Source organism: Cryobacterium sp. Sr8, from assembly GCF_004403225.1.
GTDB lineage: Bacteria > Actinomycetota > Actinomycetes > Actinomycetales > Microbacteriaceae > Cryobacterium > Cryobacterium psychrotolerans.
This window is the reverse complement of record NZ_SOHO01000058.1, coordinates 56966-102398: the sequence shown is the minus strand read 5'-3', so window position 1 is coordinate 102398 and position 45433 is coordinate 56966. Positions and strand designations below refer to the sequence as shown.

At 63.5% G+C, this 45433-nt stretch carries 37 protein-coding genes; 14 read left to right on the top strand and 23 right to left on the bottom strand.

Features of this window, described 5'->3' with window-relative positions; genetic code table 11:
• Window positions 1-93: 93 nt before the first annotated feature.
• From E3T54_RS12250 to E3T54_RS12210, 9 genes are all read right to left on the bottom strand, one after another.
• On the bottom strand, window positions 94-1161 hold the full coding sequence (locus E3T54_RS12250) for an amidohydrolase (RefSeq protein ID WP_134475926.1): 1068 nt from the start codon (window positions 1159-1161) through the stop codon (window positions 94-96).
• Window positions 1161-2390 carry an NAD(P)/FAD-dependent oxidoreductase gene (locus E3T54_RS12245; RefSeq protein WP_304992071.1) on the bottom strand — a complete coding sequence of 410 codons (1230 nt, stop codon included), beginning with the start codon at window positions 2388-2390 and terminating at the stop codon, window positions 1161-1163. Before E3T54_RS12245 ends, E3T54_RS12250 begins: the two co-directional genes overlap by 1 nt.
• Before the next feature lie 16 nt (window positions 2391-2406).
• Window positions 2407-2829 carry a cupin domain-containing protein gene (locus tag E3T54_RS12240; protein ID WP_241977205.1) on the bottom strand — a complete coding sequence of 141 codons (423 nt, stop codon included), beginning with the start codon at window positions 2827-2829 and terminating at the stop codon, window positions 2407-2409.
• Between the two features lie 42 nt (window positions 2830-2871).
• Window positions 2872-4290, bottom strand: a complete 1419-nt coding sequence (locus E3T54_RS12235) for an FAD-binding oxidoreductase (RefSeq protein WP_134475924.1) — start codon at window positions 4288-4290, stop codon at window positions 2872-2874.
• Window positions 4291-4316: 26 nt separating this feature from the next.
• Window positions 4317-5471 (bottom strand): ABC transporter ATP-binding protein, encoded by a 1155-nt coding sequence (locus E3T54_RS12230; protein WP_134475923.1) that lies wholly within the window; start codon window positions 5469-5471, stop codon window positions 4317-4319.
• Window positions 5461-6261, bottom strand: a complete 801-nt coding sequence (locus tag E3T54_RS12225; RefSeq protein ID WP_134475922.1) for an ABC transporter permease — start codon at window positions 6259-6261, stop codon at window positions 5461-5463. Before E3T54_RS12225 ends, E3T54_RS12230 begins: the two co-directional genes overlap by 11 nt.
• Complete coding sequence (locus tag E3T54_RS12220; RefSeq protein ID WP_241977204.1) at window positions 6261-7037, bottom strand: ABC transporter permease; 777 nt, start codon at window positions 7035-7037, stop codon at window positions 6261-6263. Before E3T54_RS12220 ends, E3T54_RS12225 begins: the two co-directional genes overlap by 1 nt.
• 128 nt (window positions 7038-7165) lie before the next feature.
• Window positions 7166-8302, bottom strand: a complete 1137-nt coding sequence (locus E3T54_RS12215) for an ABC transporter substrate-binding protein (RefSeq protein ID WP_134475920.1) — start codon at window positions 8300-8302, stop codon at window positions 7166-7168.
• Window positions 8303-8382: 80 nt separating this feature from the next.
• Window positions 8383-8973, bottom strand: coding sequence for a helix-turn-helix domain-containing protein (locus tag E3T54_RS12210; protein WP_134475919.1), 591 nt, complete (start codon window positions 8971-8973; stop codon window positions 8383-8385).
• 253 nt (window positions 8974-9226) lie between these two features.
• Here E3T54_RS12210 and E3T54_RS12205 point away from each other — a divergent pair, with 253 nt between their 5' ends.
• The 5 genes from E3T54_RS12205 (at window position 9227) to E3T54_RS12185 (ending at window position 14666) form a co-directional block, all read left to right on the top strand.
• Complete coding sequence (locus tag E3T54_RS12205; protein ID WP_166804913.1) at window positions 9227-10681, top strand: APC family permease; 1455 nt, start codon at window positions 9227-9229, stop codon at window positions 10679-10681.
• 8 nt (window positions 10682-10689) lie between these two features.
• Window positions 10690-11133 carry a heme-binding protein gene (locus E3T54_RS12200; protein WP_198414484.1) on the top strand — a complete coding sequence of 148 codons (444 nt, stop codon included), beginning with the start codon at window positions 10690-10692 and terminating at the stop codon, window positions 11131-11133.
• A 446-nt stretch (window positions 11134-11579) separates the two neighbouring features.
• Window positions 11580-12425 (top strand): carbon-nitrogen hydrolase family protein, encoded by an 846-nt coding sequence (locus E3T54_RS12195; protein ID WP_134475916.1) that lies wholly within the window; start codon window positions 11580-11582, stop codon window positions 12423-12425.
• The gene (locus E3T54_RS12190; RefSeq protein WP_092324409.1) at window positions 12422-13897 is read left to right on the top strand and encodes an APC family permease; all 1476 of its coding nucleotides are present in this window, start codon (window positions 12422-12424) and stop codon (window positions 13895-13897) included. Before E3T54_RS12195 ends, E3T54_RS12190 begins: the two co-directional genes overlap by 4 nt.
• 46 nt (window positions 13898-13943) lie before the next feature.
• Window positions 13944-14666 (top strand): FadR/GntR family transcriptional regulator, encoded by a 723-nt coding sequence (locus tag E3T54_RS12185; protein ID WP_134475915.1) that lies wholly within the window; start codon window positions 13944-13946, stop codon window positions 14664-14666.
• Between the two features lie 84 nt (window positions 14667-14750).
• Here E3T54_RS12185 and E3T54_RS12180 read toward each other — a convergent pair whose 3' ends face one another.
• From E3T54_RS12180 to E3T54_RS12135, 10 genes are all read right to left on the bottom strand, one after another.
• On the bottom strand, window positions 14751-15650 hold the full coding sequence (locus E3T54_RS12180; protein ID WP_134475914.1) for a proline iminopeptidase-family hydrolase: 900 nt from the start codon (window positions 15648-15650) through the stop codon (window positions 14751-14753).
• Window positions 15651-16557: 907 nt separating this feature from the next.
• Window positions 16558-17775, bottom strand: a complete 1218-nt coding sequence (locus E3T54_RS12175; RefSeq protein ID WP_241977203.1) for an acetyl-CoA C-acetyltransferase — start codon at window positions 17773-17775, stop codon at window positions 16558-16560.
• Window positions 17772-18452, bottom strand: a complete 681-nt coding sequence (locus tag E3T54_RS12170) for a 3-oxoacid CoA-transferase subunit B (protein WP_134475913.1) — start codon at window positions 18450-18452, stop codon at window positions 17772-17774. Before E3T54_RS12170 ends, E3T54_RS12175 begins: the two co-directional genes overlap by 4 nt.
• Window positions 18452-19246, bottom strand: coding sequence for a CoA transferase subunit A (locus E3T54_RS12165; RefSeq protein ID WP_134475912.1), 795 nt, complete (start codon window positions 19244-19246; stop codon window positions 18452-18454). The genes E3T54_RS12170 and E3T54_RS12165 overlap by 1 nt, the downstream gene beginning before the upstream one ends.
• Window positions 19247-19260: 14 nt before the next feature.
• Window positions 19261-20553 (bottom strand): 4-carboxymuconolactone decarboxylase, encoded by a 1293-nt coding sequence (gene pcaC / locus E3T54_RS17735; protein ID WP_134475911.1) that lies wholly within the window; start codon window positions 20551-20553, stop codon window positions 19261-19263.
• Window positions 20550-22025: a lyase family protein gene (locus E3T54_RS12155; protein WP_134475910.1), complete on the bottom strand. Its 1476-nt coding sequence runs from the start codon at window positions 22023-22025 to the stop codon at window positions 20550-20552. Before E3T54_RS12155 ends, pcaC begins: the two co-directional genes overlap by 4 nt.
• On the bottom strand, window positions 22018-22635 hold the full coding sequence (gene pcaG / locus E3T54_RS12150) for a protocatechuate 3,4-dioxygenase subunit alpha (RefSeq protein ID WP_134475909.1): 618 nt from the start codon (window positions 22633-22635) through the stop codon (window positions 22018-22020). Before pcaG ends, E3T54_RS12155 begins: the two co-directional genes overlap by 8 nt.
• Window positions 22628-23428 carry a protocatechuate 3,4-dioxygenase subunit beta gene (pcaH, locus tag E3T54_RS12145; RefSeq protein WP_134475908.1) on the bottom strand — a complete coding sequence of 267 codons (801 nt, stop codon included), beginning with the start codon at window positions 23426-23428 and terminating at the stop codon, window positions 22628-22630. The genes pcaG and pcaH overlap by 8 nt, the downstream gene beginning before the upstream one ends.
• A gap of 33 nt (window positions 23429-23461) precedes the next feature.
• Window positions 23462-24643, bottom strand: coding sequence for a 4-hydroxybenzoate 3-monooxygenase (locus tag E3T54_RS12140; protein ID WP_134475907.1), 1182 nt, complete (start codon window positions 24641-24643; stop codon window positions 23462-23464).
• A gap of 112 nt (window positions 24644-24755) precedes the next feature.
• Window positions 24756-25568, bottom strand: a complete 813-nt coding sequence (locus E3T54_RS12135) for an IclR family transcriptional regulator (RefSeq protein ID WP_134475906.1) — start codon at window positions 25566-25568, stop codon at window positions 24756-24758.
• A gap of 189 nt (window positions 25569-25757) precedes the next feature.
• On the opposite strand from E3T54_RS12135, the gene E3T54_RS12130 reads away from it, so the two are divergent.
• Genes E3T54_RS12130 through E3T54_RS12115 form a run of 4 tightly spaced genes read left to right on the top strand, consistent with a single transcriptional unit; the run spans window position 25758 to window position 29184 of the window.
• Window positions 25758-26717, top strand: a complete 960-nt coding sequence (locus tag E3T54_RS12130; protein ID WP_134475905.1) for an ABC transporter substrate-binding protein — start codon at window positions 25758-25760, stop codon at window positions 26715-26717.
• A 46-nt stretch (window positions 26718-26763) separates the two neighbouring features.
• Window positions 26764-27564, top strand: a complete 801-nt coding sequence (locus tag E3T54_RS12125) for an ABC transporter permease (RefSeq protein WP_134475904.1) — start codon at window positions 26764-26766, stop codon at window positions 27562-27564.
• On the top strand, window positions 27561-28334 hold the full coding sequence (locus E3T54_RS12120; RefSeq protein ID WP_241977201.1) for an ABC transporter permease: 774 nt from the start codon (window positions 27561-27563) through the stop codon (window positions 28332-28334). The genes E3T54_RS12125 and E3T54_RS12120 overlap by 4 nt, the downstream gene beginning before the upstream one ends.
• A complete protein-coding gene (locus tag E3T54_RS12115; protein ID WP_134475902.1) occupies window positions 28324-29184 on the top strand; it encodes an ABC transporter ATP-binding protein in 861 nt (286 codons plus the stop codon). The genes E3T54_RS12120 and E3T54_RS12115 overlap by 11 nt, the downstream gene beginning before the upstream one ends.
• A gap of 66 nt (window positions 29185-29250) precedes the next feature.
• Here the strand turns inward: E3T54_RS12115 and E3T54_RS17730 are convergent, their stop codons facing one another.
• On the bottom strand, window positions 29251-29625 hold the full coding sequence (locus E3T54_RS17730) for a hypothetical protein (RefSeq protein ID WP_370255522.1): 375 nt from the start codon (window positions 29623-29625) through the stop codon (window positions 29251-29253).
• An 889-nt stretch (window positions 29626-30514) separates the two neighbouring features.
• On the opposite strand from E3T54_RS17730, the gene E3T54_RS12105 reads away from it, so the two are divergent.
• The 3 genes from E3T54_RS12105 (at window position 30515) to E3T54_RS12095 (ending at window position 35465) form a co-directional block, all read left to right on the top strand.
• Entirely contained in the window at window positions 30515-32416 is a 1902-nt protein-coding gene (locus E3T54_RS12105) for an ABC transporter ATP-binding protein (protein ID WP_134475931.1), read from the top strand.
• A 623-nt stretch (window positions 32417-33039) separates the two neighbouring features.
• Window positions 33040-34728, top strand: coding sequence for an Eco57I restriction-modification methylase domain-containing protein (locus E3T54_RS12100; RefSeq protein ID WP_134475901.1), 1689 nt, complete (start codon window positions 33040-33042; stop codon window positions 34726-34728).
• Window positions 34728-35465: a PaeR7I family type II restriction endonuclease gene (locus tag E3T54_RS12095; RefSeq protein WP_134475900.1), complete on the top strand. Its 738-nt coding sequence runs from the start codon at window positions 34728-34730 to the stop codon at window positions 35463-35465. The genes E3T54_RS12100 and E3T54_RS12095 overlap by 1 nt, the downstream gene beginning before the upstream one ends.
• Window positions 35466-35987: 522 nt before the next feature.
• Here E3T54_RS12095 and E3T54_RS12090 read toward each other — a convergent pair.
• Window positions 35988-36779, bottom strand: a complete 792-nt coding sequence (locus E3T54_RS12090; RefSeq protein WP_134475899.1) for a HEPN domain-containing protein — start codon at window positions 36777-36779, stop codon at window positions 35988-35990.
• A gap of 7 nt (window positions 36780-36786) precedes the next feature.
• The gene (locus E3T54_RS12085) at window positions 36787-37983 is read right to left on the bottom strand and encodes a DUF262 domain-containing protein (RefSeq protein ID WP_134475898.1); all 1197 of its coding nucleotides are present in this window, start codon (window positions 37981-37983) and stop codon (window positions 36787-36789) included.
• Window positions 37984-38960: 977 nt separating this feature from the next.
• Between E3T54_RS12085 and E3T54_RS12080 the strand changes: the two genes are divergently transcribed.
• Entirely contained in the window at window positions 38961-40421 is a 1461-nt protein-coding gene (locus E3T54_RS12080) for an AAA family ATPase (protein WP_198414483.1), read from the top strand.
• Window positions 40422-40566: 145 nt separating this feature from the next.
• On the top strand, window positions 40567-41250 hold the full coding sequence (locus tag E3T54_RS12075) for an HNH endonuclease (RefSeq protein ID WP_166804912.1): 684 nt from the start codon (window positions 40567-40569) through the stop codon (window positions 41248-41250).
• Between the two features lie 535 nt (window positions 41251-41785).
• Here the strand turns inward: E3T54_RS12075 and mobF are convergent.
• Entirely contained in the window at window positions 41786-45274 is a 3489-nt protein-coding gene (mobF, locus tag E3T54_RS12070; RefSeq protein WP_134475930.1) for a MobF family relaxase, read from the bottom strand.
• Between the last annotated feature and the right edge of the window lie 159 nt (window positions 45275-45433).

Sequence of the window (45433 nt, the reverse complement as noted above, 5' to 3'; positions counted from 1 at the left end):
CTTCGTGAGTTGCTTTAGTCGGTACTCACTGACCATCCCACGGTGGCTCTTTACGTTGACGGAGCAACGCTCAACAGCGGGAAACCACACCACTCACGGGGACGCAACCTGGAAATGGACTTGGAACCCCGCTGCGTCCAGTGCCGTCACACATACCTTGAGATCCTCGGGATCGATGAATGAAAGGCCGAGATTCTCCGTCACGTCGCCGTGAGCATCCCGGTAGGGCTGGCTCATGGCGGCCGTGAAGTTCTCTGGCACGCCATCCACCATGATCTTGACGGCCGACGCGCGGAAGTGCCCGGATGGATCAGCGTCGCGGATTCGTGCTCGTCGATCGATGATTTCGGGAAGTTGCTCGAGCCCTCGACCTCGCTCCCACCAGATCGCAGCGATGGTGCGCATGGTCAGCTCGCCCCGGGCGACCGCATCGAGGTAAGTCATGGTTGCGTCTTCCATTCCGAGGCCGCGCCCCAAGAGCGCATCCTGCCAGGAGGTGACGCCGAAGCTGTGCAGATACTCCTGCGCCCGCAAGAGTCCGCGGTCGGCGAGGTCGCCCGTTGCAGACGGTGCGAAGCGGCCGACCAGATCCATCGCACCTTCATGGAGCGTGCCGCTTGGCTCGCCTCCCTGGGTGCGCTCAATGCGTCCGTCGATGGGATCCGGGGTTTCCGCTGTGACACCGGCGAGCCCAAGTGCACGGGAGTTGACCCACATGCCGTGGTGATCCCGGTTCATGAGGGCGACAGGCCTGCCCGGGATGACAGCGTCAAGCAGGTCTCGGGTCGGCGTCCCGCCGGCAAAGAACTCCATCGACCAACCGGCGCCCATGATCCACTCTGCGTGTGGGTGCGCACGGGCGTAGTCAGCGATCAACCGGAGGCAGTCTTCTGCATCTTTCGCGCCGGTGAGATCGCACTGCAACAGTTCGATTCCCCCGGCGACGGGATGGATGTGAGCATCCTGAAATCCTGGCAACAACAGGCGGCCTGTGAGCGGAACGACGTCCGTGTTTTCTCCCACGAGCGCCGCGATGTCCTCTGCGGCCCCCACCGCCATGATTCGACCGTCCGCTACCGCGACATCGGCGCGGACCGGGGCGTCCTGAGGCGCCGAGAAAATCCAGCCGTCAACGAATACGATGTCTGCGAAGTCAGCCATCAGAGACTGCCTCGCACATGGCGATCGAGTATCTCTGCTGCGGCCTCGCGTCCACTCCGTAGCGCACCCTCCATCAAGCCCGCGAAATCTCCTCCGAGGTACTCCCCCGCGAAATGCAGGGGTCCAATGGGTCTCCCCAGGTCGTCCACGTCTTGTTCTGCGCATTCAGTTCCGTGCGCAGAATACGCACCTCTGGCCCACGGGTCATTCGACCACGTGGTGAGAAGGGCGCCTTCGCTGACCAAAGGCATGTCGGGCTGGGTTTCCTTCACACGTGCAACCCAAGCGTCCGGTCCGTCTCGAACGTCGAGCCGATCCAAGGCCGTGGCTGAGCCAGCGAAGCAATTCAGAACTGCTGGTACGCGCCCGGTGCCATCGATAGCGGTCCAGGACCAATATCGGTCGGGAACACTCATGACGGCGCTCGTGGGGACCGAACGCGCCAAGGGGATATGGAGCTTCGCAGCGTCACCGTAGGCGCTCCGAGCCAGGGCGTCCAGCTTCCACCTCGGAAGCGCGGGTGAGATGGATAACTCGCTCACCAGCGGCAGCGGAATGGCGAGCACGACGTGGTCGGCACGATATGTGTCAAGGTCGGTTAGGACCTCGCAGGTTCCGCCCTCAGCCACTATCGCTCTGACCGGGGTGTTGAGATGCAGGCGATCACCGAGTCGCCCGGCGAGGGCCTGCGCCAGACCCTGGTTCCCTCCTGCGATGCGATGGCTGGGCAGAGGAGACAGGGATGCCACATGTCCCAGGACACTGCTGTCGAGGAATTCTGCCTCAAGAGCGCAGGAAATCTCGACCCGGCATCGTATGGCCTCGGCGAGATCCGTAGACACCGTGAGGTTAGACAGCACGTCGCTGATCGACAAGCGTTCGTCCCCGCCAATGGCGTCGGTCAGCCTTGACCCGGCCGCGACCATCGCGGCGGAATCGACTTCCCCGGCGCCGCGGGGTTCGCGAAGGTAATAGCTCATTCCCGTGTCGACCAGGCTCAGACCCAATTCGGCGACATAGCTGCGAAGAAGGTCGTATCCGCGAAGAATGAATTCCGCGCCGCGCTCGACAATAACGCTCTGCCCGTCGGGCAGGGGCAGCGATTCCGACCAGACCCGCCCTCCGACCCGGTCGCGCGCCTCAAAGACCTGGACGTCGTGCCCGGCATCCATCAACTCGCTCGCCGCAGCCAATCCGGCCAATCCCGCCCCGACGATAGCTACCCGCACGACGGCTCCACGGGGCTCAGCGCAGTTCAGCAATGGGCTCGGGCTCGGTCGCGGCCCCCACGAGGACATAGGTCTTGCGGATCGTCTCGTGAATGACCCAAGTACCGCGCCACCCAATCGGGAGCACAAGAAGTGAGCCGGCTGCAAGGCGAACGCTCGTCCCGTCGTCACCATGCACCGTGGCGGTTCCGCTCAGGATTTGGCAAACCTCGGTGCAGGTGTCGCGCACAGCGGTGAACTCGCCCGGCTCGCATTCCCAAACCCCGGTTGAGGTGTGGGGGCCGGCCACCCACAGGCTGAGCGTCGATTCCATCTGACCTGTTCGGCTTGTGGGTTTGGACTGTGGTTGCGGGAGGGCCACAGTATTTGCCATCACGTGACGCAGACTGACGGTCTCGGAGCCGGTCTTCGCGCTGGCCAGGGCTTCGTTTTCGCTCACGATATTTCCTTTCCCTAATCGGCGTTGCTCTTGATGGGCAGTTCAGCGGCCCGTGATCATATTCGCAAAACGTGCGATCTTGCTGGTGCCCGGCAGGTCCCGTTCGTATTCACGACGGTCAGCTTCGCGATAGAGCGTGTACATGGCTTGCACACCCAGCCAACGCAAAGGTTCAGGCTCCCACGGGCGAACGCGACGCCCGACCCACGGGAGTCGGGTGAGTTCGGTGTCACGGCGGAGCACGAGGTCGGCGAGGGTCCGACCGGCAAGGTTGGTGGTAGTCAACCCACTGCCCACGTAGCCCCCCGCGGTGCCGAGACCAGTTTCCTGGTCGAGTTCAATCGTCGCGCACCAGTCACGGGGTACACCCAGGACACCGCTCCAGGCTTGAGCGATTGGAACGTCACTTGCTGCGGGAAACATGCCGTGGAGCAAGTCAGTCAGAGCGCGGATCGTCCAGCCCTGGGTCTCACCATTGTCATCGGTGCGGGACCCATACCGATACGGGATGCCACGGCCACCGAGGGCGATTCGATTATCCGCGGTGCGCTGGGCATACATGTACGCGTGAGCTGCGTCTCCGAGCAGCTCTCCACTTGCCCACCCGATCTGGGACATCACCGATTCCGGTAGAGGGTCGGTGATGATCATCGAGGAATTCATCGGCAACCACGTGCGCCGTTCACCTTCGATGCTTGGAGTGAATCCCTCCAGGCAGCGAAGAACGATCGGCGCTCGGACTATCCCCCGGTCCGAGTGGACAGTCTGAGGCTTGATCTCTCGCACCGTCGTCTGTTCATAGATGGAGACTCCAAGCCGCTCCACTGCGGCGGCGAGACCCCGCACGAGCTTGGCCGGTTGGACGCGGGCGCAGTGAGGGCTGTAAGTGGCACCTCGGGAACCTTCAACGACGATTCGGGCGTCCAGTTCAGCGCGACTCAGGAGAACAAAGTCGTCCGCTCCCGCGCCCCAAAGTTTTTCATACTCGAGGCTCTCCTGCAGCCGGCCAAGCTGCGCACTGTTGCGGGCGACATGAAGAAGTCCGTCCTTGACAATGTCGGCGTCGATGTTCTCGGCCCGTGCGACTTCGATCACCTCATCCACCGCGCCTCGCATGGCGCGCAGCAAGTCGACAACGCCCTGATGTCCGTGGGTCGACGCGTAGGCAGAGCGTGATCCTGCGAGCTCTGAAGAAAGCCAGCCGCCGTTTCTGCCAGACGCACCGAATCCTGCGAATTCCTTCTCAAGGATGACGATTCGCAGATCGGGCTGCTCGCGTTTCAGGTAGTAGGCGGTCCACAGCCCGGTGAACCCAGCCCCGACGATGCAGATGTCGGCTTCCAGGTTGCCAGGAAGCGGAGCACGGTACGCGGGGATTTCGGTGCTGGAGTACCAGAACGAAACGCCGCCGTTTGGGATCGCACGCTCGGCCTGCCGAGAGTCATGCTTGATGCTGGTCATTGATGCACTCCTGTTTCTGTGGACGGCTAGTGCGATGCGAAGACGGAAACTTGGTCGTCGGCGGCCAACTGTGGCCTATCGGGGCTCTCATTACTTGTGAGGACAACGGCGTCTTCGGCGCGGAAAGTGAGCCACACGAGGTCCCCGGGGCGATTCGCCGTGACATCACCCGCGGATTCGCGGACGAGGACTTTACTTCCGTCGCCCAGTTCAACCTCAAGCTTGCGTGAGTTGCCAAGGTAGATTTCCTGAAGGATGCGCCCCCGAACCGCGTTGCCGCTCGGCGCCGTCCCGTCGATTGACTGCACTCGAATCCGCTCGGGACGCACGACCAGAGCGGCGGGCGCGCCGGTGCGCGCGTCACCCCGGTGCGCATGCAAAGTCCTATCTAAACAAAACACCCCCTTCCCCGCTCCATGGTCGACAGCCAGACCGTGGAACAGGGACGATTCACCGACGAATTGTGCGACAAAAATCGTGCTCGGACGCTCGTAGAGGTCTTGGGCGCTGCCCACCTGCTCGATCTTTCCCTGGTTGAACACCGCAATGCGGTCTGAAAGAACGAGGGCTTCGTCCTGGTCATGTGTGACGTATACAAAGGTGGTCCCGAGCTCCGCATGGATCCGCTTGATCTCCAGCTGCAGGGAGTCGCGAAGCTTCTTGTCCAATGCCCCGAGTGGTTCATCCATTAGCAGCACTCGCGGGCTGTAAACGATCGCGCGCGCGAGGGCGACGCGCTGCTGCTGCCCTCCGGACAATTGCCGCGGCATGCGGTGGGAGAGATTGGACAGGCCGACCTTGTTCAATGCATCCGCGACAAGGCGCCCTCGCTCGGATTTGGGCAGTCTGCGCTGGCGAAGCGGATACGCAACATTGTCGCCCACCGACATGTGAGGGAACAGCGCGTAGTGCTGGAACACCATTCCCATGTTCCGTTTGTGGGGCGGAAGGGCGTAGACGGGCTTGCCATCGACGAGGATTTCGCCTTCGGTGACGTCCACAAACCCGGCGATCATGTTGAGTGTCGTCGTCTTGCCCGAACCGCTGGGCCCCAGCAGGGTGAGAAACTCGCCAGGCTCTGCGTTGAGGTCAATGGCGTCTACGGCCGTTGCCTCACCGTAACGCTTTGTCAGCTTATTGAGGGTGATGGCAGCACCCTGCGAGATCGAACTATCGGACACGATTCCTCCGAGCGATGTAGAGAGTTATGGTCAGCGTGAGAACGGTCGTCAATCCCAGGATGAGGGTAGCGGCCGCCGCTATCGTCGGGTCGGTGTCCCGCGTGACGGAGGCGTACATCTTCACTGGGAGGGTTTGAAGATACGGACTCTGAATAAAAAGGGACAAGACGACTTCGTCGAAGCTGGTGACGAAGGCAAACAGGGCACCCGAGATAACACCGGGCGCAACGAGCGGCAACGTGACCTGTCGGAACGTGGTCCAGCGATTCGCTCCGCACATAGCCGCGGCGCTCTCGAGGCGACGGTCGAAACCGTTCAGGCTCGCCGTAACGGGGATGATGACGAACGGCAGAGCGAGCACACTGTGCGCAATGACAAAGCCAAGAGTTGTTCCCAGCAGGTTTGCGCGGAGGAACAGCGCGTACAGCCCGACTGCGACGACGATCACCGGGGCAATCATGGGAGCGAGAAGTATCGCATTCACGGTCTGTTGGCCACGGAATGCCGATCGGGTCAGAGCTGCAGCAGCAGCTGTGCCGGTGATGGTCGCGACGATCGCAACAAGCGCCCCCACCTGCAAACTGGACGCGAGGGCTCCAACCCAGCTTGGGTCCTGGAAGAAGTTCGTGTACCAGCGCGTCGACCAGCCGGTCGGCGGAAAGGAGAAGGATGGTTTGTCGGTCAGGCTGAGCGGGATGACGATCAACGAAGGAGCAGCCAGCCACAGCGCCACCAGAGCGCAGAACAACCACAAGGCGCCCTTCCACATCCGTGCCGCGGGCTTTCTCATCAGCGCACCCCCTTGATCGTGCTGGTTGAACGCCCAATGACGAGCCCCAGGATTGCGAGGATCGCGAGCGTGATCACAATTAGCACGACCCCCATGGTCCCGGCGCGACCCCATTGCAGCAGCCCGTTCACCTGAGTGAATATCTGTTGGCTGATCAGCGAGTTCCCTGGAGACCCCAGCAGCGCCGGGGTCACGTAAAAGCCCAGGCTGCTAATGAACACGATCAGCGAACCGGCGCCCACCCCAGGTAAGGACAATGGCAGCCAAATCCGAAAAAAGGACGTAATCGGGCCGGCGCCAAGGCTCGAAGAAGCCAGAATCAGGCGGCGATCGATATTTGTCATTACCGCGTACAGCGGCAAGACGAAGAATGGCAGCAGGACCTGACTCATGCCGATAACGACGCCCAGGTTGGTCCTGATGAGTGGGATCTGGCCCAGACCGACTGTTGCGAGGAGGGATTGAATAGGCCCGTGATCCTGAAGCAGTATCACCCAGGCGAACGTGCGAACCATCAAGCTGGTCCAGAAGGGCACGAGGACCAGCAAGGTCAGCACAGCTCGCAGCTTCGGCCCTGCTGCAACCATGGCGTAGGCGTATGGATATCCCAGCAGCAGGCAGACGACTGTCACGTTGACAGCAGTCGTGAACGTGCGCAGCAGTATCCGCTGCTGCACAGCGTCTCCCAGGTACCACGCGAAGTTGTCAAACCCAACCGAGGGGTCCGTAAACGCATACCACAGCATGATGACCAGCGGGACGATGAACCCGATCATTAGCAATAGCCCTGCGGGGACGAGCAAGCCCAGGCGGCCCCACCTCTTCGATGGGGCCGCTTGGCCGATGACCGTGTCAGCTGTAATAGATCCTGCCACGAGTGCTTCCACGGTAGCCATCGAGATGCCTAGCCGGCCAGCCAGTTCGTGTAGGCCGTAACCATTTCGTCATGGTTCTCTGCCCACCAGGCGTTGTCCAGCTTGAAGGCATCCTTGACTCTTTCAGGCGTGGTCGTCACGAAGGATTGAGCCAGCTCGTCCAACTTCGGCTTGGAATCCGTGTTTACGGGACTGTATGAGGTCAGTTCGGTGAGCTTGGCCTGTTGCTCGCTCCCGAGGTAGTAGTTGATCATTGCCATTGATGCTTTCGGGTTTTTAGCGCCAATAGGGACAGCGAGGGCGTCAGCCTCGGGCATCCACTGGTCCCACATCGGCGCGTACGCCGCGCCGTTCTTCACCGCAGAGTACGCGCGACCACTCCAGACCAGCGCCATGTCAACCTGACCCGATTCGAGCAGCTGCTGGGACTGGGCGCCGGTCGACCAGAACACGATGTCCTTGCGGATCGACGCCATCTTCTTCATGGCGCGCTTCTCATCGATCGGGTACATGGCGTCGGCGGAAACACCATCGGCGAGCAAGGCACCTTCAAAGACACCCGGGTCGAGGTCGCCAGTACCGCCCTCGATCCCTCGCTTGCCAGGGAACTTCTTGGTGTCGTAGAAATCGGCCCAACTGGTCGGAGGGTTGGCTCCATACTTCTTGGTGTTGTACATGACGATCATGCCGTAGCTCATCGCCGGCACCGAGCACTTGTCTGTAAGCAGGCCGGCCGGGATCTTGCTCGTGTCCACGATGCTGGTGTCGAGCGGCATGAACAATTTGCCGCACTGTTGGGCTGCGAAGACGTTCGTGGTGTCGACAACGTCCCATGTCACATTTCCTGAGGTGACCTGCGCCTTCAGCTTGGCATTGTCAGTGGGCCCGTCCTGAAGGATTTTCGCGCCTGAAGCAGCACCAAACGGAGAGATGGCTGCGGCGACTTGGCCATCCTGGTAAATACCCCCGTAGGAAACGAAGGTCAGGGTCTGGCCCGTCAAGGCATTTGCCTTGACAGACCCAGAGACCGCCGCTCCGCTCCCGAGATCGACTGGTTTAGCAGGTCCGCCGCCACCTGCGGTACAGGCGGCTAGAAAGAGTGAGCCTGCGGCGACGGTGGCGATGGCACCGACCCGGACACTCCAGGTTGATTTCGCGATTTTCATTTTTTCTCCTTGTGAGCTTCGTTGCGTTTCAGGATGAGGACTCGGCGGTTCCCGTGTTGACCAGAATCAGTCGCTGAGACTTAGGGGGCTCCGAGGGTTGGTGGGCTGATGATCCAAATGACCTCTGCCGGTTCTGAGTTGGTGTTGCGGACCGAGTGGAGCGTCGACGTGCGGTACTCGGCGCTGTCGCCACGGTTCAGTTGGTACTCAGCGCCAGCCAGTTCCAATGTCACGCTGCCGGAAATGACAACAAGCATTTCCTGAACATCGCCGTGAGTGTACGCATCGCCCGAGTTTCCGCCGGGAAGGAAGTCAGCGACATACACCTCCAGATTGCGCAGTGGCTTCTGAGACAACAGGTACTTCGAGGTCAGGTTGCTGGTGTGAATCTCCGGACGGTGTTCGCGCCGCAATACTTTGGGTCTCGTGACGTCATCGTCAGTGAAGAGGTCAGGCAGAGTGATTCCCAGTCCTTCCGCCAGCTTGCGAAGGGTCCCAACGCTGGCGTTGGCCTGGCCTCGCTCAAGTTGGCTCAGGAAGCCCGGTGAGGTATGAGCGAGCAGGGCAAGCGCGCGCAAGCTCATGCGGCGAGCGAGTCGAAACTCGCGGATACGCGCACCCAGCGTTTCCTCCGGCGTCAACTCGCCCGCGCCTGGTACGCCATCGATCATGCGAACATCCGATCGGCCCAAAGAAACAATGTGTTATTTCCTAGCGAACGAAATGTTCGTTGGGACTGAATTTAGGCGCGCCGATGGTCGGGTGTCAAGGAACTTTTTGTTTCCTTGAGTGGAGGTCGCGGATCCGGCGTCCAGATCCCGGGTGAGAGACTCTGCCGGACCCTTGGCCAACGATTTGACACGTTCCATCTCCGGCATGTACCGTCAGCCCGTTCTCATCAACTTGATCGACGAAGGAGTCGCTTTGGCAGAAACGCATGCTTTGCGCAGGAACGCGCTGGGCCTGGGCGGGGCGGTCATCATGTCCGCTGCGCTCATGGGTCCCGCGGTGTCCGTGTACTTCAATCCGCAGGTGGTGGCGGCCAACGCCGGGGCTGCGACGCCGCTCGTGTTCGTCCTGGCGCTTGTGGTCATGCTCGTCCTGGCGAGCAGCATCATGGAGATGGCACGTACTTTTCCTGGTGCTGGATCCTTCTACACCTACGTATCGCGCGGGATCGGCGCCCGCAGCGGTTTCGTCACGGGTGGCCTCATGTTCATTGCCTATGGCCTGCTCGTGCCCGCGGAACTCGCGCTGATCGGCACCTATGCTGAAGGCATCCTGGCCGGCTACGGCGTGCACATTTCCTGGATCGTCATCTCCGCTGCCTTCCTCGTGCTCATGGTTTTCTTGTCGTTTCGCGGCATCACCGGTTCGCTGAAGACCGCTGCGATCCTCTTCGTCGTTGAAGTTGCGGTGATCGTGCTCCTCAGCGCAATTGTGCTGGCCCAGGGCGGCGCGCACGGCCTGACGCTGGAGCCGTTGTCGCCTGCTTCGTCGCCAAACGGTCTCTCCGGATTGGCGCTCGGCATGGTGTTCGGCATCCTGTCCTTCGTGGGTTTCGAGGCCGCCACCACCCTCGGCGAGGAAGTGCGCAATCCGCACCGGAATATCCCGCGCGGCATGTTCCTGTCGCTGCTGCTCGTCGGTGCGATCTACCTGTTCACGACCTACAGCGAGATGATCGGCTTCGGTACCGATGGCGTCGGCAAGCTCGTCAAGGACGCCGCACCGTTCAACACCCTCGCGGCAACGTACGCACCGTGGCTGGAGCTTCTGATCGGCCTGGCCGGCGTCTCGAGCATTTTCGCCGTAACCATGAACGCCAACAATGGCGTCGTTCGCATTCTCTTCGCGATGGGCAGAGAGGGCATGCTGCCGCCCGTGCTCGGACGCATCCATCCCGTCCACCGCACGCCGGCGAACGCGATCTGGTTGCAGGCGGCCGTCGCTGTCGTGTTCACCTTTGGTGTCGGGCTCCTGGCCGGGCCGTTCAATGCCTATATCTACCTCGGATCGATCCTGACCCTCGCGATCATTCCCGTCTACATCCTCACCAACATTGCGTGCATGCGTCATTTCAGTGGCCCCGGCCGGGCCGAACGGACCCTCTGGCGGCACGTCGTGCTCCCCGTCCTCGGCATCCTGCTCCTCGGGATACCGATCTACGGGCAGGTCTACCCGGTGCCGCCGGCTCCGCTGAACACGTTCCCCTACATCGTGTTGACACTCATCGCCGTCATGGCAGGCATCGCGTTCGTCCTCGGTCGAAAGCGTCCTGAACTGCTCAAGCGGGCAGGCGCAGTCCTCGCCACCGGAGGCGTAGACGACGCAGTGCTGGAACAGGACTCGGCACCGGTAGGCTCCGGAGCCCGATGAGTCGCTCGTTGACACTCGGCACCGCCGAAAGGATGGTGGCCGTCGCCCGGGAGCGCGCCGAGCAACTGGGCGTGCTCGTGAGCATCGCCGTCGTCGATCGAGGTGGCCACCTGGTTGCCTTCGCACGCATGAACGGCGCGGAGATCGCCGGTCCGACGCTGGCAGTCGACAAGGCATTCACGTCCGTGGCGCATAGCGCGCCCACCGCTGAGCTGGCCCTCCTGGCGGCCCCCGGTGGGCCGCTCTTCGGCCTGCAGGCGAATGGTGGCGGGCGCTACGTCATTTTCCCGGGCGGCGTCCCTTTCCGGGAGAAGGACCTGATCGTCGGCGGGATCGGCGTCAGCGGCGCAACTGCGCCAGAGGATGCTTCCTGCGCTGAGGCATCCGCGGAATGGTTCCGCGCGATGACCGGGGAATCCCGACAGGCTCGGCCACCGGAAGCCGACCGGTAATACAGAAAGGCCCCCGATTTCTCGGGGGCCTTTCTTGTTCACCTGGGCACCGCTCCCGACGTTCCGTCGTTGGCTCCTCCGCCCAGGCCGCAGTCCGTGAACGCGATGACGCGCTCCCGCCCGACGAGCGTGGCGAGACGCTGGATGCGGTCGGCAACGAGTTCCCCGCGTCAACCACCGCGACATCCGGAAGCCCGAAGCGACGAACCGCTCAGCCAGAGCTGGATGGCCCGCCGACGAGGCGCCGATTGTTGTGCCAGTCGACCCAGCTCTCGCGCCGACGTTGGCCCTTCTCGCTGGTTCGGACCGCACCTGTTCGACGCGCGACCAGACGTCGCCCGTCAACTCACGGACTGCGCAAGACAGCGTGGCACTCGGCGTGGTTCCGCGGTGCCACTTATACTGCTCAAATTGATCAATTCATCGCCTAGTGAATCGGACGACATGTGAAACTCCAGATTGCAGTGCTGCAGACGGCCGGCGTGCCCGGCGACGTCGAGAAGAATCTCGCCGAGTTGAGGGCGACGGCGCGCGCGGCGGTAGCGGATGGCGCCGACCTGCTCATCACCCCGGAGCTGTTCCTCACGGGCTACAATATCGGCCCGCTCGTCCACGAACTGGGGCGCACCGATCTGACGGCCGCCGCTGCGGAGGTCGCTCGCGAGGAGCGGATCGCCCTCATCGTCGGCCTGCCGCTGTTCGAAGACGGGCACCTCTACAACGTCGCTGTGTTCATCGACGAAACCGGCGAGGTCAAGAACACCTATCGAAAGACCCACCTGTTCGGCGAACTCGACCACACCTATTTCACCGCGGGAAACGATCTCGTCTCGATGGTGGAGTTCCGCGGAGTGCGAATCGCGACTCTCATTTGTTACGACGTCGAGTTCCCTGAACCCGTGCGCGCCGCCGCCGCCGCCGGCGCCCACCTGATCGCGGTGCCAACGGCGCAGATGGCACCGTTCGAGTTCATCGCCGAGCAGGTCGTGCGCGCTCGCGCCTGGGAGAACCAGGTCTACGTCGCCTACGCCAACCATGACGGGCACGAGCTCACCCTCTCCTATGTGGGACGTAGCCGCATCGTCGATCCGTTCGCGCAGGTGCTCGACTCGGTCGAGCACGGCACACGCACGCTCACCGCGACGATCGACACCGAGGTCGTGGATGAAGCGCGACGCGCCAACCCCTACCTCGACGACCGTCGTTCAGACCTCTACGAGACGCCCCAAGTTTCCCCAGCACCGGCATCCGCCGTCGATCGTGACTCCACCCAACAGATAAGGACAGCATGACTACTCACGTTCCCACCAAGGCCCGAGCGACTCCGACGGGCCAACTCTCCGGCAGGTTGGGTACCGGCGGAATCGTCTTCATGGTGATAGCCGCCGCGGCACCGCTCACCGTGCTCGCCGGCAACGTGCCTCTCGCGGTCGGCATCGGCCCTGGCGTCGGCGCTCCCGTGGGGTTCCTGATCGCCTCCCTCGTCCTGCTCCTCTTCGCCGTCGGATTCGTCACGATGACTCCCCACGTGAAGGAAGCCGGGGCGTTCTTCGCCTATGTGACTCTCGGCCTCGGCAAACGGGCCGGGATGGGGATCGCCCTCGTGGCGCTCGTTGCCTACACGGCCATTCAGGTCGGCGTCTACGGCTTCCTCGGCTGGGCGGCGAACGACCTCGTGACCTTCTACGGAGGACCAGAGCTGCCGTGGTGGCTGTACGCGCTTGTCACAATCGCGATCGTCGCGGCGCTCGGCTATCGGCACATCGAACTGAGCGCGACGGTGCTCGGAATCGCACTTGTGCTCGAGATCGCGGTCGTCGTCGTGATGGACGCCGCGATCTTCATCAGCGGAGGAGCGGAGGGCATCTCCCTGACCTCGTTCACCCCCGAGGCCGTGTTCTCCGGGCCGCTCGGTGTCGCCGTGCTGTTCGCTCTCACCGGGTTCATCGGGTTCGAGGCGACCGCGGTCTTCCGTGACGAAGCTCGTGACCCGGAGCGCACCATTCCCCGAGCCACCTACCTCGCGGTGCTCATCATCGGCATCTTCTACACAATCTCCGCTTGGGCAATGATCCTGGCCGACGGGCCGAGCAACGCGGTCGACGTAGCAAAGCGCACGCTCGCCGGCGAAGGCAACATGCTGCTCGACACGGCCCAGCTGTACATCGGCGGGACCCTGCGCGACATCATGCAGGTGCTGCTCATCACGAGCCTGTTCGCCTGCGTGCTGTCGTTCCACAACGTCATCGCGCGCTACCAGTTCGTGCTCGCCCGGAAGAGCCTCCTGCCGGCGGGCCTCGGGCGGGTGCACCCCAAGCAGCACTCTCCGGCGGTCTCGTCGATCACGCAGTCGATCACGGCTCTCGTGCTCGTCACGGTGTTCGCCATCGTCGGACTTGACCCCCTCGTCGGCGTCTTCGGTTCGATGGCAGGCGTCGCGACGGTCGGCATGGTCATCCTCATGCTGACCACCTCGATCGCGGTCGTCGTGTTCTTCGCGCGCCACCGCGACCTGGCTCCTGGCCGGCTGTGGACGACGCGCATCATTCCGGTGGTCGCTGTTCTTGCGCTCACAGTCAGCATGTGGCTCGTCCTCTCGAACTTCACCCTCGTGACGGGCTCCAGCGTGGCGGTCAGCGTGATCCTCGGGCTCATCCCTGTCGCGGCGCTGGTTGCCGGCGCCATCATCGGCCAGCGACGGGGAAGGAACGACGCCGAAGTCGATTCGGAGGCCACCTCGACCATCGCTACCAAGGGGATCTGAGCCTTGATACGCTGAGGGCGTGAGCGCAGCCAAAGGAGTACCTTCTATGCTGCCTCCCGCCCTCAGCGCCGGTGCCGTCGGGACGATCCGGCGAACGAGCGCCGTCGACACGGTCCGTGCCCGCATCTCGCTCGCCGCGGACCTCGGCCTCCTCTCTCCGGGTGAGCGCCTTCCCACCGCCGCCGACATGGCGGCGGGACTCGAGGTGAGCGAGATCACGGTGCGCCGGGCCCTCACCGAGCTGCAGCGCGCGGGAGTCGTCGAGCGCAGTCGAGGGCGGGGCGGGGGAACCTACCTCGCGAAGAACCCGCCGCGAGACGCGGTGCCGCAAACCGCCGCCTACCGCGCCGACGCCGATCGGGTGCGGCAGCTCATTGACGAGAGGCGCGTGCTCGAGGCCGGTTTCGCGCACCTTGCGTGCGAGCACCGCACCGAGGCCGACCTCGCCGCGATGGATGCCGCCATCGGCGAGATGGCGGCGACGGAGTCCTGGGCCAGCTTTCGCCGCGGCGACGAGGCCTTCCACCTTCGCGTGGCGTCCGCAGCCGGCTTGTCGAACGTACTTCCGCTTTATCGACGCACACTCGCGGACCTCCACTCCTACTTCCTGCCTTATCCGATCGCCTACCTGCACGAGAGCAACGAGGATCACCGGGTCATGCGCGATGCGATCGCCGCCCGAGACAGGGTCGCGGCCGCGGATGCCGTGATGATGCACGTGGCCGACCTGCATCACAGCATGTACATCGGGCTTAACAGACCCGAGTAGTGGGGCCTGCGCCCACTGGCTCGAACACGGTCATCGGCGCTGCTCGCCGGGGGCGAGCTCATCGGTGTCTCTCTGTTTGAGTCGCTACGACAAATCGTGGCGCGCGAGGAACTCGGCAATAATCGGGATGGTCAACTCGGGCTTTTCGAGATGTGGAGTGTGGCTTGTGCCCGGAATCTTTCGGTACTCGACATCGGGGATGAGTTCACGACTGGCGCGCACCACTTCATCAGTTGCCTCATCGAATTCACCATGCAGGACCAAGGTCGGCACCGAGATTCTGAACAGCTGGTCATCCATGTCCCACGAACTGAGCGAACCGGTCACATTGAACTCACTGGCACCGATCATCGTGCCGTACACCGTCGGAAACTGCACGGCCAGATCGTAGGTTCTCTGCATGCCCTCTGGCCAGGGATCGAGCCGGCAAAGGTGCCGACGGTAGAAGGCCAGCGTGGCTTCAGCGTATTCCGGAGTGTCGGTGGCTCCCGCTGCCTCACACGCGTCAAGAACCTGTCGGACACCGTCTGGAAGGCCATCGCGCAGCTTGCCGAGCTCGGCCGCCCAGGTGGACATCGACGAAGGCGAATCGGCAAGGATGAGCGACGCGAGTTCTTTGGGACGCCGCACGGCGTACTCGATTCCAAGCATCCCGCCCCACGATTGGCCGAGGAAGTGCATCCCTGCGCCAAAACTCAGGTGCTTGATCACTTCATCGAGCTCGGCAAGGAAGAGAGCTGGCGTCCAGAATCCAGTGTCGCCCCCATACTCGGGGAGGTGAGTCGAGTTGCCATTGCCCAGCTGGTCATAGAGAACGACCTGACGGCCGCTTGAGGCGAGCGCCTGGAGGGGAAGCAGATAGTCGTGCGTCATCCCCGGCCCACCGTGGGCAACCAGCAAAGGAAGCCGGCCAGCGGCACCCTCTCCAAAAGAGGCGAACCAGGTCTTGTACCCGGCCCACTCGACGAAACCCTGACGAATCATAAACTCACTCCACGCGAAGCCGGGATGAAGTCCCCGTCTGCTGCCGTCCCGGGATCTTTTCCAGCGTCTGCCCTACGTGCCGTCCCATTAGAGCAGCGCACCTTGCGCCATCGCGTGCGCAGAGAGCAAAGCAGATTTTTTCATACTATTACCACGAGCCAGTTGCCCGGGTAACGACGACGGACGAGAAATACCAACGGATTCGGCGCCGCAGACTGATCATCTGCCGTCCCATGATCAGCGAGAACATAAAGGACGATGCAAAGAAGCAAGTCAACAGTGAGCCAGGCGCCGTACGGTCCGTCGTCGCGACCGCTAATGGCACAACCCTTACACGGACACCTTCCCTCACGGAGTGATACGAGCTGACAAGGCGACACCGTCAGGGTCAGACGAGACCGGCGGCCCACCGCTGAGAACGTAGAGGTCCCGCGACAGGACCAAATACTGCACGAGAGGGCAAACCACCCAGCATTCGAGACTATCCGACGCGCGCAAAAACGCCCGAAACAGCCCGGGTCACCTCCGGGACTAAGAATTCGCCGCCATGAATGGCCGCGATAACCGCAGAAACAAGAAATCGCTCCTGAGAATCCTCAGGAGCGATTTCTTTTTGTTTCGACCGGACCGTTTGCGAACGGCCCTTCTATTCTGTGGGCTGTTCGCGAAATCCGTCAGGGCGCGGATCGTCGGTGACTGTCGAACTCTATTTCCTCCGCAGCCCTCATTCTTTTCCTCCAGCGCTGCCGGGCCTAACCACTGACTCGGTTCGGGCCGAGCGCGAGGCGCGAATTCAGTGGTTCCAAAGCTGAGGCTGGGCGTCATTTTCAGAACTCGTTTCCACCAGTGTCGACCTTGCCCCGACCACCAGTCCCGGCGTTCACGCCTCAATCTCGGGCCACGGAAGTCACACCCGTTCGAAGACGGCGGCGAGACCCTGTCCACCGCCGATGCACATCGTTTCGAGTAGGAACCGGCCCTCGGTGCGCTGCAGGTGCCGGGCGGCCGTTGCCAGGATGCGCGCACCGGTGGCTCCCACCGGGTGCCCGAGGGAAATACCCGAGCCGCTCACATTGGTGCGATCCCAGTCGGCGTCCGTGAAGTCCCACTCGCGGGACACCGCGAGAACCTGGGCGGCGAAGGCCTCGTTCAGTTCGATCAGGTCGATGTCTGCGAGCGTGAGACCGGCGCGCTGGAGAGCCTGGGCGGTGGCGGGCACCGGGCCCAGGCCCATCCGAGATGGGTCAACACCTGCGCGTGCCCATGACCTGAGCCGCAAGAGGGGCGTAAGGCCGAATTCGGCCGCGCGCTCCGGCGTGGTCACAATGCACCCGGCGGCCGCGTCGTTTTGACCGCTTGCGTTTCCGGCGGTGACGGTGGCTGCCGCATCCGTTTTCCCCAAAATCGGCTTGAGCGCGGCAAGCGCCTCGAGGGTCGTCTCCCGCGGCGTCTCATCCACCGAGACCACGACGGGTCCTTTGCGGCCGGGCACCGTGACCGACACGATCTCCTCGACAAAACGCCCTTCGGCAACCGCGGCGAGGGCACGTTGTTGGGAGCGCACGGCGAGTTCGTCCTGTTCGACGCGATCGATGCCGTAATCCCGGCGCAGGTTCTCGGCGGTTTCGAGCATGCCGCCCGGCACCGGGAAACGCCGACCGCCCGCTGTTTCCCGGCCACGGCCGAGGGCATCGCTCAGGAGAATGCCGACGGTTCCGCCCACACCCCACCGCGAATCGACGGTATAAAAGGGGGCCTGGCTCATCACGTCGACGCCACCGGCGATAGCGAGGTCACTGATACCCGTCTGCACCTGCATCGCGGCGTCGAGCACAGCCTGCAAGCCGCTGCCGCACCGGCGGTCCACCTGCACGCCGCCGACGGTCACCGGCAGTCCGGCGTTCAGGGCGGCGACCCGGGCCACCGGGGCGGCCTCGGCCGTGGGATACGCCTGCCCGAAAATCACATCGTCGACGAGGGCACCGTCCAGGCCTGTGCGTTCGATAAGCGCGGCGATCACGGCAGCGGCGAGATCGGCCGGCGCCACAGTCTTGAAAGCGCCGCCGAAACGGCCGATGGGGGTGCGGAGCGGCTCGCAGATGACGACCTCGCGCAGCGGGGTCATGCTGCGATCGGTTCCGTGAGCAGCGTGCGAGTGGTCAGCGGCGGATCCGGCACGAGCAGGGTCGCCTCGGTCGCCGCCTGCACCTCATCAACCGTGACGCCGGGCGCGACCTCGCGCAGCACGAGACCCTCCGGGGTGACGTCGATCACGGCGAGGTCGGTGATGATGCGGGTGACGACGGCCTTGCCGGTGAGCGGCAGGTCGCAGACCTTCTTGATCTTGAACTCAGCGGTCCTGGTCACGTGTTCCATCACGACGATCACGGTCTCAGCGCCGTGCACGAGGTCCATCGCGCCGCCCATGCCCTTGATCATCTTGCCCGGCACCGCCCAGTTGGCGATGTCGCCCACGACCGACACCTGCATGGCACCGAGCACGGCGACGTCGATCAGGCCGCCGCGGATCATGCCGAAACTCTGCGCCGAGTCGAAATAGGCGGCACCGGGGTTGACCGTGACGGTCTCCTTCCCGGCGTTGATGAGCTTGGGATCTTCCTCGCCCTCCCACGGGTAGGGGCCCACGCCGAGAACACCGTTTTCGGAGTGCAACACGACGTGCACGCCCTCGGGGAGAAAATTCGGAATGAGCGTCGGCAGACCGATGCCCAAATTGACATACGAGTCGGGGGTGAGTTCCTGCGCGGCGCGGGCCGCCATCTCATTACGCGTGAGGGCCATCAGTTCTGTCCTTCCGACGACGTCGGCCGCGGCCGCGTCGTCGTCTTCTCGATCGGCAGGTCGGCAGCATCCACCGCGCCGAGCTGCACGATCCGGTTCACATAAATGCCGGCGAGGTGCACCTGATCGGGGTCGATCTCACCCGGTTCGACCAGCTCGTCGACCTCGGCAATGGTGATGCGACCGGCCATCCCGGCGACCGGGTTGAAGTTGCGGGCCGACTTCTCGAACACGAGGTTGCCGTGCCGGTCGCCCTTCGCGGCGCGCACGAGGGCGTAATCGGTGACGATGGCCTCTTCGAGCACGTACTCCTGCTCACGACCGAGCGAGGAGAACCGCCGCGTGTCCTTCGGCGGGCTCGACACCGTCACCTCGCCGTCTGCGCCGTACCGCCACGGCAGGCCGCCGTCGGCGACCATGGTGCCGACGCCGCTCGCGGTGTAGAACGCCGGAATTCCGCTGCCGCCGGCGCGCAGCCTTTCGGCGAGCGTGCCCTGCGGGGTGAGTTCGACCTCGATCTCACCGCCCAGGTAACGACGGGCAAAGTCCTTGTTCTCGCCAATGTATGAGGCGATGACCCGGCTGATGCGGCCCTCGCGTAACAGCTCACCCAGCCCCCAGCCATCGACACCACAATTGTTCGACGCGACATGCAGGTTGGTGCTGCCGAGTGCGAGCAGCGCGCGAATGAGCACGATCGGCACACCGACCAGGCCGAACCCGCCGACGGCGAGCGAAGCACCGTCGGGGATGTCGGCCACGGCGGCCGCGGCGGAGGGATAGGTCTTGTCCATGGTGCTTGGGTCCTTTAGCTCGGCCGAATGGCGGTGTCGTCGGGAGTGTCGGCGGCCGCGTCGAGCCCGGCGAAGGTCTCGCGGGCCACAGCGAACGCGGCGTTGGCGGCCGGCACGCCCGCGTAGATCGCGGTGTGCAGAATGGCTTCGCTGATCTCGGCGCGGCTTAGCCCGTTGGTCAGGGCGGCCCGAACGTGCATCGCGAGCTCGCCCTCGTGCCCGCCGGTGACAAGCGCGGCGATGGTGAGAAAGCTGCGGGTGCGCCGGTCGAGGCCAGGCCGCGTCCACACTTCGCCCCAGGCGTAGCGGGTGATGAAGTCCTGAAACGCCGCTGTTTCGGGGGTGATCGCGGCGGTGGCCGCGTCGACGTGCTTGTCGCCGAGCACCGCGCGGCGCACCAGCATGCCGTCGGCATACGCGGACGCTGCGGTGCGGTCAGCCGCACGAGGCTCTGCCGGTCGCGGTGCGGACGACTCGCCCGCAGAAGCCCCGGCGGCTCCGGCCTGGGCTGAAGCAGCACCAGCCGAAGCGCCGGCCACCCACTCCCCCAGCAGCGCGCCGACCTCGATCGGCTGTTCCAGCGACGGCAGGTGCGCGGCGCCGGCGATCTGAACGGCCCGGGCGCCGGGAATGCGGCTGGCCAATTCCTCGAGTTGCGCGGTCGGCGTCACGGTGTCGAACTCGCCCGAGACGCACAGCACCGGCGTGCGGATGCCGGCGACGGCATCCGTTTGATCGAAAACAGCCAGTGCCTCACAGGCGAGCGCGTACGATTCGTCGTCGATGTCGAGCAGTTGGTCGAGCGCATGCGACCCGGCCTTGGGGTTGCGGCCGAGAAAGTCGGGGGCGAACCAGCGGGCCGCGCTACCGGCCACGAGCGAGGGGGTGCCGCTCGCGCGTACGGCGGCGGCACGGTCGGTCCAGGCGTCGGCCCTGCCGATTTTCGCGCCGGAGCAGAACACAGCCAGGCTCGCGAGGCGGGTGGGGTGGGTGACGGCGAGGGCGAGGCCGATGGCGCCGCCAAAGGAGATGCCGGCATAGTGAAATCGGTCCACGCCGATCGAGGCGACCAGACCGACGACGGCGTCGGCGAGCTCCTCAATCGTGAACGATGAAGCGGCTCGCGGGCTGAAACCGTGCCCGGGCAGGTTGAAACGGAGCACCCGGTGCGTCGCGGCGAGAGCGGGCACGACGCCGGCCCAGAGGTCTGCCGTGGTGCCGAGCGACGGGCCGAGCACGATGAGCGGCGGGTTCACGTCGCCGTTGGCAGCCGGCTCGATGGTGCAGCGGATGACAGGCTGGCTCATGGAATCCTCACGTCGTTGGTGGAAAGCGTTCCTGCTTCGACGACAGCTTCTGCCGCCCACAAGGCATCCGCTCGCTGCCGAAAGCTGCGCACGACGCGGTCGATACCGGCCGCCGACTGCCCGGGCTGTCCCTCATAGTCGAAGGCCGCCCAGATCTGCGCATGCAATGCGTCGGAACCGCCCTCGGCGATCAGGATGCTCGCGAGTACCACCTGCAGCGGCCGGTTGGTCGCGAACGCCTCCTGCGAGGCGCGTTCGACCAGCGCGAAGGCGGTGGTCTTTCCGACGGTCTCGGCCAGAATCGTGGTGACCCGCTCGCTGAACACGAGTCCGTCGGTGAGGTCGAGGTTGGCGCGCATCCGATCCGGGTCGACGTCGAGGCGAGCGGCGAGCGACGCGGCGCCGGTCACGGCCGACAGTGTGAGCCGTTCGAGCACCCGCAGCGACTGCCATTCGGCATGCCACGCCCCGCTCGGACGCTGGTCCTCGGCCAGCATGCTGCCATAGAGAGTGGATGCGAGACCCGGCGTCTGCAGCGCCGCCGCCGTGATCAACACGGCCGAGACCGGGTTGCGCTTGTGCGGCATGGCACTGGATCCGCCCTGGCCGGGGGCGAGGCGTTCGCTCACCTCGGCGATTTCGGTGCGGGAGAGCACCGACACGTCGAGGGCGAAGGTGCCCGCGATGCCGGTCGCGGCGGCCAGCACGGAGGCGAGTTCGGAGATGACGACCCGATTGGTGTGCCAGCTCAGGCGCGGCACGACCAGGCCGACGTGCTGGGCGAACCGTTCGAGCACGGTGTCGAGCACGTCGGCGGCCAGCGTTTCGCTGCGCCGGGCGCGGGCGATTTCGGTGAGCACGGCGAGGTTACCGACCGCTCCGCCGAGCTGTATCGGCAGCGTGTCGCGAATGCCCTCCAGCCGCGTGACGATGAGCAACACGGCGTCGAGCCAGCCGGCGGCGACGAAGCCGAAGCTGGTCGGCGAGGCCTGCTGGCCGAGGGTGCGGCCGCTCATCACGGTGCCGCGGTGCTGATCGGCCAGGTCGGCGAAGGTGGCGCCGAGGGTATCGAGCTGATGAACGAGTTCGTCGAGCACCGTGCGGGCGACGATCATGGCCGCCGTGTCGAGAATGTCCTGGCTGGTCGCGCCGACGTGCAGGTGGTCGGACGCCCCGGCGCGCACCTGCTCGGCCGCCCGGCCGAGGTGTTTCACGAACGGAATCACCGGGTTGCCGCCGTTGCGGGCTTCGGCGGCGATCGCGCCGAGGTCGAACTGGCTCGCGTCGGCGAGCGCGGCGCAGACGGCCAGCATCCACTCGGGAGCAAGCCCGGCGTCGACGAGCGCACGGGTCAGCGCCAGCTCGGCGTCGACCATGGCCTGCAGCCAGGCCTGGTCGCTGGTCAGCTCGGATTCCCGCGTGCCCTGGCTCAGCGGGTTGAGCAGCCCGGCATCAAAGGTGTGCTCAGGCATCGAAATCCAGGAAGACGGTCTCGTTCTCGCCCTGCACCCGAATATCGAAGCGGTACGACTCGGCTCCCCCGACGACTCCCTCGGAAACGCAGATGAGTGTGCTGCGGCGGTCGGCCGGGACCGCGCTGAGCACGGCGTCGGTGGCGTGCAGCGCGGAATCCTCGGCGAAGTAGGCCCGGGTGAACAGGTGGTGGGTGACTCCGCGGGCGAACAGGGTCACGAGAATGTACGGTGCTGCTGCCCCGGCGGCCCCCGGCTTGAGCGTCGTGAAGGTGTACTGGCCGGCGATCGTCGTGGCGCAACGGCCGAACCCGGTGAAGGTGAAGCCGTCGCGGTCGAGGCTGCCGAGTTCTCGGCTGAGCGCGCCGCTTTCGTCGGCCTGCCAGATCTCGAGCAGGGCGTCGAGAATCGGCTCGCCGGCGCCGTCGGTGACGGTGCCGTGAAAGCGGATGGCGCGGGGGTGGTATCCGGGAACCAGTTCCGGCCCGCCGACATAGGGCAGGGCGTAGCCGTAGAACGGGCCGATCGTCTGCGAGGGGGTCTGCAGGGATCGTTTCTGCGCGGGCGTCTGCCCGGCAGCTGCGACCGATACTTCGGCGAGGTCAGTCATGGGCTTCTTCGCTTTCCATCCAGGTGGACTTCGGCCCGGTGAGCACGATGTCCCAGGTGTAGCCGAGTGAGAACTCGGGCACGCTCAGGCTGTGGTCGTATTGCCCGATCAGGCGGGCGCGGGCATCCGCATCGGCAATCGACTGGTAGATCGGGTCCAGCGCGAACAACGGGTCACCCGGAAAATACATCTGGGTGATCAGGCGCTGCGTGAACGCGGTGCCGAAGAGCGAAAAGTGGATGTGGGCGGGTCGCCACGCATTCATGTGGTTCTTCCACGGGTAGGGCCCGGGCTTGATGGTGGTGAACGAGTATTCGCCCATGGAGCCGGTGATGGCCCGGCCGACTCCGGTGAAGTTGGGGTCGAGCGGCGCCGGGTGCTGGTCACGTTTGTGCACGTAGCGTCCGCCGGCGTTGGCCTGCCACAGTTCGATCAGCTGGTGCCGCACCGGGCGGCCCTCGCCGTCGAGCACGCGGCCGCTCACGGTCATCCGCTCGCCGATCGGCTCGCCGGCGTGCTGAATGGTGAGGTCGCTCTCGAGCACGTTCACGTCGGTGTGGCCGAAGGCCGGCGACACCCGTTCGACCTCTTCCGGGTCGACGCGCACGAGCTCGTGGGTGGGGTGCCGCAGTAGGGAACTGCGGTACGGGGCGTAGTCGCGCCGCGGCTGCAGCTCGGGCGAGCCGCCGGCGGCGACGCGGGCGGCGGCATCCGCTTCGATCGCTTCGATCTCGGCGGTGATCTCGTTCTGGCTCGCCGGACCGGTGCCCGGGCGAGGGGTCGTGTGGCTCATGATGTCCTCGTTATCTATCGCGCAGTTCAGTGGTTAGAGCAGGAGGCCGGTGTACTGCTCGGCGAGCATGCGCTGGGCGAGCGGTGAATGGGTGACGTAGTCGAGTTGGCCGAGCTGGCTGCGGTAGTCGAAGGCGCCGGTCTGCAGGTCGCCGGGGCTGGTGTGCAGCATCTCGGTCATCCAGCGGGAGAACTGCTGCACCCGCCACTGACGGGCCAGCGCGGTCTCGCTGTAGCTGCCGAGGAGCGTCTCGTCGTCGGCGTAGAACGCGGTGAGCGCCGCGGCGAGCTGGGTGACGTCGGAGATGGCCGAATTGAGGCCCTTCGCTCCGGTCGGCGGCACGATGTGACCGGCGTCGCCGACCAGAAACAGGTTTCCGTAGGCCAGACGCGAGGCCACAAAGCTGCGCATCGGCGTGATCGATTTGTCGGTGATCGGCCCTTCGTTCAGGGTCCAGCCGGGGGTGCCCAGCCGGGTCTGCAGGGCTTCCCAGATGCGGTCGTCCGACCAGTTCGCAATGGAGTCGGCCGGATCGACCTGCAGGTACAGGCGGGAGACCACCGGTGAGCGCATGGACAGCATCGCGAAGCCGTCTTCGTGCAGCGCGTAGACGAGCTCGTCCGAAGACGGCGCGACGTCGGCGAGAATGCCGAGCCAGGCGTAGGGGTAGCTGCGGTCGAACAGGGTGATCTCGTCGGTGGGGATCGAGGCACGGCAGATGCCGTGGAAGCCGTCGGCGCCCACCACGAAGTCGGCGTCGATGGTGTGCGCTTCACCGTCGTGCACAAAGGTCACGCTCGGGTTCCTGGTCGTGAGGCCGTCGACGGAAACGTCGGAGGCTTCGTAGTAGATCGTCGAGCCGGCGGCGGAGTGCACGGCGACGAGGTCTTTCACCACCTGCTGCTGCCCGTAGACCGTGACCGTTCGGCCGATCAGCTCATTGAAGTTCACGTTGTGGCGCTCGCCCGCATACTGCAGAAAGATTCCGTCGTGCTGCAACCCCTCGGAGGCGAGGCGGTCCCCCACCCCGAGTCGGGTGATCGTTTCGACCGAGCCCTGCTCCAGAACGCCGGCGCGGATACGGCCGAGCACGTACTCCTGCGAGCGGTTTTCGACCACGATCGAGTCGATGCCGGCGTGGCGCAGAGCCCAGCTCAGGAGAAGGCCTGCGGGACCGGCGCCGATGATGGCGACGCGGGTGGTTTCGTGGGGCACAGGTTCTCCTAGCGACGATGAAAGGGGGTGATCTGACCAGTGTGCTGCGCTGGGTGAGGGGACGGTGAAATGTTTCCACTCAGTGAAAGTGTTGACAATCTGTCGAGGATTACTACCGCTGGGCGCGCCGATACCCGAGGGCCCGGCTGACCCCCTGCGCGGCCAGGCGCACGGCCTGTTCTTGCTCCGGATCCACCGTGTCAATGGTGCGAGTGACAATCGAGACTGCAGCGACGACCTGGCCGGTGCGGTCACGAATGGGAGCGGCCAGGGAACTCGACCCGGCCGTCATCTCCTCCGACAAGCGGGCAATCCCCGTCAAGCGAATTTCGGCCAGCCGCTTGCGCACGGCGTCTGGTTCGGTGACGGTATGCGGCAGAAAGCGTTGCAGCCTCGTGGCGAGGTATTGCTGCACCACGTCGGTGGGGGCGTAGGCCAGCAATACCAGGCCGACCCCGGTCGAGTGCAGCGGGAGGCGCGCCCCGACCCGGGAAATCAGCCGAACCGCGTGGTGACCCGACAGTTTCTCGAGGTAGAGGGCATCGCGGCCGTCGAGAATGGCGAGGTGCACATGTTCGCGCGTCGTCTCATAGAGGTCTTCCAGATACGGCAACGCGATGGTGCGCAGGTTGCGTGCGGTGGGCGTCTGCACGCCGAGCTCCCACAGCTTCATTCCGAGTGAGTACTGGCCGTTTTCGTGCTTGCTCAGGCCGCCCCAACTCACCCATTCGGCCACCAGCCGATGCGTGGTGGATAGCGGGAGGCCGGCCCGTTGGGCGATGGCAGTCAGGGTGAGCGTGAGCGACGTCGCCCCGGCGGGAGCCGCGAAGGCATCCAGGATGGCGAAGAGTCGGGCCGCGACGGAACGGTCGTCGACGACGCCGACCTCGTCGCTCGACCGCTTTTGTGCTGGTTTTCCACTCATCACCCGACACGCTATCCGGTTCACCCCAGAACTTCCACTGGGCGGAAGCTGATCGGTTCTCGGCGAAATCGATGACTACTCTCCAATCAGAACCAGACAGCCATTCGTTTACTGTCGACGATCGATTCAGCCCACGCTGCGTCTCGCAGCAACCACCAGCACGTGCACCGCCCACACAATGGAGTGAAAATGAAGAAATCGCTAATGATCGGACTTGCCGCGGCATCCGTCATCGCCCTCAGCGCCTGTTCGGCCGGCTCAGACACCGCCCCCGCCGGCAGCGACGCCCTCGTCCCCGTCACGGTCGGCGTCATCCCTATCGCCGACACCGCTCCGCTCTACCTGGGCCTCGATCAGGGATTCTTCGAAGATGAGGGGCTGGATCTCACCGTTGAGACCGCCACCGGGGGCGCCGCCATCGTGCCGGCCGTCGTGAGCGGCGACTACCAGTTCGGCTTCAGCAACCTCGGCTCGCTCATGGTCGCCAACGACAAGGGCCTGCCGCTCAAGCTCGTTAATGCGGCCGTGGCCTCAACCGGAGACGTCACGAGCGACATGGGTGCCCTCATCGTCAAGGGCGATTCGCCCATTAAGACCCTCGCCGACCTGAACGGCAAAACCGTATCGACCAACAGCCTGAACAATCTCCTCGATACCGTTGCCCGCAGCACGATCGACAGCGCCGGTGGCGACTCGTCGACCATCTCATTCGTGGAAATTCCGTTCCCGGATGCCAGCGCGGCCGTGGAAAACGGTCAGGTCGACGCGGCCTTCGTTGTTGAGCCGTTCGTGACCGCAGCCGTGGACAACGGCAACCGAGTTCTGTCCTACGACTTCGCTGAATTTGCTGACAAGCTCGATATTGCAGCATATTTCTCCTCTGCCGCAACCGTCGCCAACGACCCTGAGCTCGTGACCAAGTTTCAGGCCGCGATGACGAAGTCGCTCCAGTACGCTCAGGCCAACCCGGACGCCGTGCGCGCCATCATCGCGACCTACACCAAGACCCCGGCCGAGGTGCTCGCGAAGATCGTGCTTCCGACCTACCCGACCGAGTTCAACGTGCCGGCCGTCACGGCGCTCGGCGAAGCTGCCCTCAAGTACGGCGTGATCGAGAAAGCGCCCGACATGAGCACGTTCCTGCCGTAACCCAGCACCCCTACCCGCACCGACCACAAGGAAGTGGCTTGCCAGAATGAGAAAACAACGTCCTGCTGCCGGGCCTCAAGCGAAAGCTTTGGGCTTGGGCATCAGCGGAATAATCCTGTTCTTCCTGATTTGGGAAGCCACTCCGCGGCTGGGGTTTGTCAGCGACCGCTATCTGCCCCCGGCGAGCGAGGTGCTCGTGCGACTCGGACAGTACCTCACTGAGGCGGCGTTCTGGAGGGACGTCGCCGACACCATGACGAGCTGGGCCTTGGGCCTCGCCATCGCCACCGTCGCGGCGATCGTCGTGGGCCTCATCATCGGCTCGAGCCGGTTTCTACGCCGGGCCAGCCACACCACCATCGAGTTTCTGCGCCCGATCCCCTCGGTCGCACTCATCCCGCTCGCCGTTCTGATCTTCGGCACCAGCATTGAGTCCACCCTGCTGCTCGTGGTGTACGCCTCGTTCTGGCAGGTACTGCTGCAACTGCTCTACGGCATTGCCGACGTGGATGCCGTCGCCAACGACACGGCGAAGAGCTACGGTCTCGGACGGCTCGCGCGGGTGCGCTATGTGATCTGGCCCACCGCCCTGCCCTACCTGATGACCGGGCTGCGCCTCGCGGCCGCCGTCGCCTTGATCCTGGCGATCACTGCCGAGCTCATCATCGGCACCCCAGGGCTCGGCAAGCAAATCGCCCTCACCCAGGCCGGCGGTGCCATCTCCTCGATGTATGCCCTCGTGCTGGCCACCGGCATGATCGGCGTGCTCATCAACCTCGCCGCTCGCATCATTGAAAAATGGGTGCTGTCCTGGCATCCCTCCGTGAGAGGAGAGGTCGTCCTGTGAGTCCCCTCAAGCGCGTGGCCTATTTCTTCGGCCTGCCCATTCTGCTCATCATTCTCTGGTGGGCCCTCTCGTTCGGCTCCACGAACTTCTTCGTGCCGAAACCCGTCGAACTCGCCCAGACCCTGTGGACGACGTGGATCGGTGACCGGTTCTTCGACGACGTGCTGCCGAGCATCGGCCGCCTCGCGGTCGGCCTGTTCTGCGCGATCGGACTCGGCATCGTGCTGGGGCTGCTCATCGGCTCCATCCGCTGGTTGCGCAACCTGCTCGAACCACTGCTCGAGTTCTTTCGGGCCATCCCGCCGCCCGTGCTCGTGCCTCTGCTCATGCTGCTTATCGGTGTGAACGACAGTATGAAGGTCGCCGTCATCATCTCCGGCGCGATCTGGCCGGTGCTGCTGAACACCGTCGAAGGCGTGCGCGCGGTCGACTCGGTGCTGAACGACAGCTGCCGCAGCTATGGAATTCGAGGCTTTGCGCGCATCCGTTATTTTGTGCTTCCCGCGGTCACCCCGCAGATCATGGCCGGAGTGCGGCAGTCGCTGTCGATCGGGCTGATTCTCATGGTGATCAGCGAGATGTTCGCCTCCTCCTCGGGACTCGGATTCACGATCGTGCAATTCCAGCGCAACTTCTCCATCCCCGAAATGTGGAGCGGCATCGTCGTGCTCGGCCTGATCGGTTTGGGCCTGGCCCTCATCTTCCAATTCGTCGAACGACGGGTACTGCACTGGTACCACGGTCTGAAGGAGATCACTCATGACAGTTAGCGACACCACCATGAACCAGCCCGTCAAGACTGTGCCGATGCTCTCGGTGCGCGGCCTGCAGAAGATCTACAAGGTGCCTGGCGGCGAGGTCGAGGCCGTGCGCGACCTCACCTTCGATCTGGCCGCGGGCGAGCTGGTCTGCCTGGTCGGGCCGTCGGGTTCGGGCAAGACGACCCTGCTCAAGTGCATCTCGGGCTTGATGGAACAGACCAGCGGCACCGTCGAACTGGCGGGCAGCAGGGTCACCGGCCCGCCCAAGTCGATGGCGGTCGTCTTCCAGGAATATGGGCGCAGCCTGTTCCCCTGGATGACCGTGCGCGCCAACGTGGAACTGCCGCTGAAAAACCAGAAGGTTCCCAAGGCCGAACGGGCCGCGCTCGTCGACGCCGCGCTCAAGTCGGTCGGACTCGACCACGTGCCGAAGAGCTATCCCTGGCAGCTGTCCGGCGGCATGCAGCAGCGCGTCGCCATCGCCCGGGCTGTCGCCTACCGCCCGCAGGTGCTGCTGATGGATGAGCCGTTCGCGGCCGTCGACGCGCAGACCCGCGCCGACCTGGAGGACCTCATCCGCACGATCTGGAAAGAGCTCGGCGTGACGATTCTGTTCGTCACCCACGACATCGACGAGTCGGTGTATCTCGGCGAGCGCGTCATCGTGCTCTCGAGCTCACCGACGGTGGTGCAGGAAGACCTCAAAATCGACCTGCCCGCCGAGCGCGACCAGCTGAACACCCGCGCCCTCCCCCGTTTCATGGAACTGCGCTCGCACGTATACGCGGAGATCCAACGTGCCAAGGCCGGCCCCATCACCGGGCAGATCCCCGCCCAGCGCGGGGCTTCGCTCAGATAGTCAGCCACAATAAGCGGATGCCCCGGCGCAAGTCGCCGGGGCATCCGCTTTCTCATTCGGGTGCGACTAGGAAACGCCGATCGTGACTATCGCGGGCCCGCGGCACGACGCATCCGCATCCAAACCGGTGGGCGAGGTAACGGCGCGCGACACGCAGCAGCACATCTTCTGAGCGGCGTGCTGCTGACGTTCGCTGTAAAACACGTCGCGGTGGTCAATAGCTCCGTCGAGTGAGGCGGCACCCAGGACATCGAAACCGCCGGTCGGCGTCGAGTGCGAGGACTTGAAGCCGCCCAGATCGTCGTGACGATGCTGCTGACAAACTTCAACCTCCGCACGATCGCCGCGTTCATCAGCGACAAGATCAAAGCCGACGCGAAGAAGGAGTCCTGCGGCGAACCCACCGTCGCCCTGGTGCGCCGTCGAGATCGCGAATGGCACAATCCTTACACGGATACCTACCCGCCCGGCGTCACGCGGCCCGACAAAACGAAACCGCCCGCCCCATCCGACGGGACCGGCGGGCCACCCCTGATCAGATAGTCGCTCCGGCGTCCACAGATACGGCCCGAGAAGGCAAACCCCAGCATTCGAGACAATCCGGCGCGCGTGAAAACGCGTTGAACGGCCGAGATCACAGCCACAACTCAAGAATCGCGACCGGAAGCGGACGCGGAAGCCGCAGAAATCAGAAATCGCTCCTGAGGATCCTCAGGAGCGATTTCTTTTTGTTTCGACCGGACCGTTTCGTGAAGAGTTTCGCGAACGGCCCTTTGGTCTGTCGGGCTGACAGGATTTGAACCTGCGACCCCCTGAAGGCTGTAGCCTTAACTCGGTTTTCACCGGATATCTCGGAAAACTCGCGGATTCCCTTGTGTTTACAGGGAACCAGGCGGTTCACTGACTCCTATTGTACTCGGTCGATTTGGGTCGGCTGAAATTGATTCTGATGACTAAATGATGACCATTTGAACCGCTTTTGGTGCAGCACCTCCCCCTCCTCGCCGCACAGCACGGCATGCATTGGGTCAGTCTCGGGCTGCTCCCCGGCTGGAACACCACCCCGTCCACCGACCACGACGACAACCGTCTTGGCTTCTACCTCGGAGCCGGCGCACAGTCACGGAATGACCGCGGACCCGACGCGGTCCTTGACGCTGACCGGCGCACCGCGCGTCACCTCGGCAGCCGCGTCGCAAATACCGCCCACACGTTCGTTGCCGGCCGAGCCGTTTCCTCAAACACCCTCGGCTCGCCGCCGCTGGGGAGAACGCCGAGCTCGGGCAAGTCGCCATCTAAGCTTGGCCTCTTGCCCACGGAAGGAACCTCAATGAGCATGGAAGGCGCGGCCTGGAGCTCGCTGTACAAGATTTCTACCGCCAGGGACGGCAAGCACGGCTTCTCCCGTGAGTCCGTTCGGCGGATCATGACGTTCGCGGTGCCCTACCGGTCCAAGCTGCTGATCTTCATCACCCTCTCCACCGTGGGAGCTTTCCTCGCGGTCGCGACGCCGGTACTCGCCGGCCAGGTGGTCGACGTCATCGTCGCCCGGGGCGAGGTCACCACGATCGTTTGGCTCGCCGTCGTCATCGCCCTCGTGGCCGTGGCCGACGCCGCCGTGTCACTCGTGACGCGCTGGTACTCGGCGCGGATCGGCGAAGGCGTGATCCTGGACCTCCGCACCGCCGTCTTCAACCACGTGCAGAAGATGCCGATCGCGTTCTTCACCCGCACGCGGACGGGCGCCCTCGTGAGCCGCCTCAACAACGATGTGATCGGCGCTCAGCAGGCCTTTAGCGGCACGCTGTCCGGCGTGGTCACGAACCTCGTGGCGCTGATCCTCACCCTGATCGTCATGCTCAGCACGTCCTGGCTCGTGACGGTTCTCGCCGTGATCATGCTCCCCATCTTCCTGGTACCCGCGCGTCGCATGGGCAGCCGCCTCGCCGCGCTGCGCCGCGAGGCCGCCGATCACAATTCCGCCATGAGCACGCAGATGACCGAGCGCTTCTCGGCGCCCGGCGCCACTCTCGTCAAGCTGTTCGGCCGGCCCGACGAGGAGGCCGAGGAGTTCCGCGTCCGCGCCGCCCGCGTCCGCGACATCGGGGTTCGGACCGCGATGCTGCAGTTCGTCTTCTTCACCGCACTGATGCTCGTCTCCGCTCTCGCCCTCGCGCTCGTGTACGGGCTCGGCGGCTCCCTCGCACTCGCCGGCCAGCTGAATACCGGTGACGTGGTCACCCTGGCGCTCCTCCTCACCCGCCTCTACGCGCCGCTCACCAGCCTCGCAAACGCACGGGTGGAGATCATGAGCGCGGTGGTCAGCTTCGAGCGCGTCTTCGAGGTGCTGGACCTCGACCCGCTCATCAAGGAGAAGCCCGACGCCGTCGCCGTCCCCGAAGGCCAGGTGGCCGTCGAGTTCGACAACGTCCGCTTCGCCTACCCGTCCGCGGACAAAGTGTCCCTCGCCTCTCTCGAGGAGGTTTCCACGCTAGACACCCGCGGCGGCGAGGAGGTGCTGCACGGCGTGTCCTTCAGGATCGAGCCGGGGCAGACCGTTGCCCTCGTTGGTACGTCCGGTGCCGGCAAGTCCACAATTGCGCAGCTCCTCTCGCGCCTGTATGACGTCGACAGCGGCGCCGTGCGCCTCGCGGGGACGGATGTCCGCGATGTCACTTTCGCCTCCATGCGGCACACCCTGGGTATGGTGACGCAGGACGGCCACCTGTTCCACGAGACCATCCTCTCCAATCTGCGCCTCGCGAGGCCGGAGGCGTCCGACGACGAGGTGTGGGACGCCGTCCGCCGTGCGCGGCTTGAGCCGCTCATCCGGTCCCTGCCGGACCAGCTGGACACCATGGTGGGAGAGCGTGGCTACCGGCTGTCCGGGGGTGAGCGCCAGCGGATGACCATCGCGAGGCTCCTGCTCGCCCAGCCGCGCGTCGTCATCCTCGACGAGGCGACGGCGGCCCTGGACTCGACGTCTGAGGCCGCCGTGCAGGCGGCGCTCAGCGAGGCGCTCAAGGGACGGACGGCGATGGTGATCGCACACCGCCTCTCCACCATCCGCAGCGCCGACCTGATCCTCGTGGTTGAGGACGGCTCGATCGTGGAGCGCGGTACGCACGAGGAACTGCTGGCTGCGGGTGGGCGGTACGAGGAATTGCACCGGACCCAGTTCGCCGTGCAGAAGAATGTTGCGGTCGATGAGGAAGCGCTGAGCCGGACCTAGTCGCTGAGCTCGGTGCCCCCGCCCTGAGCGTCTCGGAAAGTCGTCTCATCACGTTTCGTGTCTCACCGCTCTACATGGGGTTTTTCGAAGCGGAACAGGATAGAGACGTCCAACGCCCAATTGGCCTGTACCCGAGCCATGCACTTGCTTCATTTGAACCAGCGACCACTGAAGGCTACAGCCTTAACTCGGTTTTCACCGAATATCTCCGAAAACTCGCGGATTCCCTTGTGTTTAGAGGGAACCGGGCGGTTCACTTCCTCCAATTGAACCCGGTCAATTCCGGTCGCCCAAAAAGGTTTTGATGGGTAGATGATGGGCTCTCGACCGCCGACTCGACGGTCCGGAACGAGGAACCGGAGTTATCGATTCGAATTGCTCTTCCCTGCACGTCCGCGCCCTTGTCGTCGCGAGACGTCTGGCTCATGTTGCAGTTCAGCCCTGTGTAGAGTCACCGAACGTGACTCGGGACCAAAGCGCTGAATTCACTATTGGGACGTCCCAGCGTTATGCAGCCAGTAGTCCCGACCATCCCGAGGGCACCCTCGAATTCGCGCTTTTTACCGACCATGTGCGAGGAGCAGTCAAGAGGTGTCGGCGGTCCCGGATACCCTTGAGATCTCATGACCCTTGCACCCATTGACCCGGCTACGCAGTCGGCACTTCTCCCCGTTGCCGAGGCCTCCTACGGCCATGAAGAGAAGTCCCGTGGCGCGATCTTCACACGGCACTCAGTCGTCGACTTCATGCTTGACCTTCTCGGCTACACGGCAGATCGACCGTTGCACACGCTTTCGATCTTGGAGCCGTCGTTCGGGGGCGGCCGCTTCGTGCTGTCAGCCGTCGACCGCCTGCTCAATGCCTGGAGGAGGGCCGGCGGCGAGGATGCTGCCGACCTGGTCAACGCAGTGCGGGCTGTCGAGCTCGACAGCAACACCTTCCATCGGTTCCGGGAGGTCCTTCATGCTCACCTGGTCGGGCAGGGATTGGCAGCATACGACGCCAGCAAGCTCGTTGACTCGTGGTTGAGGCGTGAAGATTTCCTCCTCGCCGGTTTCGACCAGAAGTACGACTTCGTGGTCGGCAACCCGCCATATGTACGTCAGGAGCTCATCCCTGACCCCCTTCTCCGGATCTACCGGAGCCTGTATCCGACTATGGTCGGCCGAGCGGATCTCTATATTGCCTTCATGGAGCGGTCCCTCGATCTGCTCAATGAGCGCGGCAAGCTCAGTTACATCTGCGCGGACGCGTGGATTAAGAACGACTATGGGCGTGGGATCCGCTCCAAGATCGCGTCCGAGTTCCACCTCGCCTTTTATGTCGACATGTACGGCTTGGACGCCTTTGAAGTGCAGGTTGGCGCATACCCGTCGATCACGGTGATAGAGCGGGCGACGCTCGGGTTGGTGGAAATTGCCCACGCTACGTCCGTCGACGCCGGATACCTGAACGGGCTGTCCTCAAGCCTTACGTCGGGACGCCTAGATCGACCCGACGTAATGGTGTTAAACGGTGTGCGCGGTGCGAACCCGTGGTTGCTCTCAATGAGCGCCAGCTTGGTGATCATCCATGACCTTGAGTCGAGATTCCCGACGGTGGTTGAGGCCGGGTGCCGCGTCGGAATCGGCGTAGCGACAGGGGCTGACAAAGCCTTCATCGCGCCTCTCGACAAGCTAGACGTCGAGGACGATCGAAAGCTCCCTCTTGCAACCAATAAGGACTTGCCCGGAGGCCAGTTGGTGTGGTCCGGCAAGGGTGTTCTGAATCCATGGCGGGATGAAGGCGGCCTCGTCGATCTCGCGGAATACCCGAAGCTTGCCGCGCATCTTGAACCGTTCCGTGCGCAGCTGGAAGGTCGGCATACCGCGAAGCTCGACACCGCACGCAAGTGGCACAAGACAATCGATCGAATCACGCCGTCGCTCACATACCAGCCGAAACTTCTCATCCCTGACATCAAGGGCAACGGAGACGCGATTGCATTTGATCCTGGCACCCTCTACCCGCATCACAACTTGTACTTCATCACTTCGAAGCAGTGGAACTTACGCGCACTACAGGCGCTCCTTCGCACTGGCATCGCCCACATGTTTGTCGCTGCGTATAGCGTCAAGATCGGCGGCGGATACCTTCGGTTCCAGGCCCAGAACCTCAAGCGGATCCGAGTGCCGTATTGGGAGAACATCACTTCTGTTGACCAGGCCGAGATGATTCGAGCAGGCGAAGCGGGCGAAAAGCTGACCACCGAGCTCCTAGAGCGGATCTACCAACTGGAAATGGGCGCCTTGGCGTTCCTGGGGGAGAAATAATGGGCATTGATCTTCAGGATTTTGAAGAACGGACTTCACACGCCGTGCAGGTGTTCTGGGATGGCCGTGCCGCGGCAATGGAGCGTCAGCGGCTGAACGGTGTCGTTGATCAGGGTGGGCGCGCTGGCGTGACCGGCGGTAAGAATATGGACGGCTTTGTCACGCTTATCGCTGACTTGGTGGCGGCAAACGGGCTCGCCGACGCCAAACTCTATATGACTCGCGGCCTGAACACTTTGCCTGGATACTTTCGCCCGACGAAAGATTGGGATCTCCTCGTGATGCGCGAAGGAGTGCTAATCGCTGCGGTCGAACTCAAGAGCCAAGTGGGGTCATTTGGGAACAACTTCAACAACCGAACCGAGGAGGCGATCGGCTCCGCGGTCGATCTGTGGACTGCCTTCAGGGAGGGAGCGCTCGGCGATCAACCGGCACCGTTCGTAGGGTGGCTAATGCACGTCGAGAACGCGCCGGAGTCAACGAAACCGGTGCGCGTTGCCGAGCCACACTTTGAGGTGTTCTCGGAGCTTCAACATACTTCGTACTTGGAGCGCTACGAGTGGCTCTGCCGACGTCTCGTGCTGGAGAAGCTCTACACGGAGGCGGCGCTCGTGGTCTCTACCCAACGAGGTGGCCTCAACGGTGAGTATGGCCAGATGAGCGAAGTTACTAGCTTTAGGCGCTTCGTCGTTGGATTCGCGGCTCACATTGCAGCGGAGGCGGCGCTGTTCAATTAGCACGTTCACCAAACATGGGGAGGTCGAAGCGCCACCGTCCCGCGGAGCACCCCGAGCACGGCACCCGGAACCTCTCCTGCCTCCGACTCCCCGGTGCATCGATGGAGCACGGCGGGTGGCAGCGGTATTGTTCTAGCCCTTGACGATCCGAGGTGAAGAACTTGCTCTTCCTGGAAACTACGGGGTTAGCTCCGAAAGAGAACAACGGTCTTGCAGTCGGGGCACATCCAGTAGGGATGCGATGTCGTTCCAGATGGCGTGCAGGTGCTCAGGCAGCTGGGGCAATGTGGCGCGTCGATCGAGGAGAGGACATCCATGGCGGGAGCGTACTCTGCAGTTCGTGTTGCGCGGAGCGGGCCAACTGGCCTCACACCTTGGAACGAGCTATGCGCCCAGACACCGCACCATGTTCGGCACATTTACCACACGATGATCAATGGCAATCCACTCCCGGACTTGAGGTTTCACGACCGCTGGAGCAGCGAACCACACGTTTGGAGACCCGGCTGCGCTCGGATTGATTCACGGGCTCCGAGGTACCCGGGACACGTCCACGAGTGTGCTCGAAAGAACCCGTAGGAAATCAGAGAAGTCGATCACCTGATCGGGGTCCGGAAAAGACGTCGTCCCCGTTGGATGCGCTATGCCGTTTCGAATCTTCATCATTTTGTCCAGCCGGTTCATCGCGTCGGCCGTACAGTCCCCATCCGTCACTTTTACCAAATACGTTTTCAGCGGTGCCTGCTTCCCGATATCGGACCAGACACCGGAAACGTTAACCCGCTTGAAAACCTCTCCGAGCGTTCGAGAGTTCATGTTCGCATCTGTCAGTGAAAGCACCCGCGAGGAAATGGACACTGGAGCGCCAATAACAGGCACATCTAGGCTCCTAGCGAGAGAGATAAGCATTTGTTCGACTGCGCTCGGAGTGTAGCCGAATCGATGCGGGTTCTTGGCGATCTCAAGGGTTCCTGCCATCAACTCGCTTCGCACCGACTCAGGGAGGTCTGAGTACACGGTCGCATTGGCCGCCAAGTCATCCGCCATTGCCGTCAATAGTTCACGCACGAAGTACTCAAAGCGGCCGCAAACGTAGAGCAAGATCGAGCCCGCAAGAATGGGCAAGTCGGTTCGAACGTGGTTTGCTGTGGTGATTAAGTCTGTTGATTCCTTCCAATCTACGGACCCATCTTGCACTTCCGCAGGAACCGCGCGTCCGGCAAAACTCCGGAATTCCTTAATGAGGCGAAGCAAGTGACCCGCGCGGTCGATGTCGAGATGGAATTGAGCAAGCATTGAATCGTCGAAGGCCATGATCCGACTATCGAGCCTCGGCAGTAAGAATCGTCCTTGCCAGCGCCACACGTTCGTAAACGGCTGCAATCGTGTTGGCTCTGCCCACCAAGACTTCGTAGTCAGCCTCGTTTGCAAGCGCTCGTTCCAAGGCTCCTCGGACACTAACTGCGTTTGACTCGATGTCAATCGTAGGATCCTGGCTTAGAGCAATCATGAGCGCGTCATATAAGGGCCGACTGAGTCGCCCACCATCCTTAAGACGGAACGTCACATCCCCAAATACCGACTGGAGCCGGGTAATAACCTGAGTGAATTGTGCTTCCATATCCCCCACAGACGATTCACGCACAGACGATTGCGATTTCATGAAACGGTCCAGAATCGTTCTCAGTGAACCGCTCTTAGTGTTTTCTACGGCATCTCTAAGCGCGAAGAATCGCAGGACCAGCTCTGCGTCAGCTAGGGACGCGAATATCGCATTACGAAGAAGCGCATCGGAAGGTTCGCGTTCTTCACCCGCTACGTAAGGTGGAATGCCCCAAATCTCGGTAAACGGGCGCGACCGAGCAAGCCTGATCAGCATCGCGTTGAAATCCCCGGGGTAAAGGGCGTTTCTGAGCTCCTGCGGATTGAGGCGTATCCCTCCGGTATTTAGGCGGTCGAACAGCACGCGCCTCACGTCCAGACCGTCCGATTCAGGACTTTGTGATTCCGCGAGAAGCACAACCGCCGGCAGGCTCCGACGAAGGAGACCTTTTTGGAGTATCGCCGGCAAATCGAGAAACCGATTCCGGTTAAGTTCTGGCCAGTATTCCAGGCCGGTTAGTGGATAGTCGTTTGAAAGAAACGAGCTGATCGCATCGAGTCGCTGGCGGCCGTCAATTATCTCGTATTCGTTGTAGTCACGCTCGAATAGGAAGATAGGAGGCACCGGGATGTTGAGAAGCAACGACTCGATCAGAAGCGACTTTTTTCTATTGGCCCACCGCAGCCGACGCTGGTAAGCCGGGGAAATGTCTATGAGTTCCCTGCCCGGTTGCAGCGCGTGCTGCAAATAGTCAAGCTGATAGTCCTTGGTCTCGCGAACGACGCGAAGCTGGCTTTTCGCATATTTTTCTGCGGGGTCCATCAGTGCTACGGCAGCCTCTATGGGCACGTCGTCCTCTTGGTCGAACCATTCCTCGACGTCATCGATCTCGATTTCATCCCTCGGCGCGCTCATTCGGTAAGGCTACTGCGCTCGGGGCCGCGCAATCTCACTTCGCATTCAAAATGGACGATCGAGTCGCCGCCCAGGGAAAAGCTTGCTCGGCTGTTTCAATGCGAGGTCAGGTGGCAATTTCGACAACGTTTGTGCCCATTTCAATTCGGATGCCGATGTTCATCGGAATTCATGCCGTGAAAGAGACGTTGCAACCGGGCCTTGCACGCCTGGTGATAATTGACCGGCACTGACGCGAGACGCGTTACAAGTCGCGCCCTGGTCGCGGCGACTACGCAATTACGCAGCTACGGCGACTTTGCTCCCTGTGTCGCCTCGCCAGGTGACTCCCCGTGGACGCCCTGGCCTGGAGGGTGCCTCGTCACGGAAGAAGCTGCCATTGGGGTCATCTCGGTCATCGACGGCCGCGCTTTCGGCGATTAGCTGAAATCGCACCCCTTCGAGCTTCCATCGCGCGCGGCGTTCGAAGTACCCGAGATTTTTCGACCATGATCCCGTCTTCGCTCGCGTGGCCGAAGCGTGGGGTACGCCGGTATCGACGGAAGCACACGAGTGAGGCTGGGCGCCGGCCCACTAAAGTCCAGGTCGCGTTCCCAATATCATTTCGCGTTGTGCCAGACCGATGTTCTATCGAGACCATTGGAGCCGGCACGGATCCACGCGCCACCTCGCGGCTTGATCGGCTCCGGACTCGGTAAAATCCCAATTGGATAGAGCGCTAGCATCGACGTAATATGCCGCTCAAGGTCCGTATTGGATGTGAACGACTTGCATAGTTGGTCGCGGATCGAGGCGCACAAGCGCCTCCGCTCTTGGGAAGGCATGAAATTGGTCGACGAGCACGCTGCCGAAACGGTCCTGCCGCCGGGCAAGAAGCCATGAAGTTTCGAGTCGTGAGTTGGGCGGATAGCAGAGAAGACCGATCGGTTGTGTATCTAACTCACACAGGGTGGGACGACTGGTTCAAGTACTCGACTATGTACGACGTCGAGTTCGTCGATTCATCCGGGCAGTCCCACAGACTTGGCGGCACTAAGATTGGGCGCTTTGGACTGAAGCCCGCTCGGAACGGCCCCGACATTGCTGACGATGAGAGGCTCCCGCGCCCGCCAACAAAGTTCAAGCAGCAGTTGGGGCCAGATTTCTTCTCCCTCGCGCAGGATTCCTCGTTCTACGAAGCGCTTACAGAAATTGGAGACGGCATTCGGGACGAGATCCTGAAGGGGCTGCAAGACATCGCTTTTGACGAAGGTCTGCTCGCTAGAGCGGAAAAGGAGGACGTCACTCGTGTCTCCTTACTTCGATCAGTACCTCTTCTGACGGTGCGAGAACAATTTCACAGGCTCGCTCACGGTGGAGCGCGCTTGACGGCCTACAACTTGCGATACACATTGAAATACACGAAAACAGATCCGCTTCCTTCGGTCGATTTCCGCGTGGAGCCGGGCTCGCTACCGCCGACAAACCTCCACGTCTTGATCGGGAGGAATGGTGTTGGCAAGAGTACGTTCCTAAACAACCTCGCCGTCTACTTGGTCCAAAGCGCAGGCTCTGACGACGCGAAAGCTCAGCGAGAGGCGGCGGCAGAGAGCGGATCAGCAATCTCGAACCTGGTGTCGGTTTCGTTCAGTGCGTTTGACGCATTCGAACCCATCTCGGTGCCGCAGCGGGCGAAAGGCCTGACCTATCATTACGTCGGTTTGAAAAAGAAACGGGCGAAAAAGGATGACCCGGAAGGGATCAAAGGTCCTCAGGCGCTCGCTCGTGAGATGACTGATTCCGTAAGATTGTGCTTCGAAGGTGCCCGACTTTCGCGATGGCTTCGCGGTCTTCGCCTGCTGGAAGCTGATCCAATATTTGCTGCGGCCGGAATCGCAGATGTGGCCGAAAATGCTGCGGATGCTAGCGAGGTTTTAGAACACATAGGCCCAATTTTCCGGCGTCTGAGCTCAGGCCACAAGATCGTTCTCCTCACCATCACAAAGTTGGTGGAGACGGTTGAGGAGAAGAGCCTCGTTTTGTTGGACGAGCCTGAGGCCCACCTGCATCCGCCCCTGCTGTCGGCCTTCGTTCGAGCCCTTAGCGATCTGCTCGTGAACCGAAATGGTGTTGCCATTGTCGCGACACACTCGCCCGTCGTCTTGCAAGAGGTGCCCAAGTCGTGCGTCTGGAAGATTGGACGCAATGGTGATGACACTTGGGTGGCGCGTCCCAAGCTTGAGACGTTCGGCGAGAACGTTGGAACGTTAATTGACGAAGTGTTCGGGCTCGAGGTCACATCGACTGGCTTTCATCGTCTCCTAGCAGACGCTGCACTTCGCTCCCCGGACTACGACACTGCTCTTGCCCAATTCGGCGGGCAACTTGGCGCGGAGGGTAAGGCAATCCTGCGCGCTATGGTCCGAAATTTGAACGCTTCGCTAGATGTGGTCGGTTAGCCCCCCGGCGATCTCGATTAAGGAGACCGCCCAGGCATGCGCACGTGGGACCAGCGATGGGACTTTGGCCAAACGTCTACTTGCAGCCCGGCCCTCCCTGGAGTCGAACAATCTCGCTTTCAGGGGCAGCATAGCTAGCCACGAGATGCATTTGATCGAAGAGTCTGACTACAGCGTTCCCGGTGTCTCGGCTGCCGAAATCAAGTGGATGTACACAAATCACTTCGCGCGGCTTGGGCATCCCGCACGAAAATTGTACGAGAAGCTTATCGGCGCAGCGCCTGAGGGTCTCTGTTGCTATTGCCAATACGGCCAGGCGAAGACTCTCGATCACTTCGTACCCCAGAACCATGCGGGCACGCTCTCAATCGACCCATGGAATCTGGTTCCCGCATGCGAGCAGTGCAATCACAAACTCCAGGCAAAATGGGGCACGACAGCCGCCGACCAGATGCTCCATCCGTACGATATGCCCGCCCTCGGAAGGTGGCTTCGCGGAATCGTCGCGAGTCATGACCCGATCGAAATCGCGTTCTCGATTGACCCACTGGCGCTGCACGAAACTGAACTACAAGACCGGATGGTGAATGAGTTTGACTCACTCGGTCTGGCCGCTATGTACGCCGTCGTGTCCGCGGGCGACATCTCGATTGCCCGTCGGTACCTCATTCGAAACTACAAAGCTGCAGATGATGACGAGTCGGTTCGCGCTCATCTTCTTGAGGCCGCGGGTGACGCCTTTGCGGTTGATGAAAACAGTCGTCGAGGCGTGGTGCTCGAGGCGTTGGCTCAATCGGCGTGGTTCTGTGCCGGAGGGTACGGGTCATGAACCGGTTCCTTGGCTCGTGAATTTTCCACGAACGATCGAAGTACTGCGCGTCATGGTCCCCGATGCGCAGTCCGCCCTGGCACCACGCAAGGAACTTGGGTACGCGGCACTAGTGCAAAATTTGGGCCGCCCGGAATTCGGAAGGCCTGTCGAGAGGCCCATCGATCTCCCACCTCACGACAGGGACCCGGTTCTACCTCGTCTAGTTGGCAGCAATCCTGCCCAAATGCGCATAGACGCGCTGAGAATCCCCCCGAACTAAGAGGGGAATATTCGTCGACGCGTCGGTAGCCAGCCCTGCTCGTGATGTGCGGAATTTTGGAACTGGTGCCGACAGTCGGGCGGTCCGCTCGTCGACCGGGTTAGAAAGGACCTGCTGGCTGTCTTGACTTCGAAACTTCCAGCCTGGCGGTAAGCCCTCGCTTGTCGGTGAACCCCACCCTGATGTGGTCAACGCCTTCTTGCCCCACGCCCGGCATCCTCATCGTTTTCATGGCTTGTCCATCGGCGCTTACATCTGTTGCCAGACTAGACACTAGATCGGGATGCGAGCTGGCGGAGGACCCGCGGTGAGACCCGGGCGCTGTGTCGCAAAGGCGTCCGTTCCCTCCGCGAGCCGCTTCGCAGCCTCAAGTGCGGCACGAGCGCGAGCGGCATCGCGTCGCTGGGCCACCGTGTGCGGGGCGGGGCCGAGCGCGCTCGCGCCGACAACTGCGTGGCGGTCCCGGTATGCCGCAACCGTGCAAGCGTGCTGTCTCCATGCGGTGGCTACCGATTGACGGGGGAAGGCCCCGAGTTCCCGAGTCCACGTGTCTCCTGCGATCAGTGCTCCGTGAAGGACGGCGCTCGCTCGGGCTTCGATCAGGTCGGCGCGCTCGTCGAGGGCCTGGCGCATCTCCGCGGCCATCGGTCCGATCGCTTTCGGGATGAGCCCAACGATCAGTCGTGGCGCCCTGCGCGATCGACCCGCGGCGGCGTCACGCGCGATGGCAGTTGCGATCCGGGAGCAGAGGACGGCCGCCACGTCCCGGGCATCCTCCAACCCACGTGCTGCAACTCCGCGAGCGAGCAGGCGCTCGACGTCGAGATGGTGGGCTTCGGCGCGCCGGAGCTCCGCAGTCAGCGCCCCGAACGCCTGCGACTGGATGGCGTCGTCAGCCTTGCCTGGTGGGAGCCCGCTGCCGCGCACCAATGCCATCCATCTGTCGTGCTGCGCGGCCGCCGCGATGGTCTCGTACTCTGCCGCGACTTGCGCCACCGAACCCCAGGCATCCTGTTGCGCCACGATCGTCTCGAGCGCTGACAGTTCGGCGCCGACGTGCTTCAGAACCCCGCAGAGGATGCTGCGTGCCGTCGCGTCCTGGTCGTCGCCCGGTCGCGGCCCGACGTGGGCAACATCGGGTCTGTCAACGGCGACGTAGGCGGTGTTCGCCTCGCGACCTCGCGTCATCGCCACGTAGAGATTCTCGCGCGTCATGCCCGCGGTCACGACGACGTGCGCGGTGTCGGTCGTGATGCCTTGCGCACGGTGCGAGGTGACGGCATAGCCGAGTTCGAGGTGGCGCTTCACATAGTCCGCGGGAAGCAGCACCGCGCTCTCCCGCCGGCGGCCGTGCCGGCGAACGTCGACCGAGCCGTTCCGGCGTACCCCGATCACGGTCCACCGGTCGCCGTTGCGCACCCAGGCTCGGGAACTGCGAAGCTGCCGGTCGTTCCGGCGAGTGATCACCGTGTCACCGACAGAAGCACGGTTTCCGTCGCGGAGGGCGACTTCGCGAACCGCATCGACGCGACCCTCGAGGATGAGTTCTGTGCGGGCGCGCGCGTTCAGCGCTGCAACCGCTTCGTTCGAGTCGCTGATGAGGACGGTCGCCCTGCCGGCCCGGCTGTCCGCGCGCCAGGCCGCGTATCCGGCATCCGCCATCGACTCGGTGGTGCCGCCGCTCACCCTGGCGTGCGCGATGTAGCTGTCGATCGCGTCGGGGTCGCCCTGGCGCAGTCCGAGGGAGGCCGTCTTCTCCCACTCGTGTGTCAAGCGGTGCACGTCGACGAGCTCGGGGGCATCCGCCCGGCCATGGACCAGCAACGAGAACGCGCCTCCGGCGTCCACCGAGTGGAGCTGCGCGTAGTCACCGACCAGCAGCACCTTGGCGCCGGCGCTCGCGGCAAGCGCGCTGATCCGATCCAAGGACAGCGTGCCCGCCAGGGAGGCCTCGTCGACGATTACGAGCTGGCCGGCATGGAACGTCGCTGCGTGGTCGAGATGGTCGTGCCACCACTTCGCCAGGTTCTCGGTCGAGACGCCGAGGTCCTCCGCCAGCACTTGGGCGGCGGCGGCCGAAGGCGCGAGCCCCACCACCGAGCCCGCACCATGCGCCGCCCCCCAAGCCTGCCGAAGCGCGTTCATCGCGGTCGTCTTGCCCGCACCGGCCGGACCCACCAACACATCAAGCACCCGCCCAGAGCCCGCGATCGCCGTGAGCGCTGCGAGCTGATCGTCAGCAAGCACTGCGCCACCTGGCAGCTGCGTGAGCGAGGCTTCACGTAACGTGGCCTGGGCGACCCGCGGTCCGGTCGTGTCCGCGGCACGCTCCAGCAGCCGCGACTCCGCGTCGAGCAGCTCCGTCGCCGTGAAGAGGGTGGCGTGCTTCGGGCGGAAGACCGACGTGCCGTCGGCTCGCCGGAACGCGGCAGGGCTCGGCGCAAGCTCGGGTGGCGTGATCCGCAACGAGGCCCTTTCGGCGGCAGCCACGACGAGGCCGATGACGGCTTCGCGATCAGGCGCCGATGCGAATCGGTGTTGCATCATCTGGCGTGCTGCCTCGGCGGCGAGATTCCAGTGCCGCCAGGTCGCACGCTTCTCGCTCACCGAGGTCATCACGCTCAACCCGAGCGCTTCGATCGCCTCCCGCGGCACGTCCTCGACGCGCCTCGTTGGCGCCGGGGACTTTGCGGCTGACGCGATCGCCCACTTCGTCGCGTCTTCTCCCAGCACTCGCTCCGCTCGTTCACGCCACTTCGCGGTGAGTTCGGCGAGCGAGCGCACGTCCTTCGCGGGCCGCGTGGAGAGCGTCGCCTGCGCGCGGAGCTTCATGATCGTCGCCGGCCCTGGGCGATGGCCGTGCCTGCTCAGGTATGCGTCGATCAGCGCGTCGGTCGCTATGTCGATATGTCGCGATCGCGTCGAGAACTCCGCGACGAGTGGCTCCGGGACGGAACTGATCGACAAGGCGGGGTGGCGATCCCTTCCGCGCTCTCGCATCTCCCAGCGCACGCCCAGTGATCGAGTCAAGGCGTCTGCGAACAAGGACTCGTGCAGTTCGGAGAGCGCGACAACGGCCGCGTGCATCGGCCGGCCGTCGAGCGAGCGCCACTTACCATCGAGCACGGTTTGCACCTTGTTGCTGATCACCACGTGCGTGTGCAGGTGCGGGTCGCCGGCCCTGCTGTCGAAGTGGTCGAACGCCGTGGCAATCAGGCCCGTCACATCGACTTGCGCGACGGCTCCGTCATTAGCCGTGACCCCTGTCCTCGTCGCCGCGACCTCGCGCTCCATGTATGCGACCACCTCGGAAACCGCCGCATGATGCGCCTGCGCAATCCGCGACTGTGTCGCCGCGTCTGTCACACCCCAGAGGATGCTCGCCGACTTCGGAATCGAGAACGTGAAGTCGTACCCGGCGACCGCACGCCGGCGGGCTCCCGGCTGTTCCTGGCCCCTGCCGGTCGGCGTAGTATCTGCTGGGCTTCGATACGCGGGATAGGCGCGACCGAGGGGTTCGCCGTGGACCGGGTCGCGCCCCAACCCGATCAATCTCTGCAGCTGGGCCTCCGTGACTTCGGCGCCCTCGACGATGCGACCCGAGCCGAGGCCCGGGAGACCGTTTCCCATCCATCGACCCGGCGGCGTGCCCTTCGCGCTGTAGTAGCGGGTCAGCGGCGTGGACAGCGACCGCTGCCCGTCGCCGGCGGCGACGGTGCGCAGCAAGTACTTGTAGCCATCGCCGGCGCTCATCACCCGCATCGACACCGTCACCGCGCGCTCCTTCGCTATTGCTTAGGAGGTGCGCCGCCTCGATCTGCAAGAGGCGTGGCAATTCGAATGTGGGGTATGAAGCAGTCCCTCCGGGTGCCGCTTCGTTGGCAGCTGGTGCGATGCCGGCGCTGACTTAACAAAACGCTC

Excerpts from the sequence above, each read along its gene's own strand:
- E3T54_RS12125 (WP_134475904.1), top strand. The coding sequence starts at position 26,764 with ATGAGAAAACAACGTCCTGCTGCCGGGCCTCAAGCGAAAGCTTTGGGC.
- E3T54_RS12190 (WP_092324409.1), top strand. The coding sequence starts at position 12,422 with ATGACTACTCACGTTCCCACCAAGGCCCGAGCGACTCCGACGGGCCAA.
- E3T54_RS12180 (WP_134475914.1), bottom strand. The coding sequence starts at position 15,650 with ATGATTCGTCAGGGTTTCGTCGAGTGGGCCGGGTACAAGACCTGGTTC.
- E3T54_RS12175 (WP_241977203.1), bottom strand. The coding sequence starts at position 17,775 with ATGACCCCGCTGCGCGAGGTCGTCATCTGCGAGCCGCTCCGCACCCCC.
- E3T54_RS12210 (WP_134475919.1), bottom strand. The coding sequence starts at position 8,973 with ATGATCGATGGCGTACCAGGCGCGGGCGAGTTGACGCCGGAGGAAACG.
- E3T54_RS12115 (WP_134475902.1), top strand. The coding sequence starts at position 28,324 with ATGACAGTTAGCGACACCACCATGAACCAGCCCGTCAAGACTGTGCCG.
- E3T54_RS12235 (WP_134475924.1), bottom strand. The coding sequence starts at position 4,290 with ATGACCAGCATCAAGCATGACTCTCGGCAGGCCGAGCGTGCGATCCCA.
- E3T54_RS12155 (WP_134475910.1), bottom strand. The coding sequence starts at position 22,025 with ATGCCTGAGCACACCTTTGATGCCGGGCTGCTCAACCCGCTGAGCCAG.
- E3T54_RS12165 (WP_134475912.1), bottom strand. The coding sequence starts at position 19,246 with ATGGACAAGACCTATCCCTCCGCCGCGGCCGCCGTGGCCGACATCCCC.
- E3T54_RS12095 (WP_134475900.1), top strand. The coding sequence starts at position 34,728 with ATGGGCATTGATCTTCAGGATTTTGAAGAACGGACTTCACACGCCGTG.
- E3T54_RS12130 (WP_134475905.1), top strand. The coding sequence starts at position 25,758 with ATGAAGAAATCGCTAATGATCGGACTTGCCGCGGCATCCGTCATCGCC.
- E3T54_RS12080 (WP_198414483.1), top strand. The coding sequence starts at position 38,961 with ATGTACGACGTCGAGTTCGTCGATTCATCCGGGCAGTCCCACAGACTT.
- E3T54_RS12090 (WP_134475899.1), bottom strand. The coding sequence starts at position 36,779 with ATGGCCTTCGACGATTCAATGCTTGCTCAATTCCATCTCGACATCGAC.
- E3T54_RS12250 (WP_134475926.1), bottom strand. The coding sequence starts at position 1,161 with ATGGCTGACTTCGCAGACATCGTATTCGTTGACGGCTGGATTTTCTCG.
- pcaH (WP_134475908.1), bottom strand. The coding sequence starts at position 23,428 with ATGAGCCACACGACCCCTCGCCCGGGCACCGGTCCGGCGAGCCAGAAC.
- E3T54_RS12075 (WP_166804912.1), top strand. The coding sequence starts at position 40,567 with ATGCATTTGATCGAAGAGTCTGACTACAGCGTTCCCGGTGTCTCGGCT.
- E3T54_RS12225 (WP_134475922.1), bottom strand. The coding sequence starts at position 6,261 with ATGAGAAAGCCCGCGGCACGGATGTGGAAGGGCGCCTTGTGGTTGTTC.
- E3T54_RS12215 (WP_134475920.1), bottom strand. The coding sequence starts at position 8,302 with ATGAAAATCGCGAAATCAACCTGGAGTGTCCGGGTCGGTGCCATCGCC.
- E3T54_RS12085 (WP_134475898.1), bottom strand. The coding sequence starts at position 37,983 with ATGAGCGCGCCGAGGGATGAAATCGAGATCGATGACGTCGAGGAATGG.
- E3T54_RS12220 (WP_241977204.1), bottom strand. The coding sequence starts at position 7,037 with ATGATCGGGTTCATCGTCCCGCTGGTCATCATGCTGTGGTATGCGTTT.
- pcaC (WP_134475911.1), bottom strand. The coding sequence starts at position 20,553 with ATGAGCCAGCCTGTCATCCGCTGCACCATCGAGCCGGCTGCCAACGGC.
- mobF (WP_134475930.1), bottom strand. The coding sequence starts at position 45,274 with ATGCGGGTGATGAGCGCCGGCGATGGCTACAAGTACTTGCTGCGCACC.
- E3T54_RS12185 (WP_134475915.1), top strand. The coding sequence starts at position 13,944 with ATGCTGCCTCCCGCCCTCAGCGCCGGTGCCGTCGGGACGATCCGGCGA.
- E3T54_RS12105 (WP_134475931.1), top strand. The coding sequence starts at position 30,515 with ATGAGCATGGAAGGCGCGGCCTGGAGCTCGCTGTACAAGATTTCTACC.
- pcaG (WP_134475909.1), bottom strand. The coding sequence starts at position 22,635 with ATGACTGACCTCGCCGAAGTATCGGTCGCAGCTGCCGGGCAGACGCCC.
- E3T54_RS12170 (WP_134475913.1), bottom strand. The coding sequence starts at position 18,452 with ATGGCCCTCACGCGTAATGAGATGGCGGCCCGCGCCGCGCAGGAACTC.
- E3T54_RS12100 (WP_134475901.1), top strand. The coding sequence starts at position 33,040 with ATGACCCTTGCACCCATTGACCCGGCTACGCAGTCGGCACTTCTCCCC.
- E3T54_RS12135 (WP_134475906.1), bottom strand. The coding sequence starts at position 25,568 with ATGAGTGGAAAACCAGCACAAAAGCGGTCGAGCGACGAGGTCGGCGTC.